49 protein-coding genes, 3 tRNA genes and 1 pseudogene (1 of these 53 only partly in view) are annotated in these 57,671 nt (G+C 38.5%); 34 read left to right on the forward strand and 19 right to left on the reverse strand.

Going from position 1 to position 57,671, the window contains the following annotated elements:
- From ABN099_RS11235 to rsgA, 8 genes are all read right to left on the reverse strand, one after another.
- Positions 1–770, reverse strand: partial view of a fimbrial protein gene (locus ABN099_RS11235; protein ID WP_349463864.1) — the 5' portion only. The gene continues 247 nt to the left of window position 1, outside the view; the window shows 770 of its 1,017 coding nt (coding positions 1–770); the start codon lies at positions 768–770; the stop codon falls past the left edge of the window.
- Positions 771–779: 9 nt separating this feature from the next.
- Complete coding sequence (locus ABN099_RS11240) at positions 780–3,284, reverse strand: fimbria/pilus outer membrane usher protein (protein ID WP_432807510.1); 2,505 nt, start codon at positions 3,282–3,284, stop codon at positions 780–782.
- Between the two features lie 27 nt (positions 3,285–3,311).
- The gene (locus ABN099_RS11245; protein WP_349463866.1) at positions 3,312–3,971 is read right to left on the reverse strand and encodes a fimbrial biogenesis chaperone; all 660 of its coding nucleotides are present in this window, start codon (positions 3,969–3,971) and stop codon (positions 3,312–3,314) included.
- A 59-nt stretch (positions 3,972–4,030) separates the two neighbouring features.
- On the reverse strand, positions 4,031–4,552 hold the full coding sequence (locus tag ABN099_RS11250) for a fimbrial protein (RefSeq protein WP_349463867.1): 522 nt from the start codon (positions 4,550–4,552) through the stop codon (positions 4,031–4,033).
- 218 nt (positions 4,553–4,770) lie between these two features.
- Positions 4,771–5,631: a LysR family transcriptional regulator gene (locus tag ABN099_RS11255; RefSeq protein ID WP_349463868.1), complete on the reverse strand. Its 861-nt coding sequence runs from the start codon at positions 5,629–5,631 to the stop codon at positions 4,771–4,773.
- A 1,319-nt stretch (positions 5,632–6,950) separates the two neighbouring features.
- Positions 6,951–10,289: a miniconductance mechanosensitive channel MscM gene (gene mscM, locus ABN099_RS11260; RefSeq protein WP_349463869.1), complete on the reverse strand. Its 3,339-nt coding sequence runs from the start codon at positions 10,287–10,289 to the stop codon at positions 6,951–6,953.
- Between the two features lie 23 nt (positions 10,290–10,312).
- Positions 10,313–11,212 (reverse strand): archaetidylserine decarboxylase, encoded by a 900-nt coding sequence (asd, locus tag ABN099_RS11265; RefSeq protein WP_349463870.1) that lies wholly within the window; start codon positions 11,210–11,212, stop codon positions 10,313–10,315.
- Positions 11,213–11,297: 85 nt separating this feature from the next.
- The gene (gene rsgA, locus ABN099_RS11270) at positions 11,298–12,356 is read right to left on the reverse strand and encodes a small ribosomal subunit biogenesis GTPase RsgA (protein WP_349463871.1); all 1,059 of its coding nucleotides are present in this window, start codon (positions 12,354–12,356) and stop codon (positions 11,298–11,300) included.
- Positions 12,357–12,470: 114 nt separating this feature from the next.
- Between rsgA and orn the strand changes: the two genes are divergently transcribed.
- From orn to ABN099_RS11290, 4 genes are all read left to right on the forward strand, one after another.
- The gene (gene orn, locus ABN099_RS11275) at positions 12,471–13,016 is read left to right on the forward strand and encodes an oligoribonuclease (protein WP_349463872.1); all 546 of its coding nucleotides are present in this window, start codon (positions 12,471–12,473) and stop codon (positions 13,014–13,016) included.
- A 166-nt stretch (positions 13,017–13,182) separates the two neighbouring features.
- Positions 13,183–13,258 (forward strand) — tRNA-Gly (locus ABN099_RS11280).
- A gap of 33 nt (positions 13,259–13,291) precedes the next feature.
- Positions 13,292–13,367: transfer RNA gene (locus ABN099_RS11285), tRNA-Gly, on the forward strand.
- Between the two features lie 36 nt (positions 13,368–13,403).
- Positions 13,404–13,479 (forward strand) — tRNA-Gly (locus ABN099_RS11290).
- Positions 13,480–14,193: 714 nt separating this feature from the next.
- Here ABN099_RS11290 and queG read toward each other — a convergent pair.
- A complete protein-coding gene (queG, locus tag ABN099_RS11295) occupies positions 14,194–15,348 on the reverse strand; it encodes a tRNA epoxyqueuosine(34) reductase QueG (RefSeq protein ID WP_432807506.1) in 1,155 nt (384 codons plus the stop codon).
- A 224-nt stretch (positions 15,349–15,572) separates the two neighbouring features.
- On the opposite strand from queG, the gene tsaE reads away from it, so the two are divergent.
- From tsaE to rplI, 16 genes are all read left to right on the forward strand, one after another.
- Positions 15,573–16,040, forward strand: coding sequence for a tRNA (adenosine(37)-N6)-threonylcarbamoyltransferase complex ATPase subunit type 1 TsaE (gene tsaE, locus ABN099_RS11300; protein WP_349464077.1), 468 nt, complete (start codon positions 15,573–15,575; stop codon positions 16,038–16,040).
- Positions 16,041–16,053: 13 nt separating this feature from the next.
- Positions 16,054–17,379, forward strand: coding sequence for an N-acetylmuramoyl-L-alanine amidase (locus ABN099_RS11305; RefSeq protein WP_349463874.1), 1,326 nt, complete (start codon positions 16,054–16,056; stop codon positions 17,377–17,379).
- A 19-nt stretch (positions 17,380–17,398) separates the two neighbouring features.
- Positions 17,399–19,426 carry a DNA mismatch repair endonuclease MutL gene (mutL, locus tag ABN099_RS11310; protein WP_349463876.1) on the forward strand — a complete coding sequence of 676 codons (2,028 nt, stop codon included), beginning with the start codon at positions 17,399–17,401 and terminating at the stop codon, positions 19,424–19,426.
- On the forward strand, positions 19,395–20,336 hold the full coding sequence (gene miaA, locus ABN099_RS11315) for a tRNA (adenosine(37)-N6)-dimethylallyltransferase MiaA (protein WP_349463878.1): 942 nt from the start codon (positions 19,395–19,397) through the stop codon (positions 20,334–20,336). Before mutL ends, miaA begins: the two co-directional genes overlap by 32 nt.
- 109 nt (positions 20,337–20,445) lie before the next feature.
- On the forward strand, positions 20,446–20,736 hold the full coding sequence (gene hfq, locus ABN099_RS11320) for an RNA chaperone Hfq (RefSeq protein WP_349463880.1): 291 nt from the start codon (positions 20,446–20,448) through the stop codon (positions 20,734–20,736).
- Positions 20,737–20,830: 94 nt separating this feature from the next.
- Positions 20,831–22,120, forward strand: coding sequence for a ribosome rescue GTPase HflX (hflX, locus tag ABN099_RS11325; protein ID WP_349463881.1), 1,290 nt, complete (start codon positions 20,831–20,833; stop codon positions 22,118–22,120).
- A gap of 91 nt (positions 22,121–22,211) precedes the next feature.
- Entirely contained in the window at positions 22,212–23,492 is a 1,281-nt protein-coding gene (gene hflK, locus ABN099_RS11330; protein WP_349463882.1) for an FtsH protease activity modulator HflK, read from the forward strand.
- Positions 23,493–23,494: 2 nt separating this feature from the next.
- Positions 23,495–24,502 carry a protease modulator HflC gene (gene hflC / locus ABN099_RS11335; protein WP_349463884.1) on the forward strand — a complete coding sequence of 336 codons (1,008 nt, stop codon included), beginning with the start codon at positions 23,495–23,497 and terminating at the stop codon, positions 24,500–24,502.
- 459 nt (positions 24,503–24,961) lie between these two features.
- Complete coding sequence (locus ABN099_RS11340) at positions 24,962–26,260, forward strand: adenylosuccinate synthase (protein ID WP_349463885.1); 1,299 nt, start codon at positions 24,962–24,964, stop codon at positions 26,258–26,260.
- Positions 26,261–26,678: 418 nt separating this feature from the next.
- A complete protein-coding gene (gene nsrR, locus ABN099_RS11345; protein WP_349463886.1) occupies positions 26,679–27,107 on the forward strand; it encodes a nitric oxide-sensing transcriptional repressor NsrR in 429 nt (142 codons plus the stop codon).
- Between the two features lie 39 nt (positions 27,108–27,146).
- A complete protein-coding gene (rnr, locus tag ABN099_RS11350; protein WP_349464078.1) occupies positions 27,147–29,657 on the forward strand; it encodes a ribonuclease R in 2,511 nt (836 codons plus the stop codon).
- A gap of 102 nt (positions 29,658–29,759) precedes the next feature.
- Positions 29,760–30,503 carry a 23S rRNA (guanosine(2251)-2'-O)-methyltransferase RlmB gene (gene rlmB, locus ABN099_RS11355; protein WP_349463887.1) on the forward strand — a complete coding sequence of 248 codons (744 nt, stop codon included), beginning with the start codon at positions 29,760–29,762 and terminating at the stop codon, positions 30,501–30,503.
- A gap of 163 nt (positions 30,504–30,666) precedes the next feature.
- On the forward strand, positions 30,667–31,065 hold the full coding sequence (gene rpsF / locus ABN099_RS11360; RefSeq protein WP_193015647.1) for a 30S ribosomal protein S6: 399 nt from the start codon (positions 30,667–30,669) through the stop codon (positions 31,063–31,065).
- An 8-nt stretch (positions 31,066–31,073) separates the two neighbouring features.
- Positions 31,074–31,391, forward strand: a complete 318-nt coding sequence (gene priB, locus ABN099_RS11365) for a primosomal replication protein N (protein WP_064718599.1) — start codon at positions 31,074–31,076, stop codon at positions 31,389–31,391.
- Between the two features lie 4 nt (positions 31,392–31,395).
- Positions 31,396–31,623, forward strand: coding sequence for a 30S ribosomal protein S18 (rpsR, locus tag ABN099_RS11370; RefSeq protein ID WP_000135199.1), 228 nt, complete (start codon positions 31,396–31,398; stop codon positions 31,621–31,623).
- Between the two features lie 40 nt (positions 31,624–31,663).
- Positions 31,664–32,113: a 50S ribosomal protein L9 gene (gene rplI / locus ABN099_RS11375; RefSeq protein ID WP_349463889.1), complete on the forward strand. Its 450-nt coding sequence runs from the start codon at positions 31,664–31,666 to the stop codon at positions 32,111–32,113.
- A gap of 87 nt (positions 32,114–32,200) precedes the next feature.
- Here rplI and ABN099_RS11380 read toward each other — a convergent pair whose 3' ends face one another.
- Together ABN099_RS11380 and ABN099_RS11385 are read right to left on the reverse strand one after the other, a co-directional pair.
- The gene (locus ABN099_RS11380) at positions 32,201–32,863 is read right to left on the reverse strand and encodes a LysM-like peptidoglycan-binding domain-containing protein (RefSeq protein ID WP_349463890.1); all 663 of its coding nucleotides are present in this window, start codon (positions 32,861–32,863) and stop codon (positions 32,201–32,203) included.
- 59 nt (positions 32,864–32,922) lie between these two features.
- Positions 32,923–34,611, reverse strand: coding sequence for a hypothetical protein (locus tag ABN099_RS11385; RefSeq protein WP_349463891.1), 1,689 nt, complete (start codon positions 34,609–34,611; stop codon positions 32,923–32,925).
- A 239-nt stretch (positions 34,612–34,850) separates the two neighbouring features.
- Here ABN099_RS11385 and ABN099_RS11390 point away from each other — a divergent pair, with 239 nt between their 5' ends.
- The 3 genes from ABN099_RS11390 to zinT are packed head-to-tail and all read left to right on the forward strand — an operon-like array spanning position 34,851 to position 35,895.
- The gene (locus tag ABN099_RS11390) at positions 34,851–35,099 is read left to right on the forward strand and encodes a type B 50S ribosomal protein L31 (RefSeq protein ID WP_349463892.1); all 249 of its coding nucleotides are present in this window, start codon (positions 34,851–34,853) and stop codon (positions 35,097–35,099) included.
- 18 nt (positions 35,100–35,117) lie between these two features.
- Complete coding sequence (gene ykgO / locus ABN099_RS11395) at positions 35,118–35,243, forward strand: type B 50S ribosomal protein L36 (RefSeq protein WP_064718603.1); 126 nt, start codon at positions 35,118–35,120, stop codon at positions 35,241–35,243.
- A 4-nt stretch (positions 35,244–35,247) separates the two neighbouring features.
- The gene (gene zinT / locus ABN099_RS11400) at positions 35,248–35,895 is read left to right on the forward strand and encodes a metal-binding protein ZinT (protein ID WP_349463894.1); all 648 of its coding nucleotides are present in this window, start codon (positions 35,248–35,250) and stop codon (positions 35,893–35,895) included.
- Positions 35,896–36,092: 197 nt separating this feature from the next.
- Here zinT and ABN099_RS11405 read toward each other — a convergent pair whose 3' ends face one another.
- Positions 36,093–37,541, reverse strand: coding sequence for an NAD-dependent succinate-semialdehyde dehydrogenase (locus ABN099_RS11405; protein WP_349463895.1), 1,449 nt, complete (start codon positions 37,539–37,541; stop codon positions 36,093–36,095).
- A 274-nt stretch (positions 37,542–37,815) separates the two neighbouring features.
- Here ABN099_RS11405 and ABN099_RS11410 point away from each other — a divergent pair, with 274 nt between their 5' ends.
- Together ABN099_RS11410 and cysQ are read left to right on the forward strand one after the other, a co-directional pair.
- Complete coding sequence (locus ABN099_RS11410; RefSeq protein WP_349463896.1) at positions 37,816–38,436, forward strand: FKBP-type peptidyl-prolyl cis-trans isomerase; 621 nt, start codon at positions 37,816–37,818, stop codon at positions 38,434–38,436.
- 146 nt (positions 38,437–38,582) lie between these two features.
- Positions 38,583–39,323, forward strand: coding sequence for a 3'(2'),5'-bisphosphate nucleotidase CysQ (cysQ, locus tag ABN099_RS11415; protein WP_349463897.1), 741 nt, complete (start codon positions 38,583–38,585; stop codon positions 39,321–39,323).
- Positions 39,324–39,422: 99 nt separating this feature from the next.
- On the opposite strand, the gene ABN099_RS11420 is transcribed toward cysQ, so the two are convergent.
- Positions 39,423–39,983 carry a YtfJ family protein gene (locus ABN099_RS11420; protein ID WP_349463898.1) on the reverse strand — a complete coding sequence of 187 codons (561 nt, stop codon included), beginning with the start codon at positions 39,981–39,983 and terminating at the stop codon, positions 39,423–39,425.
- Positions 39,984–40,265: 282 nt separating this feature from the next.
- Here ABN099_RS11420 and ABN099_RS11425 point away from each other — a divergent pair, with 282 nt between their 5' ends.
- Positions 40,266–40,472, forward strand: a complete 207-nt coding sequence (locus ABN099_RS11425) for a DUF1107 domain-containing protein (RefSeq protein ID WP_349463900.1) — start codon at positions 40,266–40,268, stop codon at positions 40,470–40,472.
- 144 nt (positions 40,473–40,616) lie between these two features.
- On the opposite strand, the pseudogene ABN099_RS11430 reads toward ABN099_RS11425, so the two are convergent.
- Together ABN099_RS11430 and msrA are read right to left on the reverse strand one after the other, a co-directional pair.
- A pseudogene (locus tag ABN099_RS11430) lies at positions 40,617–41,987 on the reverse strand (hemolysin family protein); the annotation flags it as partial.
- A gap of 167 nt (positions 41,988–42,154) precedes the next feature.
- Entirely contained in the window at positions 42,155–42,793 is a 639-nt protein-coding gene (gene msrA / locus ABN099_RS11435) for a peptide-methionine (S)-S-oxide reductase MsrA (RefSeq protein ID WP_349463901.1), read from the reverse strand.
- Between the two features lie 126 nt (positions 42,794–42,919).
- Between msrA and tamA the strand changes: the two genes are divergently transcribed.
- From tamA to ABN099_RS11465, 6 genes are all read left to right on the forward strand, one after another.
- On the forward strand, positions 42,920–44,662 hold the full coding sequence (tamA, locus tag ABN099_RS11440; RefSeq protein WP_349463902.1) for an autotransporter assembly complex protein TamA: 1,743 nt from the start codon (positions 42,920–42,922) through the stop codon (positions 44,660–44,662).
- Complete coding sequence (gene tamB / locus ABN099_RS11445) at positions 44,659–48,498, forward strand: autotransporter assembly complex protein TamB (protein ID WP_349463904.1); 3,840 nt, start codon at positions 44,659–44,661, stop codon at positions 48,496–48,498. The genes tamA and tamB overlap by 4 nt, the downstream gene beginning before the upstream one ends.
- A 4-nt stretch (positions 48,499–48,502) precedes the next feature.
- A complete protein-coding gene (locus ABN099_RS11450; protein WP_349463905.1) occupies positions 48,503–48,850 on the forward strand; it encodes a gamma-glutamylcyclotransferase family protein in 348 nt (115 codons plus the stop codon).
- Positions 48,851–49,163: 313 nt separating this feature from the next.
- Positions 49,164–49,427 carry an XRE family transcriptional regulator gene (locus ABN099_RS11455; RefSeq protein ID WP_349463907.1) on the forward strand — a complete coding sequence of 88 codons (264 nt, stop codon included), beginning with the start codon at positions 49,164–49,166 and terminating at the stop codon, positions 49,425–49,427.
- 49 nt (positions 49,428–49,476) lie between these two features.
- A complete protein-coding gene (locus ABN099_RS11460; protein ID WP_349463908.1) occupies positions 49,477–50,769 on the forward strand; it encodes a dTDP-4-dehydrorhamnose 3,5-epimerase family protein in 1,293 nt (430 codons plus the stop codon).
- A gap of 8 nt (positions 50,770–50,777) precedes the next feature.
- A complete protein-coding gene (locus ABN099_RS11465; RefSeq protein ID WP_349463909.1) occupies positions 50,778–51,965 on the forward strand; it encodes an MFS transporter in 1,188 nt (395 codons plus the stop codon).
- Between the two features lie 85 nt (positions 51,966–52,050).
- Here the strand turns inward: ABN099_RS11465 and ppa are convergent, their stop codons facing one another.
- Both ppa and fbp read right to left on the reverse strand, forming a co-directional pair.
- Positions 52,051–52,578, reverse strand: a complete 528-nt coding sequence (gene ppa, locus ABN099_RS11470) for an inorganic diphosphatase (RefSeq protein ID WP_349463911.1) — start codon at positions 52,576–52,578, stop codon at positions 52,051–52,053.
- Positions 52,579–52,777: 199 nt separating this feature from the next.
- Positions 52,778–53,785 carry a class 1 fructose-bisphosphatase gene (gene fbp, locus ABN099_RS11475; protein ID WP_349463912.1) on the reverse strand — a complete coding sequence of 336 codons (1,008 nt, stop codon included), beginning with the start codon at positions 53,783–53,785 and terminating at the stop codon, positions 52,778–52,780.
- 164 nt (positions 53,786–53,949) lie between these two features.
- Here fbp and mpl point away from each other — a divergent pair, with 164 nt between their 5' ends.
- On the forward strand, positions 53,950–55,329 hold the full coding sequence (mpl, locus tag ABN099_RS11480; protein WP_349463914.1) for a UDP-N-acetylmuramate:L-alanyl-gamma-D-glutamyl-meso-diaminopimelate ligase: 1,380 nt from the start codon (positions 53,950–53,952) through the stop codon (positions 55,327–55,329).
- A 68-nt stretch (positions 55,330–55,397) separates the two neighbouring features.
- Here the strand turns inward: mpl and argR are convergent, their stop codons facing one another.
- Positions 55,398–55,868 (reverse strand): transcriptional regulator ArgR, encoded by a 471-nt coding sequence (gene argR / locus ABN099_RS11485; protein WP_064718616.1) that lies wholly within the window; start codon positions 55,866–55,868, stop codon positions 55,398–55,400.
- A gap of 448 nt (positions 55,869–56,316) precedes the next feature.
- On the opposite strand from argR, the gene mdh reads away from it, so the two are divergent.
- Positions 56,317–57,255, forward strand: a complete 939-nt coding sequence (gene mdh / locus ABN099_RS11490) for a malate dehydrogenase (protein ID WP_349463915.1) — start codon at positions 56,317–56,319, stop codon at positions 57,253–57,255.
- A gap of 101 nt (positions 57,256–57,356) precedes the next feature.
- On the opposite strand, the gene ABN099_RS11495 is transcribed toward mdh, so the two are convergent.
- Positions 57,357–57,623 carry a helix-turn-helix domain-containing protein gene (locus ABN099_RS11495; protein WP_064718618.1) on the reverse strand — a complete coding sequence of 89 codons (267 nt, stop codon included), beginning with the start codon at positions 57,621–57,623 and terminating at the stop codon, positions 57,357–57,359.
- Between the last annotated feature and the right edge of the window lie 48 nt (positions 57,624–57,671).

A 57,671-nucleotide genomic window follows, 5' to 3' on the forward strand; every position in this document is an offset into this window, starting at 1 on the left:
TCAGTAGCACCATCAAATCTAATTTTAATCGGTGATACTGGGTCACAACTCAAATCAATACTAAAGCCATTAATACTGTCAGGGCTAACAGAGCCAACGCCATTAAAACTGGATTTTGCAACTGATCCCATAGGGACATTAATATTGTTATTCACGACATCACAACCACTTGAAATAATGGTTAATGGTGCGAGATTAATTTTCGGCTCAATATTTCCATAATAGTCACGGGTAATAAAACCATTATTATATAAAATTAACATCGCTACCCATGTATTAGGTATTGTTTGTGATTTAACATTGTCACGTAGTTTATACAGCGTCATTTTTAGTGATACGCTATAATTACTACGACTCAAAAGTGATGAGCAAATAAGACGATTACTGTAGTTACCATCAATATTTTGCTGACCATCAACATAAGCAGATCCACTACAACCACCACTGATAGTGCCATGCAATGTATAGCCGATACCGCTAGAACCTAGCTCCTTAACATAAGCGCCACCCACTTTAGGACTAGAAGCTGATAAACTACCTGGTAAATAGATCCCAGGTCTAACAGCGCCAGTTGTATTCCACCATGTCCATGCATACATTGAACCTAAATCGATAGTCGCAAGTTCTGTTAATATTGGTGCGCTTCTTGATACATAAATAGGTGTTGTGTAACTTACTGTTTTTGTTGTTAAATCAGCTCTAAACTCTGCAAGGCTGGTTGATGTATACAAAAGAGCAGACAGACAACCTAGCGTTATATACTTATTCATATCTATCACCTATCTGCAATCTAGCTGTAAAAATTGAATTTTTTCTATTGAGAGATCTACTTTTAGTGAGGCTTGACACTGTTCTGTTTGACTATTGCCCCATTTAGCAAGTAATAAACTCTGTTTAGGTACTCCATTAAGGAAAACTTCACCCTCATTGGCAATGATCCCACTGGAAACAACGCGATCACCTTGGTAAATCTCAACTTGTGTACCAAATGGTAATGTTGTGCCGTTATAACGCAGACTAGCGAGAACTCTGGCACCCTTTCTGGCTTTAAAATCAGCTAAAACAATGGCACCTTTGGTTGGAGTCACGGTGGTTGTGGTTAATTCAACGTCGTTATTACCCGTTAAAGAAGCAGGATCAACGGTGACTTTATTGCGCTCGTAACGAGACACATTTGGGATCACCGCATAGCCTTGAGAGTTGGTGTATAAACTTTGCGTACTACTGACTTTTAAATGATCAACATCTTCTGCTTTAATCAAAATGGCTGAATCATAAATAGTACGAGAAGGTGTAATACCCCCCTGATGGGCTAATAATGCTCCCGTTGCACCCCAATTCACTGACTGATAACGCTTGTCATAACTGTAACCTGCACTCAGTTCACCGCCTGACGCTGTATAGTTACTGTTTACTGCGCCACTGAATTCTTGACGTGTGTGATTATAGTTTTGTGAAATATCATATTGAAGATTGTTATCTTCTAATTGTGTTCCACTTAAGCTTACTGAACTAATAGAATCGCCTTGTTTACTAGTATTATAGCGATAGCTTAACCAGTTGTTATTATTGGAAATATCAAACGGAATGCTTAGACTTATCGACAGGATTTGATCTGTTAATTTATTATCTTGGCGTTTATTGTAAGCATAAGAGACGCTATAACTCATCGTGCGATAATTTGAGTTAAAGCTTAATGTCGCATTACGATCAATTCTGTCTCGATCCCAATAATATTGCTGATAACCATTTAAAGAGAGATAACCGATATCGCCTAATGACTGAGAAATAGAAACCTGAAACTGTTTTTTCTTATGATTAAGATGCGAAAGTGATTCGTTAGTTGATGAGAAATCATAGTAATCTTTCGTTGAATAACGATAAGAAGCTAATGAAAAACCCGTTCTGGTTTCTGGTAGATATTTTGAATATTGTATGCGGTATGATTGTCCTTGAGCATCAGTATCATCAAGTAGCGTAGTGCGAGCATGGGTAATATCGGTTGATACTGCACCTATATATCCTAAGTTTATGCCTGTACCCAATACATACGCTTGGTAATCGGCTGATAACAGCGTACCACCATAAACAGAGAGATTATAAGGTAGACCATAGATGGCAGTTGCCTGCAAAAAGCTCGGCTTTCTAGCTGCATTATCAGCATTATATTTACCAATATCGACGCTGTACTTTACGCTACCCGCACGCTGCATCATCGGTACCGCAGAAAAAGGCTGAGAAAAGGTTCTGGTTGTGCCATCAGCTTCTTCTATTGTGACCTGCAAATCACCACTATAAGAGGTGGGATAGAGATCGGATATAGCAAATTCTCCTGGTGGAACAGAAGTTTGATAAATCACGCTGTTATTTTGACGAACAGTAACTACGGCATTACTTTGTGCAATACCTCTGACAACAGGCGCAAAACCACGTTGGCTTTGAGGTAACATACTTTCATCAGAGGCTAATTTAATACCGCGATACGGCGTACTTTCAAGAATACCGTCATCGGATGCGGTTTCTCCGATAGTTAAACGACTTTTTAAACGACGAATATCGCGTTCAACATAGGTTTGTAGGTTATTCCATTCTGAAGCATTATCGCCATTTTTATTGTAAGTGCTGTGGTTACGTAACCGCCATGCACCTACATTTACGCCACTACGAAGCCCTAGAAACACACTGTTGCTATCTTTTTGATCGTGATACCAGTATTTATTTTGGCGATAGGTGTAGTTAACAAAGGCCGCATTGATACCATCATCCCACTCTGTTGCAGGGATATAGCCTTGTCCATAATTGTATAAAGCAATTTGAGGGATAGAGAATGATAAACGGGCTCGTGAGAAATCATATTTATGTGCGGCATTAGGAATAACATTCTCAATATTTGTAATTGTCGCGGTGTCACTCTGCTGTTCTAAGATTGGGGTAACCGTTTCTTTAACGCCCCAATTAAGTAAATCTTGTTTTGTGATTTCAGGTACTAATGCTTTTTTATCATCATCAAAGATAAAGCGAATTTGGCGGTTATCGATTAATTTTTCATTTAAATAGATATCAACAGAGTAGATACCCGGAAGTTGACCACCTGCATAAGAGAAGTAGTCAAGATTATTGATATCAGCAACCTGATTTTCGACACCTAAATTGAGCGCTTCTGGATTGAACATGTTGTCTGCTAGTGCGGCATAAGGAAATAGTACGGCACTCATCGCTATGGCAATCATGCAGTAGCGATGATGTTCAGTCGAGAAACCAGACTGTTTTTTTGATAAAGCCATTATTGATGAAGACATCGCTATACGCTCTTAATTTAATACTTTATCTACGGTTGCGCCGTAATCATTAATAAACTGAACGGTCACTTTCTGATGAATATTGCTCTCTTTCAGCAATACAGTTTCTTGGTGAGGATTAATAAAATCATCAAATGGATAACGCTTATCACCAATTAAAATATGTTTAATCGTGAGGTGATAAGGTGTGTCGTTGTTGATAACAAGTCCTTGGGGTTTCTGTGATAATTTGACGTTATTGAAATCCATAGGATCAATATCATTTGAGCGTAAAAAAAGCTTAAATTGTGAATTAATCACTAATTGCAGTTGGTTTTCTGGGCTTTTTTCAATTGGTGGAATTGATTTAATATTTAACCAATAAACCACTTCTTGGTTTGAGTCTAAAGGCTCTCCAGTATAAGAAATTCGTGCTGTACCCGTACTATCGGGCTCAATACGAAAAAGCGGAGGAGTTGCAATAAAAGGTGATTTCTCTGTGCCTTCATAAGCTGAAACCCAGCTCTGAATTAAATAAGGTTTTTCGTTATCAGTATTCATTATCGGAATACTTATCTCACGTTTGCTGTCGTTATAAACAAAGCGAGTTCCTCCCACACTTATTCCAGCAGCATGGCTTACCGTTATGAGAGAAAACAACAAAAGTAGAATTAAAAAAATATGCTTTTTCATAAGTAGCCATAAAGTTGAGCAAAAAGGGAGAGGGTAATAAAGATTACCCTCTATTTTTATTATTTATATTGGATGCTGTATACAGCAGAGCTGTTAGCAGGGCCTGGTGTGGCTTTCGCAGTTGCTTTATAACGAGCAACATAATCTAAGTTAATTGCAGTACCTGGAATAATGACTTCTTTTGAGTCTGCATATAGGTTGATTTGAGAAACAGCATCTTTTTCAAACAGGGCGATACCGACGTTAGAAGCGCCGCCAGAAACAGTGTTAATCGCTAAGATATCGCTATCAGCAGCATCACGAGTACCACCAAAACGAACTGCAACAGTTGTATTTGCTGGGCAGTCTACAAGTTTAATGGTGAAGTCTTTAAGTCCAGCAACGTTGCCTTTAGTTGTTAAGCTTTTCGATGAAACTTTTCCTAAATCTACAGTTAGATTTTTAGAAGAACTATCAACAGTACAAGCTTGATCAGTTATTTCTCCGGTAAAGTTAATGGTGCCTGAAGCAAAAGCCGCAGGAGCAGAAAGTAGAGAGAGGCTCATCCCTAATAACGAGAGAGATTTATTTAATTTGCTCATGGTCAGTCCTATATAAAAAGTAAAGGAATTTACTTTTTAGTCTTTAATAATTAATTTATAAGTATATATTTTATTCGCATAGAAGGTATGCGAATAAAATATAACATTGCTTATTTGTTAAGTTAATAAACATTTACATGAGTTTTTTTGTTTCACTATCGATTTATTTAATGTTTGTTTATTTAATTAAGTAGATTCAGTTATTGCTTAATAATTAACTATGCATTTTTATTACTTATTATTGATAATAAATTTTTAATATCTTCCACAGGAAATGAGTTTTTATTCATATATAGATAGAATCTATATTCTTTATCTTCTTCCTGCATATTTAATTGTTTTATTGTTTTTTTATTCAATTCATCTTGAATAAGTGACAATGGTAAACGCGAATAACCAATGCTGTGTTTAATTAAGTTAAGTGCAGTTTCAACAGAACCTACGTTAACGTTTTGTATACTATGATTATTATTCGAATCATCTGGTAATAGTGAAATGTAGGTATGTTGTTGTAATTGTTTAGAAAGTTCCTCATTGGAATAGTTTTGTAATGTGTGTTCAGGATGTGTAACCAGTACTGTTTTAATGCTTTTTAATACAATGGGTTGCAATGATTTTATGTAGTGATGAGTAATAGTAAGGTCATTCTCTTTTTGAGATAAAACATCTGATTTACTGAGTGAAATCTTATTAATACTGACATCATAATGCCTGTTATCTCGAATAAAAATGGAGATTTTATTTAAAAGACAATCAGATGCATATAGTGGGTCTATCAATATGTTTATTTTTAACTTATTGTTTAACTTGATTTTTTTTGCTTTTCTCTCTAAGGATATCGCTTTTTCAGTGATCTCTCTTGATAACTCAAGCAGTAATTCACCTTCATGCGTTAACACCGCACGTCTTTTTTCTAGTGAAAGTATTTCAATACCGAGAATTTGCTCTAACTTACTAATAGTATAGCTCACTGAAGACTGGGTTCTATGTAGTATTTCAGCGGCTTGAGCGAATCCACCGTAATCAACGACAGCTTGTAAGGTGACCCATTGATCAAGTGTTGTGCGTGATTTTTCCATAATGGAGCCTTTTATTATTGTTTATTAATTACTCACTACAAATGAAGCTAGCAATATATCTTAGCATTGTTAATAGGTGTTAATACTGTTTTTTAAATTGAGTTCAATAAATATTAACATTATGATAATTGTTACTACTTTTTAATTAGATACACTCTTTTATATTTAATATCATGTGTTTTTTATTTTTTGTTTATTTTATTTTTTATTGACTTTAATTAATTAAATTTGGTGTTTTTTTTGTAATTATTATTACTGTTTTTTATCTTCACTATAAAACTATAAATTGATTTTTTATTTTATATTTAAGGTTTTTTATTTTTTTTTATTTTTATATTGTCATTATTAATTGGAATTCCAATTAATAATGATTAAATTTTTATTTGAATGTTTATTATTTTATGGTTCTATTTTTTATAACTATTTTTAAAAAATAAAAGAAGCATGATTAGCTAAAAATAGTATTAATGATGACTATTATATTTTTTTGGAAGTGAACATTATGGTAGTGAAAAAAATTGAAATACAAAAAGAGCAAAAAATAAGTCTAAATTAGAATATTTTAGGTGTTATATCTCGCTTTGTGGAATGAATTTGCTACGTAAAGCTGTTCTAGTAGTTTTAGAAAAGAGAAATGTATATTTAACTTAGGCTGCAATATATTTAGCTTAATACTATTTAAGTGTGATTCTAATTCTAATTTATGAAATTAAACTCTAAAAGAGGTATATCTGTACTCATTTTATGAGTGTTCAATGGGGGTAAAAACGTATCATTAATGATCTTGATCAATAAATAAGAAACTATTCTTTGTGATAGCGATAATTAAAGTGAAATAAAAGAAGGGGTCGAGTATTAGCGGCATATCTGGGTTCTACTTAATAGATGATAATAATCACATAAGTAAATCAATTTTCACTTTCTTAAAATTTATATCGTATTAGTGAAATAAACTGAGCAAAGATATATTGCTAGGTAAACCGTGGGAAGTATAGTTGTCCATTTTATGATGCTCTGTTTATTACCATCTTATTTCTACTTAAAACAAGTAGTTTCACTTGTTATTATCTATTAGTTTTATTTAACAAAAAAGAGGCGAAAGAGTGTATCTGATTGTAATTTACTGAGTAATTTGCAAACAAATTGATTTAAATTTGTACAGATCATGAAAGAGGAATGGCATTAATTTTAAACGCGGATATTTTTACTTTAGGATAAAAGAGAACGAGACAAGTAAGAGATAGAAAAGAATAACCGCCATTCAGCTTCTTTTTTCTGCAAAATAGCGGTTTTTTATCAAAATAATTGATGAGGACAAACTACAACCCACCTACTTCTCGTTGAGAATTTCGTGTCGTGCTACGAATAGTATTGCCCATCATATCTACTCTAGCCTGGAATGGCGGGAATGGTAATGCAATACCATGCTCAGCAAATGCAGCGAGAATATTTTGGTGTATCTCATGGCGAGCTGGCATTCTATGTCCCATTTCTGCCGCATAAACCCGTAACTCAAAGATTTGAATACCTTGTTGAAGATCGACAAGGTAAACCTCGGCTGCTGGATTATCCAAGATAAGCGTAGAGCGTTGAGCGGCTTCTAATAGCACATTGGTTACTTGTTCGCTATTACACTCAGCAGGTGCTGGTATTGTCATTACGATACGTGTTATCGAATCTGATAGTGACCAGTTGATAAACTGCTCTGTAATAAATGCTTTGTTAGGAACGATAATCTCTTTTCTATCCCAGTCTGATAATGTGGTGGCGCGGGTATTAATTTTGCTGATTTTTCCCGTTAGATTACGAATTGTCACTGTGTCGCCAATACGAATTGGTTTTTCAAAGAGGATCATTAGCCCTGAAATGATATTGGCAAAAATTTCTTGTAAGCCAAACCCAAGACCAACACCCATTGCGGCAACAAGCCACTGTAATTTCGACCACTCAATGCCTAATAAAGAGAAACCCACAATACTGCCTATTAAGGTAATGCTGTATTTGGTCATTGTTGTGATGGCGTAACCTGTACCCGGCGTAAGGTCAAGGTGCTGTAAAATGGCTAACTCAAGCAGTGCTGGTAGGTTTCTGACGAGCTGTGCAGTAATAATGATGACAAGCACGGCAACAAGAATAGACCCCATAGTAATTGGCTGAATAGTATTTACACCGTTTACTGATGATGTCACATCCCAAAGCCTAATATTACCAACGAATGAGAATGCTGTATTTAATTCAGACCAGAGCAATATCATGGAGACGAGAGCGAGCATTGTGAGAATCGAACGAACTAAATCGATAGATTGCGCACTAATTGCATCAAGGTCGATAGCTTGATCTTCAATTTCTAGTCCTGCTAAACCTTCACCACTACTACTGATGATAGTATTTTCATCTTCGCCTTTTGCTCGCTGGGCTAAAATTTCAGCTCGCTTCTGTTTTGCTCTTTCAAAAGCAAGTTTACGGCGCTGAATAAGCATCCAACGCTGAATAATATGGTAGATAATTAGTAAGGCAAACCAAATTGCCACAGACATCTCTAAGCGACCAAGTAAAACAATCGATGTAGAAAGATAACCTAAAACGGCGGCAAATCCTGCAACGACAGGCGCTACAAGTAAGAACCACCATAAAATAGTATTAATAATATTATCGCCAGAACCGTGTCTATCTAAATAGAGAGGTACATGGGCTTTTTTCAGGTTGGAAGTAATAAAACTTAGCGCAATACAGAGTAATAAGAAGCAAAAACGCCCTACGGTAGGGGCAAATTCACGATCACTATAATATTCAAAAGTGATAAGTGACATCATCAATGGAACGATGACAAAAATAGAGAGCTGATAAAAGCGCATCGCTTTTTTAACGCGGCTCTCTTTCCATTTGAATTGTGAAATAAACAGACCATTTGGGCGTGCAAAGGTTGCGCTTATCATAAACAACCATAAAACAGGCGCTGCGGCTGTTACACCATATCCAATAGCGCCCGCCATAGGATAACGCCACTCAACACTTTGTAAACCATAACCAACGGCTGACCACAAAAGCGGCAAAGGAAGTGCAATTAAAATAGACCAAAAAACAGTACGAACCGTGAGTGAAAAATGGTCTTGTGTTACTTTACCAATGCGATTACTAACCCTTTCAAGAAAGGCGTTGTAGTGCTTTCGTGTGCGGATACTAAAGCCAACAATAGATAATGTCACAAATAGGTATAAGAAGGTGTCTTGATTTTTGAGCATGTTAATTGCGGCATGCCCAAGTTGTGAAAAAGTATCTAATGAGAGTAAGCGAGTAATATCTTTAATTAACAGAACCGGATAATTAAATTTTATCGGGCTAACATCTGCAACCCAGAACATATAACGATTCGTTGCATCTTTTGTTTCTCTTAATGCATCGGAGAGTTGAGTTGTAGCAACTTTAAGTTTGGTTAATTCCAGAATTTGCGAATCATAGCCCGAAAGCAGTGAATTGAGTAATTCATGTCGAGCTTGAATTAATGAATCAAAAATATATTGCTGTGCTTCTGGTAGCTTAGCACCATCAGCGGTTTGTTCTGGTGGCTGGATTTTATTAAGGTTTTCCAGCATATCTTCATAACCTAGACGTTCAACACGTAATTGAATGATATCTCTATCTAATTCTTGTGAACGAGGCATTTCAGGTAGGCGTGAAAGTTGCGTTCTTAATGCTTCGCCTAATGCGGTTGAACCGCTCAACCACTGTGCTTGTTCTCTAATTGTGGTGAGCGTTTGGCGTACTTGTTGGGTTTGTTGTGTGGTAATCCGCTGTTTTTCCGCTAATTGGCTCATCTCCTGTGTTTGCTTATTTAGGATTTGAGATAACTCACGGTTAGTTTGAATTTGTTTACGTAAAAACTCAGGAAGTTCACCACCTTGTTCCGCTAACATCTCTGTTTTTTCTAAAGCAAGGTCGGCAACTTCTTGGCGTTTAATATTCAATAAGCTGCGTAGTTGCTGTAATTGTACATCGAGTCGTTGGTAGCGTTTTTTAAATAATTCAAGACGTAGTCGTACAATTTCTTGGCGGTTGTTTGCCGACAGTTGAGCAATCTCTAGCTCATTTACCATTGCTTTACGTGCATTCACTTCAGCTTGTGTCAGCTTGTTTTGTGCTTCTGCAAGTGATGTGGTTGAGGTGCTTGCTGAGGCAAGGCGAGCAGTTGCATCGCTAAGTAGACGACGAGCTTCAGATAATTGTTGAGGAAGTAAGTTTAATGACTCACTTATTTCGCGGCTTTTATCTTGTTCTTGTTGTTGGAGCCTTGCTTGCTCCATCAGTTGACTACTGACTTGAATAATTTTTTGTTCAAGGTCAGGTATGCTGATTTTTTCAGGAATAGAGGGGAGTGAATTACTCTCTTCAAGAAGCTTGGTTCTAAGCTCTTGTGTCATTTGAGGATATTCATCAATCGCTTTTTGGTAATTATCGGCACTTGCTTGTGCCTTTTCGCCATCATTTATCCAATTAATAGTACCTTGTAGCGCCTGAACAGTCTCGATATCTTGAGGATTGGTACTTCCTTCAAGTTGTTTAATGTCTTGACGTAATTTCGCTACATCAGCAGATAGTGCTGATGTACTCATTGAAACAGTCAGAAAGAGCGTGAAGAGCAGACTGATTATCAGGCGCACAAAGATATACTCCGAATTACGTGTTATTCACTGATGATGGTGTTTTCGTTGCTAACGACATTAATAATGGAACCCAATTGTTCCCCCATTAATGTAACGGAGCCATTTACTAAATCTTTATTCAATTGGACACTATTTTCTGGGAAAAGGTTGATAACGGTTGAGCCTAGTTTAAAACGACCCATCTCTTCCCCTTTTTTCAAGAAAATTGCCCCTACTTTATCTGCTTGAGGATAAGTCCAACGCTTGATAATGCCTTCGCGTGGCGGAGTTACCATGCCACACCAAACCGTTTCAATACTACCAACGATAGTTGCACCGACAAGAATTTGCACCATTGGACCAAATGCGGTTTCAAAAAGACAAATAATGCGTTCATTACGAGCAAATAAATTAGGTACATTAGCAGCAGTTAATGGGTTCACAGAAAAAAGATCACCAGGTACATAAATCATCTCTTTTAGCAAACCGTCACAAGGCATATGCACACGATGGTAATCGCGAGGAGAGAGATAAGTCGTAATAAATTGACCATTACGGAACATATCTGCCAGCATAAAGTTACCGGCAAGCAATGCCTCTAGTGTGTAGTGATGACCTTTGGCTTGTAAAATTTGATCATCTTGTATCAGACCTAATTGGCTAACTGCGCCATCAGCAGGTAATGCAAGTTGGTTCTCACCATCAACGATAGGGCGAGCGCCTTCTTTTAATGCACGAATAAAAAAATCATTGAATGTAGAGTAAGCCTGAAATTGGCTCTCTTTTGCTTCATTCATATCAACGTTATAAGCTTTGGCGAAAGCTTTGATAACAAATTGAGTGATGCTACCAGCTTTTTTATTTGCAAACCAACCTGCGAGCTGTGTTAGCCATAATTTAGGCAATAAATACTGTAGTTTAATTTTTAGCTTGTCCAACATGGCAACCTCTAGGATTGAACGATAAAAAATAGACAAAAGGGGTCTATTGTACCTACCCTTGATAGGGTTGTCAGTGAATCTGTTATTAAGAGTCTGAATTAAAGTTCTTACGAACTTTCACCTGACTCATACTTTCTAGAATTCGGTGATAATTTTCAAAACGAATATCGTTGATCTCACCTTTTTCAACGGCTTCATTAAGCAGGCAACCAGGATCATCCAAATGCTTACAATCGCGGAACTTACAGCCGCCAAGATAAGGTCTAAATTCAATAAAACCTTTAGTGACTTGATCAGGTGTTAAATGCCATAAGCCAAATTCACGAACACCTGGAGAGTCGATAACATCGCCGCCTTGAGGGAAGTGATAAAGGCGCGAAGCCGTAGTGGTATGTTGACCTAAACCTGAGTTATCAGAGACTTGATTAACAACAATGCTCTCTTGTGTTGGTGGCAGTAGTGCATTGAGTAAGCTTGATTTCCCAACACCTGATTGACCTGCAAAAATAGAGATCCTACCAATAAGTTCTTGTGTCAGCTCATCTAAACCTTCTTTAGTGTGACTAGAAACTTCAACAACACGATAACCAATGTTTTTGTAAGTTTGCATCCACTCACTTACCATTTTTCTACTTTCAGCATCTAACATATCAATTTTATTGAGCACAATAAGTGGCTCGACATCTAATGTTTCGCAAGCAACAAGATAACGGTCGATAATATTGAGAGAGAGCTCAGGTAAAATGGCGGAAACAACAATAATCTGGTCAATATTGGCGGCAATAGGTTTTATGCCATCATAATAGTCAGGTCGAGTAAGTACAGAAGTTCGCTCATGCACTGCTTCGACAATCCCATTAACCCGCACACCTTCCTGCGTTTGTAACGCGGGTCGCCAGACGACTTTATCGCCAGTAACTAATGATGAAATAGTCCGTCGTATGTTGCATCGAGTTATCGTGCCATCAGTTGCTTCGATATCTGCATGTTGACCAAAGCGACTGATGACCAAACCTTCAGCTGCTTCACCTAATTGTGTATCGTCTAATTCAACGTGGTTTTTTTTCTCTTTGCTCTGCAAACGCTTTTTATGATTTTCTTGTACTCGGCGTTGCTGGCCCTTAGATAATTTACGTTTTGTCACCGATCCTCACTTGTGTTATTCGGTTAGATGTTCTTCTGTCGTGCTTATTGAGTAAACGCGTTATGATAGCGCTAAAATATCATGTCTCACTCTTAGAAACAGCTAGGAAATATTATGTCAAAAAACGAGAGCAATCTTATCTGGATAGATCTGGAAATGACGGGGCTTGATCCTGAACGTGATCGCATTATTGAAATCGCTACTATCGTGACAGATCCTCAACTTAATATTTTAGCTGAAGGTCCCGTTATTGCTGTACATCAGTCGCAAGAACAGCTTGATTTAATGGATGACTGGAATACACGCACACACACGGGTAGTGGTTTAGTCGAACGTGTTAAAGCGAGTCAATATGATGATTTTGCCGCACAAAAAGCCACTATAACATTTTTAGAAAAGTGGGTACCACAGGGTGCTTCTCCAATTTGTGGTAACAGTGTAGGACAAGACCGACGTTTTCTTTTTCGTTATATGCCTGAATTAGAACAGTACTTCCATTATCGTTATCTTGATGTGAGTACATTAAAAGAGTTGGCTCGTCGCTGGAAGCCAGAAATTTTAGATGGCTTTACCAAGAAAAATACACATCAGGCGTTAGATGATATTCGAGAATCTATTGCTGAGCTTGCTTATTATCGTGAAACCTTTATTCAAAAATAAAATATCCTTATTTATGATGGATATTGCACCATTATGGTGATTTTATCAGCATGCAGTGAAAAAAATACATTTTTTTGGTGCCAGGGGCTTGCGGTTAAGCTTTTTTCTCGTATAATGCGCTTCCCGTACCGATGAAGAATTTCGTTAGTACGGGTGTAAGAAAGATGCGGGAATAGCTCAGTTGGTAGAGCACAACCTTGCCAAGGTTGGGGTCGCGAGTTCGAGTCTCGTTTCCCGCTCCAATCTTTCTTTGATAGTTATCAGTATTATGCGACGCGGGAATAGCTCAGTTGGTAGAGCACAACCTTGCCAAGGTTGGGGTCGCGAGTTCGAGTCTCGTTTCCCGCTCCAAATATTTCTTTGATAATTATCTAAACCTTACCAAATGCGGGAATAGCTCAGTTGGTAGAGCACAACCTTGCCAAGGTTGGGGTCGCGAGTTCGAGTCTCGTTTCCCGCTCCAATTTTTTCTCTTCTGTTTTACTAAATCTGATTTTTAATCCTCATAAAAAATTTTACGTTTTTTCTCTCGCTTTTTTTAATATCGACTACACTATTTATGGTATTTGTTTAGTGGGTTTTACTTAGTGTTCTAAAAATGAAAGCGGGCGATTTTATTGTAAAAAGATCAATATTGTAACTCTCAGTAAGATCAAGCTATTTTTTTGTGATCTATCTTCGATCTTTCCTTGCATTTCTATTTTGACAGCACTAGAATGTGCGCCTTTCCTCGTTCAGGGGGGATTAGATATTAGATCTATTTTTCTGTTTTTAGGTCTTTATTTTGTTAAAAACAAGTTGAATAGTGTTTTAAATGAAGGAAAGTATTTTTAGCGCTTTTCTTTAAAAAAATGTGATATATATCTTACTATTCTTAATATATTCCCAAGTTGAATTATCCACAGTCAGATGCTGATAACCGCCGCGTCTAAGTCGTATTAATTTTTTTACTGCACAGAGTTATCCACAGGGCGTTATCATAAAAAGATAATGTTATTCTCTTTTACTCTCAAATTGTGTTCTGTCATATCTATTTGATATTTAAGTCTATTCTAAATTTTTAAAAATTGTGTCTTGGTTCGCTTGAATTTTTTCTTCATGTTGATAGGCAAGGGATTTTTATTTTATTCACAGATGAAACTATCTGTAGTTCCAGATTGATTAAGACTATTAAAAATTAAGCATCTCTAGGTAAGCCCTTAGTTATAGCTCTTACTAGGCGTTTTTGCTTCGAAGTCTGTATTTTTATCTCTTTATCATTACGTTTGGTTGTCTGCTGTGATATCGCCCAATGTAAATGTTCATCTAAAACTTCGCTTAAACCAAAGCGTTCTTGCAGAGCAAGTACAATTTTATCTTGGTAAGGCGCATTTCCTAACGCCACACTAATATTTCTAAGCCAACGTAGATAGCCTATTCTGCGGATCGGTGAGCCTTCAGTAATGCGAAGAAACTTCTCTTCTGTCCAATGGAAAAGATCCAGCAATTCAGGGGTGTGAAGAGCTCGTCGAGGAGAAAAATCATCTTCTTCAGTGAGTGATGAAAAACGGTTCCAAGGACAAATAAGTTGGCAATCATCACATCCATAGATGCGATTGCCCATTAAAGGACGAAATTCTTCAGGGATTGCGCCATCAAGCTCAATAGTGAGATAAGAAATACACCGGCGAGCATCTATCGTATAAGGTTCAATAATGGCACCTGTTGGGCAGGTTGTCATACAAGCAACACATTTGCCGCATTGCTCTTCAACTGATGAATCGATAGGTAAGGGCAAATCTATCAATAATTCACCCAGGAAAAACCACGACCCCGCCTTATTGTTGATAACTAGTGAGTGTTTACCAACCCAGCCAAGTCCAGCTTTAACGGCTAGAGGACGTTCCATAATCGGTGCAGAGTCAACAAAAGGGCGAAAATTAACAATATTTTGGTACTCATACTGTTGGCAATATTGTGTAATTTTTTCCCCTAATTTTTTAAGACGTTGTCTTAATACTTTATGATAATCTCTGCCAAGAGCGTAACGACTGATATAACCCTGCTCAGAATTATTAAGTGTTCGGGCAAAAGCTGCATCAGTAGGAAGATAATTCATTCTGACGCTGATAACGCGCAAAGTGCCAGGCACAAGTTCATGAGGTCTTGCGCGAGTCATTCCATATTTTGCCATCCATGCCATCTCTCCATGATATTGCTTATCTAACCACGCCTGTAAGCGAGGTTCCTCTATAGATAAGTCGGTATCACATATTCCCGTTTGTTGAAAACCGAGTTCAGTGCCCCATAATTTGATATTTTGTGCGAGGAGATTGAGGTCAAGTAATGGCATGATAAACCGAATAAATAGGTAAGAGGTGAGTCCTAAGAGCGCGCAGTGTATCATAGAGAGGCATTAGGAAAAATCCTCGTGATAAATAGATTTATGATATGGTTATTTGATCACTGATTTAGATAGCTATTTACCTTAAGAGAATACAAAAAGCTTGGCTTTTGATTTTAACCAAAGATCTTGCTTTTCTTGGCCGTTATTACCTAACAATAGATTATATGAATATGAAAGAATGGGTTGTTACACTGAAAGATGAAGCCGCTACAGTAAAATTGGGGCGCTCTGTTGCTATTGCAGCTGATAATACTGGATTGATTATTTATTTATATGGTGATCTTGGGGCTGGAAAAACAACCTTTAGCCGAGGTTTTTTACAAGCACTTGGTCACCAAGGTCATGTAAAAAGTCCAACTTATACGCTAGTTGAGCCATATATGCTGTCGCCAAATCCTGTTTATCATTTTGATTTATATCGCCTAGCATCTGCTGAAGAACTAGAATTTATGGGAATACGAGACTATTTTGAACAAGATGCACTGTGTTTAATTGAGTGGCCTTCTCAAGGTGAAGGTTTCTTACCAAGCGCAGATTTAGAGCTTCATTTAAACTATGAAAATGAAGGCAGAACAGCCCGTTTTGTAGCCCTTTCACAAAGAGGGAATACCGTTTTATCCCGTATTCAGTCTGCATAAAGGAATATTGATTATGTCAAATCTCGTCACTATGGTGAGCCAAAGTCAGCGTTATTTCGTTGGCTTTTTGTTGTTTCTTATTTCGCTTTTCTTTGTGCAAACGGCATATGCTGCAACAGTAACAGAAGTTAAAGTAGAAAATAGCGCATCATTAACAACCCTCACATTTACTTTTAGTGATGGGAAGCCGGGTTATAAATATTTTTCGCTAAAAAGCCCAGATCGCTTAGTTATCGACTTTCAGCAGAGCACTAAAATAGCGGGATTACCTACACCGTTAAGTGCAAATCAATTGGTTCATAAAATACGAACTAGCCAATCACAAGATAGCCAATATCAGCGTATAGTTCTTGAACTTGCCCAACCTATAGCGGTGACAGAAAGCATTAGTGCTCAAGGAAATAGCTATAAGTTAGTACTTACTCTCAAAGGTTTAAATTCGCGCCAAAGCGCAAATATTCAAACCTCGATAAGTACGGTGAGATTATCGTCATCTTCTACCAGTATGAATATGGCACCAATGACATCAGTGAAACCAGCAACGACACAAACCACCACACAAATAGTAGCGCCAACCGCAAGAGTTGAGCCTCGTGCTACACCATCCAAACCTACAGCCAGTTCGCGTCAAATTATTATCGCTATTGATGCAGGACATGGTGGTCAAGACCCAGGTGCTATTGGGCAAAAGGGAATGCGTGAAAAAGATGTCACCTTAAGTGTGGCTAAAAAACTAGAAGCTCGTTTACGCAATGACCCAATGTTTAAACCCGTATTAACTCGTAATGGGGATTACTTTATTTCTGTTGCAGGTCGTTCAGAAGTCGCTCGTAAACAAGGCGCGAATATGTTGGTTTCTATTCATGCGGACTCAGCACCTAATCATAGTGCCAGAGGCGCTTCTGTATGGGTACTTTCAAATCGTCGTGCAAATAGCGAATTAGGTAAATGGCTTGAACAGAGTGAGAAACAATCAGAATTGTTAGGTGGTGCGGGTGATGCTTTGGCTGAAGGTGCAGATCCTTATTTAAGTCAGACTGTATTAGATTTACAGTTTGGTAATTCACAACGTGTGGGTTATGACGTTGCGGTTGCTGTGTTATCTGAGCTAAGAAAAGTCGGTTCACTGCATAAAAAAACACCAGAACATGCAAGTTTAGGTGTATTACGTTCACCAGATATTCCTTCTATTTTGGTTGAAACTGGATTTATTAGTCATGCATCTGAAGAGCAACTGCTCACTTCTGATGCTTACCAAGAAAAACTTGCAGCCGCAATTCACGCTGGATTACGCCAATATTTTCTGGCTCACCCATTGCAAAATGCGCCAAGTAATTAATTAAAACGGAATAAAGGTGATGGCGATAAATTTATTGCCTCCCCAGTTAGCGAATCAGATAGCTGCTGGAGAGGTTGTTGAAAGACCAGCATCTGTCGTTAAAGAGTTGCTGGAAAATAGCTTAGATGCGGGTGCAACAACGATTGATATTGATATCGATAAAGGTGGCGCTAAGCTTATTCGTATCCGTGACAACGGATGTGGGATCAATCAAGAAGATTTGAAGTTAGCACTTGCTCGCCATGCAACTAGCAAAATATCAAGCCTTGATGATCTTGAAGCTATTATTAGTATGGGGTTTCGTGGTGAGGCATTAGCAAGTATCAGTTCTGTTTCTCGCCTTACGCTGACTTCACGCACTGTGTCTCAAGAAGAAGCTTGGCAAGCTTATGCTGAAGGGCGAGATATGGCGGTGACTGTAAAACCCGCGGCACATCCTGTTGGTAGTACCGTGGAAGTGCTCGACCTATTTTATAATACGCCAGCAAGACGTAAATTTTTGCGCACTGAAAAAACGGAGTTTGGTCATATTGATGAAATAGTGCGGCGTATTGCGCTATCTCGTTTTGATGTTTCGATTAATTTGACGCATAACGGCAAACGTATGCGCCAATATCGCGCCGCGAAAGAAGAGCATCAATATGCTCGTCGTTTAGGTGCTATTTGTGGCAATAATTTTGTTGAGCAATCAATGCAATTATCGTGGGAGCATGGCGATTTAGCGATAAAAGGTTGGATTGAGCATCCATCTTCACCCACGCATAGCAGTGAAATTCAGTATTGCTATGTTAATGGGCGGATGATGCGCGATAGGCTAATTAATCATGCTATTCGTCAAGCCTATGAAGGCTATTTGCAAGGTGAACAGCAACCTTCATATGTGCTTTATTTAACGGTTGACCCTCATCAAGTCGATGTGAATGTGCATCCCGCTAAACATGAAGTGCGTTTTCATGAATCACGCTTAGTACATGATTTTATTTACCAAGGCGTATTAAGTGTTTTAAGCCAAGCGACCCAAGAGAGCTTACCTCTTTCAACAAATGATGATGTTGAGTCTACTATGGCACCTATTTTCCCTGAAAACCGTCAAGTTGCAGGAGAAAATATATTCTCTCAGCCTTATCAGGCACCTGTTAATTATTCCAGCAGTAATCACACCACAGAGAAAACGCCACCATCTTCATTCGATGAGCCAAAACAGGTTAAAGAGAGAGTGCACGCGCCAAAATCGATATCGCAATTTGGTGACAATCGTCAGTTTGGCGACAGCTATCAGCGAACTCAAGGGGTGCTTTATCAGAAAATGATGCAAGAAAGTGCTAGCTCGCTTGAAAAAACAGAAAAAATTCCACTATTTCCTGAGCGTACCCCATTGAATTTAGGTGAAAGCGTTCATACTACTACTCATATAGAAAATCGTGTTTCTGTAATGCCTCGTTCTATCAATGTATCTGAACAGCAAAATGATTATACTTTTGGGCGAGTATTGGCAATTTATCAACAGAAATATGCGTTAATTGAATCTTCTCAAGGTCTTGGCTTATTAGCGTTGGAAGAAGCTGATTTTCTGTTAAAATGTGCACAGTTATTGCCTGAAAATGAAACATTGAAACCTCAGCCGCTATTAGTCCCATTAAAAGTGGTGCTGAATAAAGAAGAAATAAATACGTTTAATCAGTTTCAAGCATTAATCAGTGATTTTGGGATTATTATCGAGATATCCCATGGTAAAGCGACAATACATGCCGTATCGTTGCCGTTGCGTAAGCAAAATTTACCTGTATTGCTGACAGCGTTGCTGGCTTATCTTTCCTCTGAAAAGTTATGCACAAAACAGCAACTTGGACATTGGTTTGCTAAACAGATAATCCATGAGCCGGTTCAGTGGTCACAAGCTCAAGCAGTCGGATTATTGGCTGATATTGAAAGACTTTGTCCTCAATATGTCAGACAGCCATCAGAAAACTTATTACAATTAATAGAATTACAACCTGTGGTAGCGGCACTAGATAATGAGCGAAGTAAGTACTCAAACAAAACCTAAAGCAATTTTTCTAATGGGGCCAACAGCCTCAGGTAAAACCGCATTGGCGATTGCACTAAGACAAAAACTGCCTGTTGATATTATTAGTGTTGATTCTGCTCTGATTTATCGTGGTATGGATATTGGAACAGCAAAGCCAGATGCAAAAGAGCAATCGCTTGCACCACATCGACTAATTGATATTTTAGATCCCGCATTACCATACTCAGCTGCTGATTTTCGCCGAGATGCATTAAAAGCAATGGATGAAATTATCTCTGCTGGGAGAATTCCATTATTAGTGGGCGGGACTATGCTATATTTTAAAGCATTACTCGAAGGCTTATCACCTTTACCTAGCGCAGACCCTGAAATTCGTGCTGAAATAGAAAAAAAAGCAATGGAACAAGGATGGGAAGCCGTTCATCGTGAGTTATCTTTGGTTGATCCTGTGGCTGCACAGCGGATCCATCCTAATGATCCTCAACGATTATCGCGCGCGCTAGAAGTTTACCTGATTTCAGGTAAAACAATGACTGAATTAACAAAAATATCGGGCGAATCATTGCCTTATACGGTTCATCAGTTTGCGATTACTCCGAAAGACAGAAATGTACTTCATCAACGCATTGAAACTCGTTTTAAACAGATGCTGGCTTGTGGATTTGAAGATGAAGTAAAAACATTATATGAGCGGGGTGATCTGCATGAAGATTTACCTTCTGTACGTTGTGTCGGTTATCGCCAGATGTGGTCATATTTATCTGGTGAAATCGATTATGATGAGATGGTTTATCGAGGGATCTGCGCTACCCGGCAATTAGCGAAGCGACAAATCACTTGGTTAAGAGGTTGGAAAGATATTCATTGGCTTGATAGTGAAGATCCTGAGCTTTCTCTTAATACTGTTTTGCAGGTTATTAGTGCATAGATGGTAGGTTTGTGTAAAATTGATAGTTGCCAAAGCGCAATTTTTGAGTAGTTCATTTTTCGGACCAATTGGGTTCTAGTATAAAACAACAAAATAAGGAAAACATAGAATGGCTAAGGGGCAATCTTTGCAAGATCCTTTCTTGAACGCATTACGTCGTGAAAGGGTTCCCGTTTCTATCTATTTGGTAAACGGCATTAAATTGCAAGGTCAGATCGAATCTTTTGACCAATTTGTTATTTTGCTGAAAAACACAGTAAGTCAGATGGTATATAAACATGCTATCTCTACCGTGGTACCTTCTCGTCCTGTTTCTCATCATAGCAACACAGGCACGAATCAAACAGGTACTGGCTATAATGGCGGTAGCGCGACTCAGCAGGATGATGTTGCAGAATAATTATCAAATATTATTCTTAAAATAATAAAAACATAGGTAGGGAGACTTTACCTATGTTTTTTCCTGTTTTTATAAAGTCCAAGAGGTTTCGCCTTTGTTTGATCGTTATGAAGGTGGCGAGTTAGCCGTTTTAGTGCACGTCTTTTTTTCTCAGGAAAAGGACGTTGATGATTTGCAAGAATTTGAATCACTGGTGACATCTGCGGGTGTAAAACCAGTTCAAATTATTACAGGGAATCGTAAAGCACCTCATCCTAAATATTATGTGGGTGAAGGAAAAGCTGAGGAGATTGCTGAGGCTGTAAAAGCTAGTGGTGCTGATGTTGTTCTTTTTAATCATGCACTCACACCTGCACAAGAACGAAATCTGGAAAGACTTTGTGAATGCCGTGTGGTAGATCGCACGGGAGTTATCCTTGATATTTTTGCTCAGCGAGCAAGAACTCATGAAGGTAAACTACAGGTTGAACTCGCCCAGTTACGTCATTTATCAACCCGTTTAGTCAGAGGGTGGACACACCTAGAAAGACAAAAAGGGGGGATTGGATTACGTGGACCTGGTGAAACTCAGCTAGAAACAGACCGCCGCTTACTCAGAGGTAAAATTAGTCAAATTCTTATGCGACTGGGTAAAGTAGAGCGTCAGCGTGAACAAGGACGACAAGCGCGAAGTAAAGCTGATATTCCAACATTATCTCTCGTTGGCTACACAAATGCAGGAAAATCGAGTTTATTTAACTACCTTACCTGTTCAGATGTGTATGCTGCAGATCAGTTATTTGCAACTTTAGATCCAACATTACGACGTATTCAAGTCGATGATGTAGGTACGGTAGTTTTAGCTGATACTGTTGGTTTTATCCGACATTTGCCTCATGATCTTGTCGCGGCATTTAAAGCGACACTACAAGAAACACGAGAAGCCACCTTACTTCTTCATGTTATTGATGCAGCGGATAGCCGTTTTGAAGATAATATTCATGCAGTAGAGAGTGTATTAGAAGAGATAGATGCTCAAGAGATACCAACACTGCATGTAATGAATAAAGTTGATCTTCTTGAAGAGTTCACTCCAAGAATAGATCGAAATGAAGATAATTTGCCTGTTAGAGTTTGGGTTTCTGCACAAACAGGTGAAGGTATTCCTCTGTTATATCAGGCGTTGACAGAACGTCTTTCAGGTGAGATCGCACACTTTGAATTGCGTTTGCCACCAGAAGATGCAGATGCAGGGCGCTTACGCAGCCGTTTCTATCAATTACAATCAATAGAGCGAGAGTGGATTGAAAAAGACGGTAAAGTCGGGCTTATCATACGTATGCCTATGGTAGACTGGCTCCGCCTTTGCAAGCAGGAACCAAATTTATTGGATTACGTGGTCTGATAACGGCCATAATAAAGAACATAAACTGAGAGCTGGCGACGAAATCGGCTCTTAAGCCTGATAAATCTAATCATAATAATGGAGCTAGAACATGGCGTGGAATCAGCCCGGTAACAACGGACAAGACCGCGACCCGTGGGGTAACCGGAACGGCGGTAATAATAACGGCGATGGTAACTCCAACGGCAATCAAGGAGGTCGGAATCGCGGGGCATCAGATCTCGATGATATGTTCCGAAAACTGAGTGAAAAACTTGGTGGTTTCGGTGGTAAAAAAGGCGGCAACTCCTCTTCAGGGCAAAATGGCGGACCTCGTAGTAATGCTGGAAACCTACTGGTTACTCTTGCATTAGGTGCGGTTATCGTTGTTTGGGCTGCCAGTGGTTTTTATACCATTAAAGAAGCTGAACAAGGCGTTGTAACTCGTTTCGGTAAGTTTTATCAAATCGTCGAACCTGGTTTGAACTGGAAACCGACTTTTGTTGATGAAGTTCAGCCTGTCAACGTGAAAACTATTCGTGATTTAACCACGGGTGGCATGATGTTGACGTCGGATGAAAACATGGTTCAAGTTGAGATAAACGTGCAGTATGTTGTCTCTGATCCAGAAACATTTCTGTTTAACCTTACAACGCCTATTAACAGTTTAGGTCAGGCAACTGACAGTGCTGTTCGTGGTGTTATTGGTCGTTCAGAAATGGAAAAAATTCTGACCTCTAATCGTTCAGAAATTCGTGACCAAACGCGTCAAGAATTAGAAGAGACTATCCGTCCTTATAAAATGGGTATCTCTATTGTGGACGTCAACTTCCAAGTTGCTCGCCCACCAGAAGCTGTAAAAGCTGCATTTGATGATGTAATTGCCGCCCGTGAGGAAGAGCAAAAAACCATTCGTCAAGCTGAGGCTTACAAGAACGAAGTTTTACCTTTAGCTAAAGGTAACGCACAGCGTATGATCGAAGAAGCAACGGCTTATAAAACCAGTGTGGTAATGAGAGCTGAAGGTGAGGTGGCGAGTTTCGCCAAAATCTTACCTGAATATCGTGCTGCACCGGAAATTACTCGTGAGCGTCTTTACATTGAAACCATGGAAAAGGTACTCTCGAAAACACGTAAAATTATTGCTAATGATAAAGGTAACAGTATGTTAGTACTACCTTTAGAGCAGATGTTACGTCAGCAACCGCAGTCGTCGAACTCGTCAAATAGTGCGATGGAACCGTCTGCTCGTATGCCAGTACCAACGCCTAATTCAAATACGGCTCCTGCTCAAAAACCTGCAACCAATTATGGTAATGGTGGATACGGTAATAACAGCAACAATAATGGCGGTTATGGTCAGCCTTATAGCTCTAATCAAGGAGGACAATAATCATGCGTAAAGTTATCGCTGTTGTTGCAGTTATTATTTTAGCGTTACTGTACTCTTCAGTATTTGTCGTTCAACAATATGAGCGTGGCATTATTTTACGCTTCGCAAAAGTTGTTCGTGATGGTGAAAACAAACCTGTTGTGTATGAACCAGGTCTTCACTTTAAAATACCATTTATTGAAAATGTTAAGAAACTCGATGCACGTATTCAAACAATGAATATTCAGCAAGACCGTTTCTTATCAGGCGAGAACAAAGACTTACTGGTTGATTCTTACTTAAAATGGCGTATCAGTGATTTCAGCACTTACTATCTGGCAACAGGTGGTGGTAATACAACGCAAGCAGAAACACTGCTTCGTCGTAAATTTAGTGACCGCTTACGTTCTGAAATTGGTCGTATGAGCGTAAACCAAATTATTACTGACTCACGTGGTCGTTTAACCATCGATGTGCGTAATGCACTGAACGAAGGTACACCATCTCGTGATACAAGTGCTGCAGATGATGCAATTGCTATTGCTGCGAAGAAAGTAGCAGAAGAAACCAAAGGGCAAGTTCCCGCTATCAATATGAATAGTATGGCTGCATTAGGGATTGAAGTGATTGACGTTCGTATCAAGCAAATCAACCTGCCAATGGAAGTTTCTGAAGCCATTTATCAACGTATGCGTGCAGAACGTGAAGCGGTCGCTCGTCGTCATCGCTCACAAGGTCAGGAACAAGCAGTGAAGATCCGCGCAGCAGCGGATAAAACAGTAACTGAAACCTTAGCTGAATCAGAGCGTGAATCTCTGCGTCTGCGTGGTGAAGGTGATGCCCAAGCAACTAAATTGTTTGCTGATGCGTTCAACCAAGATCCCGATTTTTATGCATTTATTCGTAGCTTACGCGCTTACGAAAATAGCTTTAATAAAGACGGCAATGACGTCATGGTGTTAAGCCCAGATAGCGATTTCTTACGCTATATGAAAGCACCAACTAAAGCGAGAGCAATGATTGACGATTAAGTTGTCGTTATTCTAAGCTCAAATAAATAATAAAATCCTCTGTGATAAAAAAACAGGGGATTTTTTTATTGTTAATTATCATATAAATAGCGTATAAAAGAAGGTGATAAATATCTTAATATGACTATTCAGTTGAAAAATCACTCACAATGATTTCCAAATTGCCTTTAGCTGAGATAGTATAAAGTGAAAATTGCATTTCAAGATAATCCCTCGACTATCCCGAGGCGTCTTCTGAGCCATTTTCACTTTTATGCCACTCTGCTTTCTGGTTTTACATTCAGAACTGTCGATAAAAATCACAAATATCTTATGTTGTGGATTTTTAGGGCGAAAATATTGAATATGGCAAGATTTTCTATTGCTTAAAAGCGGTGATGGCATAATTAGATAAAATCTACTGTAACTCTTGAATTGAGATGGTAGAATCCTTTTTTAAGCAACCGAGTGTATTTTGAAATGAGTAATAACGTTGTCGTATTGGGCACCCAGTGGGGTGACGAAGGCAAGGGCAAGATTGTTGACTTGCTAACAGAACGCGCTAAATATGTTGTTCGCTACCAAGGTGGCCACAATGCTGGTCATACTCTAGTCATTAACGGTGAAAAAACCGTTCTCCATTTAATCCCATCAGGTATCCTGCGTGAAAATGTGATTAGCATCATAGCAAACGGTGTCGTTTTATCGCCAGAAGCATTGATGAAGGAAATGACTCAGCTTGAAGCGCGTGGTATTCCTGTTCGCGAGCGTTTACTTCTGTCTGAAGCTTGTCCGTTAATTCTTCCTTATCACATCGCATTAGATAACGCGCGCGAAAAAGCACGTGGCGAGAAAGCTATCGGTACAACAGGTCGCGGTATTGGTCCTGCTTACGAAGATAAAGTTGCTCGTCGTGGATTACGCGTTGGTGATCTGTTCGATAAAAAAGCATTCGCACAAAAGCTGAAAGAAATTATTGAATATCATAACTTCCAATTGGTGAACTACTACAAAGTTGAAGCAGTAGATTATCAAAAAACCTTAGACGATATTATGGCGATAGCCGATATTCTGACTGGTATGGTTGTTGATGTTTCTGATTTACTTTATAAAGCAACTCAAAATAATGAGCTGGTGATGTTTGAAGGTGCACAAGGCACTTTATTAGATATCGACCACGGTACTTATCCATACGTGACCTCTTCTAACACAACGGCTGGTGGTGTTGCGACAGGTTCTGGCTTAGGTCCTCGTTACGTTGGTTATGTGCTAGGTATCATCAAAGCTTATTCTACACGCGTTGGTGCAGGTCCATTCCCAACTGAACTGTTCGACGAAGTAGGCGATTTTCTTCGTGAAAAAGGCCAAGAGTTTGGTGCTACTACAGGTCGTAGTCGCCGCACTGGTTGGTTAGATATTATTGCTATTCGCCGTGCTGTTCAAATCAACTCACTCTCTGGTTTCTGCATGACCAAACTTGATGTTTTAGATGGTCTGAAAGAAGTTAAAGTATGTGTGGGCTACCGTTTACCAAATGGTGAAGTGATTGAAACCACACCTTTAGCAGCTGATGATTGGGAAGGTATCGAGCCTATCTATGAATCAATGCCTGGTTGGAACGAAGTAACCTTTGGTGTGAAAGACAGAGCGCTGTTACCACAAGCCGCTTTAAACTACATCAAACGTGTTGAAGAATTAACAGGTGTACCTGTTGATATCGTTTCTACAGGACCTGATCGTTCAGAAACAATTATTCTCCGTCATCCATTTGATGCATAATTTGTATTAATGGTTTGATGCGAAAATCGTCCCTGAAAATGACAGGGGCGATTTTTTCATATCTGTTAGTCGGTCGTTTGTTGTAAAAATGCCAATGATAGGTGCGATAAAACGGTTTTCACTCGGTTCTGTTTTATTGCTCTTGGCTAAAGATAAAAATACAACGTTATTATTGTTTGATAAGCCATAAAGAGAAGCGATCTGTTGAAAAAGCGGCAGTATCGCTTTTTCTTTGTCTGTGATATCGCTATTATTTTATTAATAACTTTGTGAGATAGAGAAATTGCTCACTTTTGAGTATATCTTTGCTAAATGCCCAAAAATTAAACATAATATTGCTTAATAAAATGATATTCTCATTATTAATTATTTATCCCTTAATGTATTTAATAGGGAAGCTTACTTTTCAGAGGTCATTGTGCAATTAACCAGTTTTACAGATTATGGATTGAGGGCATTGATATATATGGCTTCATTACCTGAAGGCAAAATGACAAGCATCACTGAAGTGACGCAGGTCTATGGTGTCTCACGTAATCATATGGTCAAAATTATCAATCAACTGAGTCATCTTGGTTTTGTCGATGCGATACGCGGAAAAAATGGTGGGATCCGTTTAGGAAAACCAGCATCGCAAATTATTGTTGGTGATGTTGTTCGTGCTTTAGAGCCTCTTTCATTAGTTAACTGTAGTGCTGAGTTTTGCCATATAACACCAGCTTGTCGATTAAAATTGGTATTAAATCAGGCAATTGAACAATTTTTGAAAGAGTTAGACCGTCACACATTGGCTGAATTAGTTGAAAATAACAGCCCATTATATAAATTGTTATTAGAAGATGCTTGAGTCTACTATTTCATCGATTCTGATAGCTCGGAGGTCATGATGTCAAAAGATCCTTTTCAGGATAGAGAAGCAGAAAAATACGCCTCTCCAATTGCAAGTCGCGAATATATTTTAGAAGAAATGAAAAAACGTACTGCTCCAATGAGCCGTGAAGACTTGGCGCAGGCTTTTAACATTTCAGGCGAAGAAGATCTTGAAGCCCTACGTCGTCGTCTAAGAGCAATGGAGAGAGATGGTCAATTAGTTTTTACTCGACGTCAATGCTACGCCTTACCAGAACGCCTTGATCTTTGGAAAGGTAAAGTCATCGGTCATCGTGATGGATATGGTTTTTTACGTGCTGAAGGTCAAAAAGATGATCTTTATCTTTCACAAGATGAAATGAAAAAAACCATGCACGGTGATGTTATTCTTGCTCAACCTTTGGGTATGGATAGAAAAGGTCGTCGTGAAGGCCGTGTTGTTCGTGTTATTGAACCAAGAAATAACCAAATAGTAGGTAGATATTTTATTGAATCAGGAATGGGATTTGTCGTACCTGATGATAGCCGTTTAAGCTTTGATATTTTGATCCCTAAAGACGATCTCATGGGTGCTCGTATGGGAAATGTGGTTGTTGTTGAAGTAACAACCAGACCTACTCGTCGCACTCAAGCTGTAGGCCGTATCGTGGAAATTCTAGGCGAAACAATGGGAACCGGAATTGCCGTAGAGATTGCCCTGCGTACTCATGAAATTCCATACTCTTGGCCTGCTCAAGTCACAAAAGAAGTTGCTGATTTAAAAGAAGATGTACCAGAATCGGCAAAAGAAGGTCGTGTTGATTTACGTAAATTGCCATTAATCACTATTGATGGTGAAGATGCACGAGACTTTGATGACGCGGTTTATTGTGAACGTAAAAAAGGTGGCGGTTGGCGTTTATGGGTTGCTATTGCGGATGTGAGTTATTATGTTCGTCCTCAAACCGCATTAGACACTGAAGCGCGTAGTCGAGGCAACTCTGTCTATTTCCCTTCTCAAGTCGTGCCAATGTTGCCTGAAGTGCTTTCCAATGGCTTATGTTCACTCAACCCACAAGTAGACCGTCTCTGTATGGTTTGTGAGATGACGATTTCTGAACAAGGGCGTCTATCATCTTATAAATTCTATGAAGCAGTGATGAGTTCTCATGCACGAATGACCTACACTAAAGTGTGGAAAATCATTCAAGGTGATGAAGAGTTACGTGAACACTATAAACCTATCGTACAAGATATTGAGCACCTATATGAGCTGTATCAAGCATTAGATATCGCTCGTCAACAACGTGGTGCTATTGGTTTTGAGTCAGAAGAAGCGAAATTTATTTTCAATGCTGAGCGTCGCATTGAGCGTATTGAGCCTGTTGTTCGTAATGATGCACATAAACTGATTGAAGAGTGCATGATCCTCGCCAATATTGCTGCTGCACGTTTTGTTGAAAAAAATGAAGAGCCTGCGCTTTATCGTATTCATGATAAGCCAAAAGAAGAGAGTGTGATGAATTTACGCTCTGTCTTTAGCGAACTAGGTTTAACATTGCCCGGTGGTTTAACACCAGAGCCAGCAGACTATGCGCGTGTTATGAAAGAAGTTGAAGAGCGACCTGATCATGAAATGCTACAAACCATGATTTTACGCTCGATGAAACAAGCAATTTACGATCCTGAAAATCGTGGTCACTTCGGTTTGTCATTGAAGTCTTATGCACACTTTACTTCACCAATTCGTCGTTATCCTGATTTAGCCTTACACCGTGCAATTAAATACCAAATAGCTAAACAAGAAGGGCATGGCTCACAACGCTGGACACCAACAGGTGGCTACCATAGCGATATGGATACCATGCTACAGTTAGGTGAGCACTGTTCATTAACAGAACGTCGAGCAGATGAAGCGACTCGTGATGTTGCTGATTGGCTGAAATGCGACTTTATGCTTGATCAAATAGGTCAGCAATTTACAGGTATTATCACAAGCGTGACGGGATTTGGTTTCTTTGTTCGCTTAAACGATCTGTTTATTGATGGTTTAGTTCATGTCTCCACATTGAATAATGATTACTATCAATATGATAATGTTGGGCAGCGTTTAATTGGTGAATCATCAGGTCAAGTTTATCGTCTTGGTGATGAAGTTGAAGTAAAAGTTGAAGCGGTAAGTATGGATGAACGTACTATCGACTTCTCGTTAATTTCAACCACTCGTACAGCACGTAACCCTGGAAAAACAGCGCGAGTTCGTGCGTTAAAAGGGGATAAAGACAAGAAAAATGCCAGCAGCAGCAAATCCCGACGTCGTGATGCAAGCAAAGATAAAAACTTTGAACCAGATAGTGCATTTAAAAAAGGTGCATCAGGTAAAGGAAAAGCGGTTGGTAAAGAAAAAACCGCGGGTAAAGATAAAGCGGTAAAAGATCAAGTTGCTAAAGATCAAGCGAGCAGCAAGCGCAAAAAGGCTTCATCGCAAACGAAAAAGATTGAAGCTAAATTAAAAGCTAAACGAGCAGCTAAACACGACAAAGTATAAGTTTAGTAAGCTATTTAGTGAGAGTGGTTATCTATAAAAAAGGCGGGCACTCCGCCTTTTATCTGTTATCGTGCCTTTTATTTTTTACGAGTAGAAAACGCTATGAGCGAAGAAATTATTTATGGGATCCATGCAGTAAAAGCATTATTAGAAAGTGATCCTACACGTTTCAAAGAAGTCTATGTGCTGAAAGGACGTGAAGATCGTCGTTTAACACCCGTTATTCATGAACTAGAAGCACAAGGTGTTTTAGTTCAAGTCGCCAATCGTCAATGGTTGGATAGCCAAACGGAAGGTGCAGTACACCAAGGAATTATTGCTAAAGTAAAACCGGGTCGTCAGTATCAAGAACAAGACTTACCTGATTTGTTAGCTAAAGTAGGAACACCTTTTTTATTGGTATTAGATGGTGTCACTGATCCTCATAATTTAGGTGCATGTTTACGTAGCGCAGATGCTGCGGGTGTTCATGCTGTTATTGTTCCTAAAGATCGCTCTGCACAATTAAATGCAACGGCAAAAAAAGTGGCATGTGGTGCTGCGGAAAACGTGCCTTTAATTAAAGTGACTAACCTTGCCCGTACTTTGCGTTTTCTACAAGAAGAGAATGTGTGGATTGTAGGAACCGCAGGCGAAGCCGACCACACCTTATATCAAAGTAAACTTACAGGTCCTTTGGCATTAGTTATGGGTGCTGAAGGCGAAGGTATGCGCCGTTTAACACGTGAACATTGTGATGAGCTAATTAGTATTCCAATGGCGGGTTCCGTGTCATCATTAAACGTCTCTGTTGCTACAGGTGTTTGCTTATTTGAAGCGATGCGCCAACGAATTGCAGTGAAATAATTTTTTAGCGTACTTTATTCACTATACTCCCTTGAGTTTTATTAGCCGCGGGGGTATAGTTACGCGTCAATTTTTTCAGTCACAACTTAAACAAGTTCCTTGCCTCCATGGGTGGTGACTGACCCTGACAGGAGGCTGATAAATCCGTAAGGAGCAATATCAAATGCGTCATTACGAAATCGTTTTTATGGTTCACCCAGACCAGAGCGAACAAGTTCCTGGTATGATCGAACGTTATAAAACCGCTATCACTAATGCAAATGGTCAGATCCACCGTCTCGAAGACTGGGGTCGTCGCCAACTGGCTTATCCAATCAACAAACTGCACAAAGCACACTACGTTCTGTTGAACGTTGAAGCTCCGCAGGAAGTGATTGATGAACTGGAAACTACTTTCCGTTTCAACGATGCCGTTCTCCGCAACATGATTATGCGTACTAAACACGCAGTAACTGAAGCTTCACCAATGGTTAAAGCAAAAGACGAACGCCGTCGTGATATCGCTGATGACCTCGATGATGAAGACGAAGTTGATGATGTAGCAGAGGATTCTGAAGAGTAATTAGTGCTGTGACGGCTAATCGATTGGTGCTTACTGGCACAGTGTGCAAAGCATTAATACGAAAAGTTAGTCCTGCTGGGATCCCGCATTGTCAATTTGTTATTGAACACCGTTCAATACAAGAAGAGGCGGGATTAAAAAGACAATCATGGTGTCGAATGCCCATAATTGCCAGCGGGAAAGCGTTACAAGCTGATACTCACAGTATAACGGTCGGCAGCACAATCACCGTTTCTGGATTCATTAGTAGCCATCAGGCGCGAAATGGATTGTTTAAACTGGTGCTTCATGCCGAGCAGATTGAATTGATAGATTCTGGAGACTAGCCATATGGCACGTTATTTCCGTCGTCGTAAGTTCTGCCGTTTCACAGCGGAAGGCGTACAAGAGATCGATTATAAAGACATCGCTACGCTGAAAAACTATATCACTGAAAGTGGTAAAATTGTACCTAGCCGTATCACCGGTACTCGCGCAAAATACCAGCGTCAGCTGGCTCGTGCTATCAAGCGCGCGCGCTACCTGTCTTTATTACCTTATACTGATCGTCATCAGTAATAGGTATATAGTCCATTAATGACTTATAGAGGATAAGGTAATGCAAATTATTCTGCTTGATAAAGTAGCGAATCTGGGTAGCCTGGGTGATCAGGTTAACGTAAAATCGGGCTATGCTCGTAACTATTTAATCCCACAAGGTAAAGCTGTTTCTGCGACTAAGAAAAACATCGAGTTTTTCGAAGTGCGTCGTGCTGAGTTAGAAGCTAAATTAGCTGATACTTTAGCAGCAGCTGAAGCTCGTGCAGCGAAAATCAATGCACTGGGTTCAGTCACCATCAGCTCTAAAGCGGGTGACGAAGGTAAACTGTTTGGTTCAATCGGTACTCGTGACATCGCTGATGCAGTAACTGCAGCTGGCGTTGAAATGTGTAAGAGCGAAGTTCGTCTGCCAAATGGCGTTCTGCGTACTACTGGTGACCACGAAGTTCACTTCCAAGTTCACAGTGATGTATTCGCTGAACTGAATGTCATCATCGTTGCTGAATAATCGTTAGATTATTAAGTATGATGTTGATAGAAAAAACGCCAGCTTAGCTGGCGTTTTTCTTTTGGTACAAAACCAAATAGTAAGTAGTTATGGTGTACGATAATAGCTACCATCACTTAAACGTGTAAATGTAATCACTGTACCTGCACTATTTGTCACTTCTAACATGCTGATATCTCCTTGCTGATTACGCTGTAAACGAATTGCTTGACCCGCTCGCAGTTGGCTAAGTGATTTTTGTTGATCTTCTGATTTTGCCATCGCAAAAGCATCATTTACGGGAAGTTGGTTATCTCTAAATAGTTGAGCTAACGTTTGCCCTTCTCGAATCGTGTATGTCTGCCATGGTTCAGTTGAAGTTTGTGATTCAGATGGTTGTGTAGGCGTTGTTGCTACATCGTTGGTTGTGTTGTTATCACCAGTCGATGGGATATTAAGAGGAACAGTGCCTTGATCCTCGTTTAAGCTATCTTGAGCTGAGGGTAATGTCGTTTGATCGTTAGGATCCCCTACAGAAGGAGCAATAGGAACAGGAAGATCCTGTGTTAAAGGCGCTGTCTGAGGTGCAGAGCTGTTATCTTCACTTGTTGGTAAGAAGTAGACGACAAGCAAAATAGCGGCAATAACCAGTATTGCTTTACGATGTAAACCAGGGAATTTGCCCATATTCACCTCATGACTAGACTGCGTATTGGTATTATCTGTTGTTACTTCTCTTTTATTTCTTGTTGCCATACTAGCACGAACCATGATCCTAACCCGCTCCCTGATTTCTTTTCAGAATTATCTATCCATTTTGACTGTTAATGTTATTTACCATCCGGATAATGAACTAAAAATAGCTTGATACGCTGATAGGCATCGTTATTGGTTTCTATCGCTAATGCATTTGTTAATTCATTATAAAAATCATTGGGCAATAATGCTTCATGCCAATAGGAAAGAACGTTAAGCGCCATATTTCTGTCTCTTAGTGTTGAACTGCGTAACTGCCTTTTTATCAGCGACCAACCTATACCAGGAAAACCACCAAGATCTTGCATAATATATTCAACGGCATGATGGGGTTTATATTCAGGGTAGTCTGTTATTAATGGATCATCTCTGCTGTCTAATGCTGTTAAATCAATTTGTTGCTCTGCAAGTTTGACAACTCTTTCTATTTTGTGAGAAGAGTTTGTTTGCATTAGTTGATGCCACCAATCTGAATTAGGTCTATCTTTTTGTAATGAAAAGATTAGCTCCCAAATATCAAGGCGAAGAGATTTAGCGACAAGGCTTGCTTGATAATTATGATGGCGAGAAGTACTTTGTAATGCATCAATAATAAGCGTCGCCCATTCTGGTTTTTGGATAATCTGCTGTGATAATGACATAATTTGTTGTTGGCAATGATCATCCCATCCTAATGTTTCAAGCAATATCCAGTCTTCACCACTGTTTTGTACAAAATCAGCAAGTTCACAGACACAATAAAGTAGTTTTAGCTCTTTGGGTGGCACTGCATTAACTTGTGCAATAAATACTTTGCACACTTCCGCTCCTTGTTTGTAATCATAAATATCTTTTGCTGGTCCCCCATTTAGCAGCGCGCGTAAAATATCACTACAACCTAGTAATAGTGCGGTATTTAAAGGTTGTGTGTTGAGCATTTCCAACATCGCCCCTTTTACTGCGCAGTCATAAGCAACATATTCTGTCATGACATTATTTTTGTAGCCCTCAGTTAGCATCCAGTAACAGTGTTCAACAGACAGCGTTTGAGGTAAATGCTCAATATACTGAATTCGCCCCCACCCTTTTGTGCGTTGACCAACAGGTGATAAAAATGGATTAAACTCTTCATAAGAAAGGCGTTTTTTTAGTGAAATAATAGAGTAAAGCGTAAATTCAGGATGCAGCAAAAATAGCATTAATAGGCGTTGAGAGAGGCTGTCGGAAAAATGCCTTAGTAGTGCTAGGGCGATCTTAATGGGATTTTGAGCTGGGCTTTTAGTTAGGATCCACAAAATTAATTGATAATAAATATCGCTATTAATAATAATATCGTCTTGTTCTATTTTTATTATTAATAAGGGCAGGTAAGTGATGGGGGCTAACTTATCTTGGCAAAGAGTAGTATAAAAAAAGGAGAGATTATCTTTATCAGGTAACATAATCGCTTGTTTAATTGCGTTATAAATCACATCTACAAATTCTTCACACGCCTTATCTGACGGATACTGTTCTATCGAGCGACCAATGCGCTGATGTAAAATAATTCCTTCTCTTGCACCTGCCGACCAACTAAAAGCGATAGATGAGCCTTGTTTTCCACTAGGTTTATGTGTCTCTGATAATAAATTTAGCTCATCAGGTAAAGGCAAATCACCTATTTCATAAGGTTGTAAACGTGAAAAGAGAGAAGGAACTAATGATGATGAGATCTCTGGATTATCGATAGTGAACTCAATAGGCGCAGATGAGCTACCGAAAATTTTATCGAGCCAATTAGCCATAATGTGTCCTATTCATTTCACTCTATTAATATAACTTTAGTGGAAAATAGACAAGGTGGATAAAAATAAGGCAGAAAAAGCAGCTGTTCGCTAAAAAAGAAGATCGAAAAAGATCACCCTAGAAATATGATGTAAAAATTTTACTAAAAATAGTAGTCATCAAAATAAAAAAGCGCTACATTATCGCCACTCTGAATTGTTATATTATAACATTACATTTATTCCAAGGGAGATTGATAATGAAACCAGGCATTCACCCACAATATCGAACTGTTATCTTTCATGACACAAGCGCTGATACTTATTTCAAAGTGGGTTCAACAATTAAAACGGAAAAAACGATTGAATATGAAGGGAAAACTTATCCTTACATCACTCTTGATGTCTCTTCTCAGTCACATCCGTTTTATACCGGTAAACAAAAAACGCATTCTCAAGAAGGTAATGTGGCTCGCTTTAACAAGCGTTTTGGTCGTTTCGTTAATTAATTAAGATAGGAAAAAAATATGCAGGTATTAAGTTCACTGAGAAGCGCTAAACAGCGTCATCCAGATTGCAAAGTGGTACGCCGCCGTGGTCGTATTTATGTAATTTGTAAATCTAATCCTCGTTTTAAAGCAGTTCAGGGGTGAAATAATGCAAAAACCATTTCTTTCTTGTCTATTAATGATGGGATTACTAAGTACAACAATGTCAGTGCTGGCTCATGGACATCATCATGAAAAGCCACAAACTCAAGCCCAACGTGATGCTGCGAATGGAATTTTTGACAATAAAGATGTGCTTGATCGCCAATTGAGTGATTGGGAAGGCGTATGGCAATCTGTTGAGCCTTACTTACGTAGTGGTGAATTAGATGTTGTTTTACAAGCCAAAGCGGATGCTAAAAAGGATAAAACGGTAGAAGAGTATCGAGCCTACTATGCACAAGGCTATAAAACAGATGTAGATATGATTGGTATTGAAAATAATATTATTGAATTTCATCGTGGTGAAAATATTGCTAGCTGTGAATATCATTATGATGGCTATCGTATTTTAAATTACACATCAGGTAAAAAAGGGGTTCGTTATCTCTTTAGATGTGATGATCCTAACAGCCAAGCACCTAAATTTATTCAATTTAGCGACCATATTATTGCACCAGAAAAAGCAGAACATTTTCACCTCTATATGGGAGATAGTTCACAAGATGAGCTCCTTAAAGAGTTAACCAATTGGCCGACATATTATCCTTATTCAATGAAAGGTGATGATATTGTTCACGAAATGCTTTATCACTAATTTAAATTGAGTTAATAGAAAGAGATAATAATAATCTTAAGCAAAGGAATGCTAAGGTTTTTATAGCGATAAATATTTTTATCTTTTAATAAAGAGTATTTAATACAGTTTCGATAAAAAGAGGTGAAAAGGGCAAAAGCAGTAGCATCCTTGCTGACTTACTTTTATGTTTCATGATTATTTTAAATAGCGATTAACTATAGTCCTTGGCAGAGATATTTCATTTCCATGTAATCTTCAATACCATGTTCTGAGCCTTCACGACCTAAACCTGATTGTTTAATACCACCAAAAGGGGCAACTTCATTGGAAATTAATCCGGTGTTTATGCCAACCATGCCATATTCTAAATTTTCAGCAACACGCCAAATACGTTGTGGATTTTCACTGTAAAAATAAGCAGCTAGACCATAAATGGTATTATTGGCTAAATGCACCACTTCGTCTTCATCTTCAAAAATCACTAAAGGCGCAACAGGACCAAAAATTTCTTCTTCAAGGATATGACTATCAGCAGCAACATTACCGACAACGGTTGGTTGAAAGAAATTCTCACCAGCAACATGCTCTTCGCCACCACAAAGTAAAGTTGCACCACGTTTTAAGGTATCAGCAAGTAAAGTTTGTAATTTTTCAACCGCTTTACGGTTAATTAAAGGACCGATAGTCACACCATCTTCAAAACCATTACCCACTTTGAGTTTTTTAACTGCAGCAACAAAACGTTCACTGAATTGGGCATATACATCTTTATGAATATAAAAGCGGTTAGCACAAACGCAAGTTTGCCCAGCATTACGGAATTTTGCACCCATTGCACCTTCAACCGCTTTATCAATATCTGCATCGTTAAAAACAATAAAAGGGGCATTACCGCCTAATTCAAGAGAAACTTTTTTCACGCTATCAGAGCATTGGCGCATTAATAAACGTCCAACACCCGTCGAGCCTGTGAAACTCAATTTACGAACTCGATTATCAGAGGTAAAGACTTCACCAATTTTAACCGCATCACCAGTAACAATATTAATCACTCCAGCAGGAATACCAGCTTGAGCCGCGAGTTCTGCTAATGCTAAAGCGGTGTATGGCGTCTCATTGGCAGGTTTTATCACCATAGTGCAACCCGCGGCTAATGCAGGTGCTGCTTTTCGTGTGATCATCGCTGCTGGGAAATTCCAAGGTGTAATTGCGGCACAAACGCCAATACCTTGTTTTATTACCATTAGGCGCTTATCTGCGGAAGGTGAAGGAATTATTTCGCCGTTAGTGCGCTTACCTTGTTCTGCAAACCATTCAATAAAGGATGCGGCATAGGTAATTTCGCCTTCTGCTTCAGCAACGGGTTTGCCTTGCTCAAAAGTCATTAATTCAGCAAGTGTGCGTTTATTCTCGCTAATTAACGTAAACCAATTTTGCAGCAAAGCTGCACGTTGATGAGCGGTTAAAGCACGCCATTTTGGTAATGCTTTTTGTGCAGCATCAACCGCGGCTTTGGCTTCTTGCTCTGACATATTTGGTACCGTACCAAGTCGCTTACCTGTCGCCGGATCAATAACTTCAACAGTGTTTTTATTATTAGCGTCACACCAAAGACCATCAATATAGCCTTGTTCACGAAAATAGGGATTTGTCATTATCTTCACTTAATACCTCTCTGAACATCTCTGTATATTGATATTTAGCTCTGGATTAACAGGGCTAGGCAGTTTTATGCCTACGTATAAGTATATGCCCGTGTTGCGATATTGTGAAAATAAGTATGACAAATCACAATAAAAAAGCGCTAAAAACACGATAAATAGGATCAATAACATATGTTTTTAATGAATAATCCTCATTACTCAAGACAGAAGGTTTACGCTGTACCTTACCACTGTTATTCTTGGCATTAACATCCATAAAAAACAGGTATTTTTCATGTCAAAACCATCATTTGATTCTATTGAATCTCAAGCAAGTTACGGTATTGGTCTGCAAGTTGGTCAACAACTCACTGAGTCAGGTCTTCAAGGATTAGAGCCTGCAGCACTGCTAGCTGGCTTGACCGATGCATTAGAAGGTAATGCACCTTCTGTACCTGTTGAAACGCTGCATAACGCATTACGTACTATGCATGAGCGAGCGGAAGCAGTTCGCCAAGAACGCCAAGCAGAACTTGCTGATGCAGGTAAAATTTTCTTAGAAGAAAATGTGAAAAGCGAAGGTGTTAACGTAACGGAATCTGGCTTACAGTACAAAATACTGACAGCAGGTGAGGGTGCAATCCCGGCTCAAACTGATCACGTTCGTGTTCATTATACGGGTCGTTTAATTGATGGCACTGTGTTTGATAGCTCAGTACAACGCGGTCAGCCAGCTGAATTCCCTGTAAATGGTGTTATTGCTGGTTGGATTGAAGCATTAACTTTAATGCCAGTTGGCTCAAAATGGGAATTATATATTCCTTACCAATTAGCTTATGGCGAGCGTGGTGCTGGTGCGGCTATTCCTCCATTCGCAACATTAGTTTTTGAAGTGGAATTACTCGAAATTTTATAATTTCATCTTTCACGATAAAACAAATAGAAATAGCCGGTTTTTCCGGCTATTTTTGTCTCTATACTGTATAAAGAGTAGTAGCAATTTAGCGTGATTGATTTTTATAAGGGAGATTTTTCCTCTTATAGAGACAAAAGAGGTGCATCATGTTAGAACAAGTCAGCGAATTAGCCCGTCAAGCGGGTGTAGCCATCATGCATATTTACCAGCAATCAGCACCAATAAAAGTACAGGAAAAAAGTGATAATTCTCCTGTCACGCAAGCTGATCTCACGGCTCATCAAATTATTAAGCAAGGACTTGCGATAATTGCGCCCGAGATCCCTCAATTATCTGAAGAAGATCCACCAGAGTGGGAAATTAGACGCCATTGGCAGCGTTATTGGCTTATCGATCCACTTGATGGTACAAAAGAATTTATCAGTAAAAATGGTGAGTTTACCGTTAATATTGCCCTTATTGAAAATGGCATACCTGTTTTAGGTGTGGTTTATGCGCCAGTACACAACGTACTGTATGCCGCTGCTAACAAACAAGCTTGGAAAGAAGTGTGTGGGCAGCGATTACCTATTCATGCCAGTCGTGCTGAACCACCCGTTATTGTCATTAGCCGCTCACATCAAGATGATGAATTGAAAGAGTATTTATCTCAACTCGGTACTCATCAAACGGTTACAGTAGGATCATCATTAAAATTTTGTCTTGTTGCTGAAGGTAAAGCTCAGTTATATCCACGTTTTGGACCCACTCATACTTGGGATACTGCGGCAGGACATGCCGTTGCAATAGCGGCGGGGGCACATGTAACCGACTGGAAAGGGGTAACACTTGATTACTCCCCCAAAGAGTCGCTGTTAAATCCAGGTTTTAGAGTCTCTATTTTCTAGTCATGCAAAATATTTAATTTCATGCAATAGCGTAAGAGCCCTTTGTTTTTTTAAAGGCTCTTGCGATTTATATTCTTGATTTACTTGTTTGTTACTCTACTACTCTTTTACTAAATCATTAATAAGATTGATTGCTGTCGTGATTTCAGCGCCACTCAGTACGCCTTCTTTAACAAAACGTACCTTTCCTTGTTTATCAAGTACGATAATTGCAGAGTTTTCTTTCTCTAAGCCCCAGCCTTTTAATACTAAACCATCCGCATCGACAATAAATTGTGACCAAGGAAACTCTTTTTTGCTGTCTTCAACACTTCCACGAACAAAAGGACCCGTACCAAAAGTAGCATCATCAGTATTGATAATAGTGGTGGTTTGATAGCTCTCTTGTGGAAATTTGGCTTGTTTTATCGCTTCAATAAGAGGGGCATTCATCTCTTTGGCTTTACTACGGCCAGCAATATGTTGAACAGTACGAACTTTTCCACTGAACAGACCACTATTCCAATTTTGGTAGCTAAACTTGTTGGTTGCCGAGTCATAGAGTAATTCACCTTTATCGCTGACGGTAACAGCCGGAAGCGGGGTATTTTCAGTAATATTATGAGCTAACGCCCATGTTGATGTACTGAGTAAGAGTGCAGCTAAAGTTATCTTGTGCATAGCCATAGTCCTATTATTGAAATCGATTTACTTTCTATTTAATCATAGAAGGTAGCAGCAAATAATACCCTATTATAGATACATTTATTTAACATATAGGGTGTAATATAAAGTAAGAGTTATTTCTATTTATCTACTTTACTGTCAATAAATGTAAAAATAGATAAGAAAATTAAATAAGTGGAACCTAGTACTTATAATTAGGTCTTTAGATTTGATATATATTGATAAGCCTTTATGGCTGATTAAACTCACAACTGAGCATGGGAGACTAACTGAAAGATGAAAATCTTCAATCGCTATAACCCAGAAAAAATTGCTCTCTACGTTAAGACATTATTTCGTGGACGGTTTTACATCAAAGGAATGGGTGCATTTGAATTTGATTACGGCAAAATCTTGCTTCCCAAAATAAAAGACAAGCTGCATTTTAATGTGATGAGTGAAGTTAACCAGCAGGTTATATTACTCAAGGCAGAGATAGGCTAACTTTTATCTGACAGATAACTGAGTCTTTATCTTGGGTAGGTTCGATAAGACTCAGTTATTAATTTCATCTGTTATTTATTTTTGATCAGTCTTAGCAATGTTATTCTCACCCATCTTGTTCTCACTCATATGGTTTTCATCCACTTTATTCTTACTTGTTCTTATCTCAACTTCTGTTGTCGTGGTTTGAGTGACAGGAACTTGTCCCTGTAAAACAGCTTTAACAGGAGGAGTATCTTCAACTCGAGTGACTAACAATTGGTCGATTTTATAATTATCAATATCAACGACTTCAAATTTATAACCCGCAAACTTCACATAATCTGTTCGCTTCGGAATTTTACGTAAACGATACATCATAAATCCAGCAATGGTTTCGTAATTGCTCGAATCAGGAAAATCATCGATATCCAGTGCTCTCATTACATCATCGATAGGTGTTCCGCCTTCAACTAACCATGAATGCTCATCACGACTGACAATTTGTTCTTCTTGTCCAGGACCAATTAAATCGCCCATTAGTGTTGTCATTACATCATTAAGAGTAATGACACCCATTACCATAGCGTATTCATTAAGAATAATGGCAAAGTCTTCACCGGAGGTTTTAAAGCTCTCTAACATATCTGAGAGTGTTAACGTATCAGGAATAATCAGCGCCTTACGAATATGAACACCTTCGTTTAAGTTTAAGCTTTGTCCATTAATAACGCGGTTAAGTAGCTCTTTAGAATCAACATAACCAATAATATGGTCGATATCACCTTCACAGACTAAAAACTTAGAATGAGGCTGAGTCGCGATTTTATGTTTGATATCGTCCTCTGTTTCTTCGCGATCAAAATAGACGACATCTTCTCGAGGTGTCATCGCTGACGGAACAGTACGTGACTCTAATTCAAATACGTTTTCAATTAGCTCATGTTCTTGTTTACGTAAAACACCTGCGACAGCACCCGCTTCTACAATGGCAAAAATATCATCAGAGGTGATATCTTCATTTCTAACCATCGGGATTTTAAATAACTTGAAGATAAGATCAGCGATGCCATTAAATAGCCAGACAAGAGGACGAAAGAAAGCAAGGCAAAAACGCATCGGATTAACAATTTTTAATGCAATAACTTCTGGTTTAATCATACCAATTCGTTTTGGTGTTAGGTCTGCCAAAAGAATAAACATGGAAGTGACGATAATAAACGAGAAGATTGATCCCAACTGTTGAGCAAGCGGCTCTTCAAGAAATTGTAAGAAAAAGCTTTTTAATGATGGTGAAAATGCAGATTCACCGACAATACCCGCTAAAATGGCAACGGCATTTAAACCAATTTGCACCACAGTAAAAAACATACCGGGCATTTCTTGCATTTTTAATACGCGCGCAGCGTTGATATTTCCTTCATCAACTAGCTGTTTGAGTTTGATACGACGAGAAGCTGCAAGAGAGATTTCAGACAGCGAAAAAAAGGCGCTGATGGCACAAAGCAAAAGCACAATGAGTAAACTATTAAGCATATAAGGCTCACATCACCCGGAGTATTTTATTTAAAGGGCAATACCAGAGTGTTAACAAAAGAAGATAAATCAATATATTGTGATAGACTATTTAATAAAAATAGACACAAAGATAGATAAGAGGGCGCATTATATCATCGCCCTGCTATTTTCTGCTAGTTTTAGTTTTATTTTTCAGGTGGTAAGCAAATACCAATACCCCCTAAGCCACAATAACCTTGTGGGTTCTTATATAAATATTGCTGGTGGTCATCTTCAGCAAAATAGAAAGAGCCTGTAGGTTGTATTTCTGTGGTGATTTCTCGATGATTACCTTGAAGCTGCATTGCGTGTTGATAACGGCTCTTTGATTCAATAGCTTGCTGATATTGAAAAGGTGTACAGGTATAGATTGCAGACCGATATTGGCTGCCAATATCATTACCTTGTCGCATACCTTGTGATGGGTCGTGATTTTGCCAAAATAGAGTGAGAAGTTGCTGATAACTAATAATGTTGGGATCAAAAACGATTTTTACTACTTCAGCATGACCAGTACGACCTTGGCAAACTTGTTCATAAGTTGGATTTTCAGTAACACCACCACTGTATCCAGCACTGGTGGTATAAACGCCGGATTGTTGCCAAAAAAGTCTTTCTACACCCCAAAAGCAGCCCATGGCAAAATAAGCCGTTTCCATATTTAAAGGGGTAGTCTTAATTGGATGCCCATTAACTGCATGATTAGCAGATATTTCTAATGGTGATGAATTACCCTTTAAGGCATTCTCAGGTTGGTAAGCACGATGTTGCAAAGTAGGCTCCATTTTTTATAATTGTAAACGCTTTAGTATGGTAAAGGTTTAATATTGTTATAAACTAAATCTACCATAAAGCTAATAACAGATTGTCGTCAAATCATCAAATCGACTAATTACTATTGAGGAGAAAACGTGCCGAGATACTCCGTTATCTACGTTCTCTGTCTGTCTTTCGCTGCACCTGTTGCCTATGGGGCAAATTTGCGTTTAAAAGTGGAAGGTTTAGAAGGGCAACTCGAAAAGAATGCACGAGTGCAGCTATCAAACATAACAACAGAAGAAGTTGCACCAGACGGGCGTTTTCGTGCGCGTGTTGAAAAAGCAATTCAAGAAGGGCTTCGACCTTTAGGATATTATCAACCCTCAGTGACGTTTGACTACCAAGAAAATATACCGCCCGCACGCTCGGTGTTAACTGCAAAGGTAGATCCGGGTATTCCTGTTTTATTAAAAGGTGTTGATGTTGTACTTGAAGGTGGTGCAAAAACAGATGCGCAATACGCCAAAGTAATTAAAGAAAATACCCCACCTTTAGATAGTGTGTTAAATCATGGTGATTATGAAAAATTAAAAGGCTCTTTAACGGGGCTGGCAATTCGTCGTGGTTATTTTGATGCTGAAATGGAAAAAAGCCAATTAGGTGTCGCTTTAGGTCAACATGCTTCTTATTGGGATTTTGTTTTTAACAGTGGTGAACGTTATCGTTTTGGTGCAGTTCAATATAGTGGGTCTCAAATACGAGAAGACTATCTACAAAATATTGTCCCTTTTAAAGAAGGTGACTACTACTCTTCCGAAGAGTTAGCTGAATTCAACCGACGCTTAGCGGCAACAGGTTGGTTTAACTCTGCAATGGTAACGCCAGATATTGCTCAAGCACGCAGTGAAGGGACACACCTTTTACCAATGAATGCCGCAGTAACGCCACGTTCTCGTAACTATGTTGAACTTGGTGGTGGTTTTGCTACAGATGTTGGGCCTCGACTAAACATGCAGTGGGATAAACCATGGATGAACTCAAGAGGTCATAGCTTAACTTCAAATATCAGTTTATCTCAACCTGAACAATCTATTGGTGCAAACTATAAAATTCCACTAAAAGCCAATCCACTTGAACAGTATTACGGTGTTCAAGGTGGTTTTAAACGTACCGATTTAAATGATACTCGTTCTGATACCACAACACTGAATGTTTCTCGTAACTGGGATATGTCTACAGGCTGGCAATACAGCATTAATACACGTTGGAGTCTTAGCCACTTTACTCAAGGGGATGTGACTAACACCACTATGCTGTTATATCCGGGTGTTAATGCCAGCCGTGTGCGTCAGCGTGGTGGCATGATGCCATCTTGGGGTGATAGCCAGCGTTATACCTTGGATTACTCAAACAAAATTTGGGGTTCTGATGTTGAGTTTGCCGCATTTCAGGCGCAACAAGTTTGGATCCGTACACCATGGGAAGGGCATCGCTTTGTAGTACGAGGTCATTTTGGTTGGATTGAAACCAATGCTTTTGAGCAAGTTCCACCCGAATTAAGATTCTTTGCTGGTGGTGATAGAAGTGTTCGTGGTTATAAATACCAAAGTATTTCGCCAGAAGACAGCAAAGGTAATTTAACCGGGGCATCGCGTATGCTCGTTGGATCAGTTGAATATCAATATAACGTGACCGGAAACTGGTGGAGTGCCGTGTTTATTGATAGTGGTGAAGCGGTTAATGATTTTACTAAAAGTGATTTTAAAACCGGTGCTGGTGCTGGTGTTCGCTGGGCATCACCTGTCGGTCCAATCAAATTTGATTTAGCAGTGCCTGTAAATGATGGAGAAAAACGTAAACTCCAGTTTTATATCGGATTAGGAGCAGAGTTATGATGAAGTGGCTGAAATGGACTGTTCTGACACTACTTGTCATTATTCTGTTGGTTTTCGGTGCACTCGCTTGGGTTTTAGGTACTCAATCTGGTTTGCACTTTGCGATAAACAGTGCAACACGTTGGGTTCCTGGTTTAACCATCAATAATGTTAATGGCGGTTGGCAAGATCTACGCTTAACGGGCGTGGGATACGAAATGCCAGGCGTGAATGTTAATGCAGGTGAAATCTCACTTGGGTTAAGAGTAGCTTGTTTAACCGATAAACAAGTGTGTATTGATACATTAGGAACAAGAAATGTTGTTGTTAATATTGATACCAGCGCTTTTCCTCCTTCAGAAGAGACTCCCCCATCAGAGCCTTTAACTGAGCTAAATGCCCCCTTACCGATTTTCTTAAATTCACTCTCATTAGAAAATACGCAAGTTAACATTGACGATATGGCAATATCGTTAAGTGATTTTAAAACAGCAGCGCAGTGGGAAGGTCGTCAAATTACCTTAAAGCCCACAACTATTGATAACTTGCTGGTGGCATTACCCAAAACACCAGAACCAATTGTTGATGGAGAGAACTCATCTGAAGCTTTAGCTCCGCAAGGTACAGCAGAATCTAGTGTTAAAGTAAGAGTTGAACCAGAAACAAGTGCTGAAAAAGAGCAAGCTTTAGCGGATACCATTAAAGCGATTTTTGCTAAACCATTGTTGACCGAATTACCTGAAATTATTATTCCTGTTGATGTCAATGTAGAAGGAATTGAGGGTAAACAGCTTCAGGTTACAGGCGATGCACCCGTTACGATTAATCAGTTATCTTTTAAAGCCAATACACAAGGTAAGCAAGTTAACCTCACCAAATTAACGGTTGATGCACCAGAAGGTGAAGTGAGTTTAAACGGTGCTATCACCCTTGATAAACAGTGGCCTGTAACGTTAGATGTTAATGCTGTTGTGCGTGATGTGGCTGGGCTTGAAGATTTTAAAGATCAGAAAATCATCTTATCTTTACAAGGGGCTATCTTAGACGAGTTAAAACTCGTGCTATCATTAACCGGTACCGTTACAGCGACACTTGATGCTCAAGCTGAATTAGCCAAGCCACATCTACCATTAAAACTGACTCTTGAAAGTGAAAAAGTACGTTGGCCATTAACAGGTGATATTCAATATCAACTTAATGGCACAAGATTACGTCTTAATGGGCAAACTGATAATTACGATCTTTCGTTACGTTCTGATATTCAAGGGCAAGATATCCCGCCTGCTAAATTAATGCTGGATGCTAAAGGTAATGAAGAGAAAATCGAATTAACCCGTTTACGCTTAGCGGCTTTACAAGGTCATGCTGATATCACGGGTGTTGCTGATTGGAGTAAAGCGATTAGCTGGAATGCGTTATTAACGCTGTCTGGTATTAATAGCGCGAAACAGTACCCTGATGTTCCTGCCAAACTTGATGGACGTATTGCTACAACAGGAAGCCTTTACGGTGGTAGTTGGCAATTACGAATTCCTGAAATCACCTTAGATGGTAATATTAAAAATAACCTTATCAAAGCGCGAGGTAACGCTTATGGTAATGATTCGGGTCAGTGGAATATCCCTCAATTAAAACTTATTCTGGGTAAAAATAACCTGAATGTTGAAGGTCATTTAGGTGATAAATGGGCATTAGATGCAGATATTAACGCCCCAGGTTTAAATGGATTAGTGCCAGGATTAGCGGGTGTAATTAAAGGTAAAGTGAACATCCGTGGTGATATTAATACACCTAAAATTATTGCTGATATCAATGCACAAGGTATTAAATGGCAAGACCAAGTTAGTGTTGAATCCATTACGATAAAAGGCGATGTTCAAGCTGATAAAGAAATTGGCGGTAAACTCGCCATTACTGCTCGTCAGCTAAGACAAGCTGATTTAGTCGTCAGAAATTTAACCCTTGATGCATCAGGTACTGAAAAGCAGCATAAATTAACGCTAAAAATGGATGGTGAACCTGTTTCTGGTGGGCTGACATTAGCGGGCTCATTTGATAAAGAAAAACAGCAATGGAAAGGCACGTTAAATAATACCGCTTTTGATACACCAGTAGGTGAATGGCGTTTAAATAAAGCAATGGCGCTTAACTTGTTAGCGGAAAAACAAGAGATCACCATTGGCTCTCACTGTTGGATAAATCCCAATGCACAACTGTGTGTGCCTAAAGCGATTACCGTTGGAGAAAGCGGCTCTGCTGCAATCACGCTAACGCGTTTTGATTTGGCAATGATAAAACCTTTCTTGCCACCAGAAACATCACTTAAAGGTGTGTTTACGGGGGATGCCAATGCAAGTTGGACTTCAAAAGGTGGATTACCTAAAGCATCTGTAAACCTTAAAGGGCAAGGTGTTGCATTAAAACAGAATTTAGAAGGTACTATCCTTCCAATTGATTTTGATGCCATTACACTTAATGCAGGCATTAATAATGGCAAAGCAACACTACAGTGGCTTATTAGCATTGCGGGTAATGGTAATTTTAAAGGGAATGTACATGTTGCAGACCTTGAACGTAAACGCCAGTTATCAGGTAATGTAGATATTGATAATCTAACCTTAGATCTAATCAAACCTTTCTTAGGTAAAGGTGAGATAGCTCAAGGGAGTATTGGTGCTCAATTACGCTTAGGGGGTAATGCACAATCGCCACTTTTATTTGGTCATTTCGGTATAAACCAATTAAAAGTTGTTGGGCATTGGATACCTTTTGATATCACTAAAGGTAATGTTGATGTTAACTTTAACGGTGCAACCTCTGATTTAGGTGGCAGAATCGAAACACCTGAAGGATATCTAAATCTTACTGGTAATGCTGATTGGCGTAAATTAGATGAATGGCGAGCCGTTGTTGCTGCAAATGGTAATAAACTACGTGTGTCATTACCTCCTATGGTACGTATTGATGTAAACCCTGACTTAGTCTTTGAGGCAGGTCCTCATTTGCTTAAGCTAGATGGTCGTATTGATATTCCTTGGGCTAGAATTGTCGTTCAAGACTTACCTGAGTCTGCAATATCTGCTTCTTCTGATGAAGTTATGCTAAATGATGATTTACAACCCATTGCACCGAAAGAGACATCGATTCCAATTCAAAGTAATTTAGCGATTAATATTGGCGATGATGTGACATTGGACGCATTTGGGCTTAAAGCTAGATTGACGGGAATGCTAAAAGTCAATCAGAATAAACAAGGGCTTGGTTTAAATGGTCAAATTGATATCCCTAAAGGGGAATTCAAAGCCTATGGACAAGACTTACAAGTGCGTAAAGGACAAATCTTGTTCTCAGGACCCGTTGACCAACCTTACTTAAATATTGAGGCGATTCGTAATCCTGAAAACACGGCAAATAATGTTATTGCTGGTGTAAGAGTAACAGGGCTTGCAGATAAGCCTAAAGTTGAAATTTTCTCTGAGCCTGCATTTACTCAACAAGAAGCGTTATCTTACTTGTTAAGGGGCGAGGGATTAGATAAAAGTGGTGATGCAGATTCATCACAAATGACGGCAATGTTAATAGGATTAGGTGTTGGTCAAAGTGGTCAACTTGTAGGACGCATTGGTGAAACCTTTGGTGTTTCTGATTTAGCACTAGATACACAAGGAGTGGGTGATAATTCACAAGTTGTGGTCAGTGGTAAAATAACCAATGATCTGCAAGTGAAATATGGAGTGGGTATATTTGATTCGCTAGCGACGTTAACTCTACGTTATCGCTTGATGCCCAGGTTGTATTTACAAGCAGTGTCTGGTATGAATCAGGCAATAGATCTGCTTTATCAATTTGAGTTTTAATTATATGCGAATTATTGTTTATGGTAGTTTACGGCAAAACCAAGGTAACCATCACTGGATGACCTATGCACAACTATTAGGTGAGCATAAATTAGTTGGATATAAGCTTTATGACTTAGGGTTCTATCCAGCGGTTGTTGAAGGTGAAGGGGAAATAGAGTGTGAAGTCTATCGGATAACACCTTCTATATTGACAGAGCTTGATGAATTGAAAAAGAACGATCAGGATTACAAGCGACAATTGATTTCAACGCCTTATGGTAGTGCTTGGATCTATCTTTATCAGCGGTCTATTGATGGTTTGCGTGAAATAAAAAGCGGTGACTGGCTAAAACGTCACGAAAAAGAGTAATCGGTTCTTTCCCTTTTACTCAATGTTATACAAAAATGGCTTGATAGGTATATCGAGCCGTTTTTATTTTGACATAAAGAAAATAATTTTAATTAAAAAAACTATTTATAATTATTATTTCTATTTAATTTAATAGCTAATATTTAATTTGTTTTTTATTTTTATAGATATGAATTTTATTAATGACTATTTTTATTGACAATAAAATTAAATAAATGTTAAAAAAACAAATGAACACTTTAGTTAAATGATTAAATTTACTGTTATTATTTTTCAATATTACATTTTCTATATTAATTTGAAAGGTGGTTTTATGCGTAATTTTAATGATATCTCATTGCTTTATAAAAATCAGCCTGTAGAAGTTGAACAAAATACAGAAAGTAATCCTTTTACTGATATGATATTACAAACAAAAAAAACAGCAACGGAGGCATTTGATAAATTGGCTTATCTTGCTGGCATTAAAAATGCACCTGCTGATGATAAATATTCAAAGTTGAATACGTCTAATTTAAATGCGTTTTTTGAGAGTGCTAAATTATTAGGTTATGATATCGAGATAATCAATGTTTAATTAAAATAGAGCAGTCTTATGGCTGCTCTATTAATTCAAGGCGGAAATAATGAATAAGGATGTTATTGAGTTAAATAAAAAAATTAACATAGCAGGATTACATTGGGTTTCTCGTTGGCGAGTTAATAATGGAAGAAAGGACTCTTATGTTATTCCTTTTGCTACAACCCATCCTATTAATATTGTTTATCATGGCGATAATGAATTTAAATATGGGCAATATGGTATTCATCTTGGTCAGCAAGATACATTAACTTTCTTAGGTAATGAAAATCAAAAAATACTTGCTAAATTTATTGATTGTCGTAAATACTCTCCAACATTTAAATCAGTATTAAGTTTTTATATTACGCCTTCCTCTGCCAGAACATTAATTATTCCTCCTGGTATTGCTCATACATTTCATCATTTAGAAAATATATTTACTTTAAATAGTTATACTTTATTTTTACCTACAATAGGTAAACTATTCAATAAGGATCTTACGTGGTCATCAAATAATGATGTTATTAACCTTCCTGAAAATATTAATATTGATGATATTGAAGGTTATGAACCTATGACAGAAGAAGCCTCTGACTTGGTTTATCATCGAATTGCAGATATCCAGTCTGAAAACCTCAATAAACATGAATTTTTGCATTCAGAAACACGGAAAATTCGTTTAGATAATGGTGATGTCGTTAACTTAAGATTGAGAGAAAGAGTCGCTGAAAATCAAAGAATGCAATTACCTCTATCGACTATTTTAGGTGTGGAATTTCGTGAGATACCCACAATGCAAACTGGCAAAGAAAGTGGCATCGTTCCGTTAACACGAAAATCGCCTATGTATCTTGTTGAACATGGTAATGAAGATTACAACTTTGACTCTTATGGATTACACCTAGGGCAAGAAGATCATTTAACTTTTTTAGGGAGCGCATTTAGTGAGATAACATTAAAACTTGTTGATATGCGAGAAGGCTCAGCCACTTTGTTTTGTGAAGATGAAATAACGTTCAAGCCTTCACCTAATGTGGAATTGGTGATCCCCTGTGGGGTTGCTCATGCACTGTTTAATATGGCTAATATCATTACAGTTAATCGACCCGTTATCTATTTAGATGAAGAAAAAGAGTATATCCCGGGGCATGATGTTATCGACTGGAAAATCACTAATAAAAATTATCAAGCATATTGTACTAATAAAATAGAGGCTGATTTAGATTATTATCAATTTATTGTATCTAAGCAAAAAGAGATAATTAAACAGCAATCTACTCATCATACACCAAAGTCAATTATTATATATGACAAAAATAATAGACCGATTAAAGTCTTAATTAAAGAAAAAGTTTAGTTATTTTTATGCGTATTATCTTTTTTTATATGCTTTTTTTTGTTTTAACTGCTGATGGGTTAATGGTATTTCTTACACCCGTTATTGTTTATCAGTTAACAGCAAGTATTGAATATTCAGGATTAACATACGCATTATGGTGGTTACCTCGACTTTTTTTAATACCACTTATTGGTAAGTATATTGATGATCTAGGTGTGCAATTTATCTCTGTTATTTCTGATGTTGGTAAAATAATAGGATGCTTATTTTTATTACTCACTAATTTTACATCTGATTTAATGATAGCAATAAGTTTTGGTTTAATTGGCAGTTTAATTTCTATTGGAAATTCACAAACATTGATTTCTTATGAAAAAATTATTGCGTTGATAAGTCATCATAAAGAACATCATATTAATCTAATGTCTAGAATGGATTTTTTAGGCATGGTTATTGGACCATTAGTCGGGATTGTTTTTATTGATTTTGGCTACAAATATTTACTTATTATACCTTGTCTATTCTATTTTATTAATGCTATTTTCTTTTTATTCTTTTATGTAAAAAAAGAGGTTAACAATGAAAAGAAAAATGTAAATAATTTGAAGGAGAGAATGTTTTTTACTAAAAAATTTATTTATATTTTTTCTTCCCCCATACTGCTATTTTCTATTTTTATTGCTATTGGTAATAATATGTTTGATGGTTTAATTGAATCCAGTGGAACGGGATTAATTGATCAGACTATGAATTTACCGATTAAATATTATGGTTGTATTGATATTACTGCGGGTATCTTCGGGGTATTAGGAACATATTTATATAGCTATTTAAATCAATACATAAGTAGAGTGTTGTTAACTATTATTTCAATTGCCATTATTACTATAAGTTCCTCTTTACTTGTTTTTTTTCAAAGCTCAATAATAATATTTATTATTTGCTATGCGATTTCAATTATTGGAAAAGTCTTTTCAGGTAACGTGTTGAGAATATTAAGAATAGAGATTATTCCCATAAATCAGCTCTCTAGCATTTCATCACTGATTATTTTATTAAATCAGATGATATTACCTATTGTTGGTGGGCTTTTGTTTTTCTCTACGGGGGAAGTCACTGCTATTTATACGTTGATGGCTATCGCTATAGGAATAACATTGATAAGTGGTGTATTACTTGTAATACGCTTAAAAAAAGAGACTTCTTTATCATAAAATAAGCTCTTCAATAAAATGAAGAGCTTATTTTTCATTAACCTATTAAATCATAAGTTAATTATTCATTCTGATGGTGTCAGAATTATTTTTTAGCACGTTCGAAAGAAGACAGAATTTCAGCTTTAGCTGATTCTACGCCTTCCCAACCGTCAACTTTAACCCACTTGCCAGATTCTAAATCTTTGTAGTGTTCAAAGAAGTGTTTGATCTGTGCTTTTAACAGTTCTGGCAGGTCAGTCACATCTTTGATATTTTCGTATTCTTTGCTCAGTTTAGAGTGTGGTACTGCAACCAGTTTCGCATCTTCACCTGATTCGTCAGTCATTTTCAGCACGCCAACAGGACGGCAACGAATAACTGAACCTGGTTGTAATGGGTATGGAGTTGGAACCAGAACGTCTACTGGGTCACCATCTAAAGATAAGGTGTTATTGATGTAACCGTAGTTGCATGGGTAGAACATTGCGGTTGACATAAAACGGTCAACGAACAGTGCACCACTTTCTTTATCAACTTCGTATTTAATTGGATCAGCATTTGCTGGAATTTCAATAACAACATAGATATCTTCTGGCAGTTCTTTACCAGCAGGAACATGATTCAGGCTCATAAAAAATTTCCTATAAAAAAATTAATTTTACGTGACCTGTAGTATAGCGAAAAGTTTTTAACAATACCCGTTTTTTGCCGTACACGTTGAGTTCCGACGTAAAAATAAGCAGTAAATAAAAAAAAGGGTAAATTTGATAGATGAAAAAACCGGACGAATAAGAAGCCCGGTTTATCTATATTGATGCTAGACCAATGAATTATTCTTCGTCAGGGTATTGCGCCATAAAGCTTTCTGCTTGTTCGACCATAGATCGGGTACCAACAAAGAAAGGCATACGTTGATGAAGCTCTTTAGGCTCAATATCAAGAATACGATCTTTACCGTTACTTGCTTTACCGCCAGCTTGTTCCGCTAAAAATGCCATTGGATTGCACTCATACAGTAAACGTAATTTACCTGTTGGATGGCTTGCTGTACTTGGGTAAATATAAATCCCACCTTTTAACAAGTTACGGTGGAAATCGGCAACTAAAGAGCCAATGTAACGAGTGGTATAAGGGCGGTTAGTTGCTGTGTCTTGTTCTTGGCAATACTTAATATATTTTTTAACCCCTAATGGGAATTTAATATAGTTACCTTCGTTGATTGAGTACATGTTACCTGTTGGTGGGAAATGTACGCTCTCATGAGATAAACAGAAAACCCCAAGAGAAGGATCATAAGTAAAGGCATGCACACCACAACCTGTGGTGTAGACCAGCATGGTTGATGAGCCATAAACGACATAACCTGCAGCAACTTGACGGTTACCTGGTTGTAGGAAGTCATCAAGGGTAACAGATTGCCCAATTGGGGTAATTCGATGGTAAATAGAGAAAATTGTACCGACGGAAACGTTTACATCAATATTCGACGAACCATCTAAAGGGTCCATTAGTACAACATACTTAGCGTTTTCTGCACGGTCACCTTCAAAGATAACAATATCATCTTCTTCTTCTGAACCGATACCAGCAACTTCGCCACGAGCCTTAAGCGCCGCTTTTAGCTTCTCATTCGCGTAAAGATCCAGTTTCATCTGGGCTTCACCCTGAACATTAGAAACACCATTGGTGCCAAGGATATCGACTAACCCTGCTTTGTTAATATCACGATGAATAATTTTTGCCCCTAACTTAATTGCCGAAAGCAGTGCAGTTAATTCGCCAGTAGCATGGGGAAAATCTTGTTGTTTCTCGACGATAAATTCGCCTAATGTTTTCATGACGCAGGTCCTGAATGTGAGTGGGTAAAGTAAAAAAGGAGAAAAATCCCCTTGGTGGTGGCAAGTTTAGCCAAAGAATCGGATGATTCAAAGGTTAATCCGTTTCTAATCTGCTTTTTGATGGTTAGAATAGTGACCAACTTCATGCTATTGGACAGAAATTCATGCACATTCATATTCTTGGTATTTGCGGCACGTTTATGGGAAGCCTTGCTATCCTTGCTAGAGCTCAGGGATATAAAGTTACAGGCTCTGATGCTAACGTTTATCCACCAATGAGCACATTGCTGGAAAGCCAAGGCATCGAGCTTATTGAGGGATATGATCCTCAACAACTAGAACCTGCACCTGATATGGTTATCATTGGTAATGCAATGACACGAGGTAACCCTTGTGTTGAAGCCGTGCTTGAAAAAGGATTACCTTACACTTCAGGACCTCAATGGTTACATGATTATATTTTACCAGAGCGTTGGGTTTTAGCTGTTGCAGGTACCCATGGTAAAACAACAACCGCAGGAATGCTGGCTTGGGTTTTAGAAGATTGTGGTTATAAACCAGGCTTTTTGATTGGCGGAGTACCTGGAAACTTTCAGGTATCAGCACAATTAGGAGAAAGTCCTTTCTTTGTTATTGAAGCTGATGAATATGACAGTGCTTTCTTTGATAAGCGTTCTAAATTTGTCCACTACTCACCACGCACATTAATTCTTAATAACCTAGAGTTTGATCACGCTGATATTTTTGAAGATCTCGCTGCTATCCAAAAACAGTTTCATCACTTAGTACGCATCGTGCCAGCAAGCGGCAAAATTATCATGCCTGATAACGATATGAACCTAAAACATACTATTGGCATGGGATGTTGGAGTGAGCAAGAATATACGGGTGAAACGGGTGATTGGCAGGCTAAAAAGCTCAATAATGACAGTAGTCATTTTGAGGTTTACCACCAAGGTGAGCTTGTTGGTGAGGTTTGCTGGGGGCTTTCTGGAGAGCATAATATGCAAAATGGCTTAATGGCGATTGTTGCAGCTCATCATGTGGGTGTATTACCAGTAGATGCTTGTGAAGCGCTAGATAAATTTATTAATGCTCGACGTCGCTTAGAGTTACGTGGTGAAGTCAATAACGTCAGCGTATATGATGACTTTGCACATCACCCAACGGCAATTTTGGCAACACTTGAAGCATTACGCAGCAAAGTAGGTGGAACCGCTAGGATAATTGCGGTATTAGAGCCACGTTCAAATACCATGAAAATGGGGATCAGCAAAGACGATATCGCTCCTGCATTAGGTCGAGCTGACGAAGTGTTCTTATTTCAGCCACCTAATATTCAATGGTTAGTGAGTGAAATTGCCGAGCGTTGTGTACAGCCAGCACGCTGGAGTACAGATTTAGATACTTTAGTTGATATGATAGCGAAAGAAGCACAACCGGGTGACCATATATTGGTGATGAGTAATGGCGGTTTTGGTGGGATCCACCAGAAATTATTAACAGAGCTAGCTAAACCAAAGCAGACTGAAAATCAGTACTAAAATAGAAAAGCCACTGAAAAATAATTTAATTTCAGTGGCTTATCATTTTTAACTTAGTAGACGCAGGATTATAATTCCTGATCAAACAGGTTTAGGATAGCGTCACGCAGTTCTTCAGTAGAGAAACCAGGAGCGGGTGTTGAAAAAATTGTATCATCACCGGCAATACTTCCAAGTATGCCCTCGGCTTTTCCTAATGAATCTAATAGGCGAGCGATAAGCTGTGCTGCTCCTGGGCTGGTTCTTATCACCACAACAGAATGGTTATGGTCAATATCTAGCACCAAGTTTTTGAGTGGGCTGCTTGCTGTTGGAACGCCCATCTCTGTTGGAAGACAGTAAACCATCTCCATTTTTGCATTGCGGGTTCTTACTGCCCCAAATTTTGTGAGCATACGAGAAATTTTAGATTGATTAATATTATCAAAACCAGCTTCTTGTAGTGCTGTCACGATCTCGCCTTGTGAACTGAATTTTTCTTCTTTCAGTAGGGCTTTAAACGCTTTAACCAAGTCTTCTTGCTTAGAAGGAACGCGCATAGTTCACCTTTAGTGAGTTATCAATAACCCCTGCATTATGCAGAGATGTGAATTTTTATGCAACATAACATCGTATAAGGGGCATTATTTACTCTCAAATATTTTTAGAGTGTGATGTGTCGCAAAAGAGTTTTATTTATCTTCTCTGAGTGCGATAATCTAGATGAAGTAAAATATTTGTTAACTAAATGATAATCTTAAATGATTTAATTAAGTAGGGCGGTACACTTAACACTTTACTATATTTATTGGAATTATTTATCAAAAGAGTGTCCGCTATCTCATTAACAGATAAGCAATTTGTTTAGAATAACTGAAGTGTTATTTTTTAATATAAATGCCTTATTATGCAATATTGCTGTTAAATAATTGTTTTTTCTCAAGGCGGATTGCGTAATAGTGAATATATCAAAGGCGTTCCACTATCTCGTAACTAAGGAGTATCAGAATGAAAGTAGCAGTTCTCGGTGCAGCAGGTGGTATTGGTCAGGCACTGGCACTTCTTCTTAAAAATCAGCTTCCGGCTGGTAGTGAACTCTCTTTATATGATATCGCTCCCGTCACTCCGGGTGTTGCAGCAGACTTAAGTCATATCCCGACGCCAGTTGTTGTAAAAGGTTTTGCGGGCGAAGATCCTTCACCAGCGCTAAAAGGCGCAGATGTAGTTCTGATTTCTGCGGGTGTTGCCCGTAAACCAGGCATGGATCGTTCGGATCTATTTAATGTTAATGCGGGAATTGTGCGTAACCTTATTGAGAAAGTTGCACAAAACTGTCCTAAGGCATTAATTGGTATCATCACTAACCCTGTAAATACTACCGTGGCTATTGCAGCGGAAGTTCTCAAAAAAGCCGGTGTTTACGATAAACGACGCCTGTTTGGTATCACTACCCTTGATATTATTCGTGCAAATACCTTTGTTGCTGAGCTAAAAGGTAAAGATCCTCAAAAAACCAACGTTCCTGTGATTGGTGGACACTCTGGTGTTACTATACTTCCTCTGTTATCTCAAGTGGCTGACGTATCGTTTACTGATGATGAAATTGCAGCACTGACAAATCGTATCCAAAATGCAGGAACGGAAGTTGTAGAGGCAAAAGCAGGTGGTGGATCAGCAACATTATCAATGGGACAAGCTGCTGCACGCTTTGGTCTTTCATTAATTCGTGCATTAAATGGCGAAAAAAATGTTATTGAATGTACCTACACTGAAGGCGAAGGAGAATATGCCCGTTTCTTTGCTCAACCTATTCTTTTAGGTAAAAATGGTGTGGAAGAATATTTATCTATTGGTAAATTAAGCGATTTTGAAAAACAAGCGCTTAATGGCATGTTGGATGTATTGAAAAAAGATATAATCCTAGGCGAAGAATTTATTAATAAATAAGAAATACTTTTTTTGCTATAAAAATAATGCAAAATTAAATAAAAACCGCTGATATAGTATCAGCGGTTTTTTTTATTAATTATAATGTATGTAATTATTAGTTAATTATTAGTTTTGTCACGAATCTTTCGTTCAAGTAATTCTCCCGTTTCAGGATGGAAATAACGACTTGGCCAAATTTCGGAAGGTTCTATACCTAGATAGTCAGCAATAATTTTTTCACCCTTTGGCCAAGGTCGTGACAGGGCATTAGCCAGTGTTGAAGAGCTTAATCCAGCTTGTCGAGAGATAGCTGCAAGTGTTGTTCCTCTTTTTCTGAGTGCGGCAATAATATCGGCAGGATGCCAATCAGATTTCCTTGAAATCATTTTTAATCCTTTTTCTATAAAATTGAATGCTGTGTTAGTGGTATAAAT

Origin of the sequence: Proteus hauseri (genome assembly GCF_040139125.1) — a bacterium.
GTDB lineage: Bacteria > Pseudomonadota > Gammaproteobacteria > Enterobacterales > Enterobacteriaceae > Proteus > Proteus hauseri_B.

What these genes read in the sequence shown, in the direction of transcription:
- ABN099_RS11240 (WP_432807510.1), bottom strand. Translation starts at nt 3,284, where the DNA reads ATGGCTTTATCAAAAAAACAGTCTGGTTTCTCGACTGAACATCATCGC.
- ABN099_RS11245 (WP_349463866.1), bottom strand. Translation starts at nt 3,971, where the DNA reads ATGAAAAAGCATATTTTTTTAATTCTACTTTTGTTGTTTTCTCTCATA.
- ABN099_RS11250 (WP_349463867.1), bottom strand. Translation starts at nt 4,552, where the DNA reads ATGAGCAAATTAAATAAATCTCTCTCGTTATTAGGGATGAGCCTCTCT.
- ABN099_RS11255 (WP_349463868.1), bottom strand. Translation starts at nt 5,631, where the DNA reads ATGGAAAAATCACGCACAACACTTGATCAATGGGTCACCTTACAAGCT.
- asd (WP_349463870.1), bottom strand. Translation starts at nt 11,212, where the DNA reads ATGTTGGACAAGCTAAAAATTAAACTACAGTATTTATTGCCTAAATTA.
- orn (WP_349463872.1), top strand. Translation starts at nt 12,471, where the DNA reads ATGTCAAAAAACGAGAGCAATCTTATCTGGATAGATCTGGAAATGACG.
- queG (WP_432807506.1), bottom strand. Translation starts at nt 15,348, where the DNA reads ATGCCATTACTTGACCTCAATCTCCTCGCACAAAATATCAAATTATGG.
- tsaE (WP_349464077.1), top strand. Translation starts at nt 15,573, where the DNA reads ATGAAAGAATGGGTTGTTACACTGAAAGATGAAGCCGCTACAGTAAAA.
- ABN099_RS11305 (WP_349463874.1), top strand. Translation starts at nt 16,054, where the DNA reads ATGTCAAATCTCGTCACTATGGTGAGCCAAAGTCAGCGTTATTTCGTT.
- mutL (WP_349463876.1), top strand. Translation starts at nt 17,399, where the DNA reads ATGGCGATAAATTTATTGCCTCCCCAGTTAGCGAATCAGATAGCTGCT.
- miaA (WP_349463878.1), top strand. Translation starts at nt 19,395, where the DNA reads ATGAGCGAAGTAAGTACTCAAACAAAACCTAAAGCAATTTTTCTAATG.
- hfq (WP_349463880.1), top strand. Translation starts at nt 20,446, where the DNA reads ATGGCTAAGGGGCAATCTTTGCAAGATCCTTTCTTGAACGCATTACGT.
- hflK (WP_349463882.1), top strand. Translation starts at nt 22,212, where the DNA reads ATGGCGTGGAATCAGCCCGGTAACAACGGACAAGACCGCGACCCGTGG.
- hflC (WP_349463884.1), top strand. Translation starts at nt 23,495, where the DNA reads ATGCGTAAAGTTATCGCTGTTGTTGCAGTTATTATTTTAGCGTTACTG.
- ABN099_RS11340 (WP_349463885.1), top strand. Translation starts at nt 24,962, where the DNA reads ATGAGTAATAACGTTGTCGTATTGGGCACCCAGTGGGGTGACGAAGGC.
- rnr (WP_349464078.1), top strand. Translation starts at nt 27,147, where the DNA reads ATGTCAAAAGATCCTTTTCAGGATAGAGAAGCAGAAAAATACGCCTCT.
- rlmB (WP_349463887.1), top strand. Translation starts at nt 29,760, where the DNA reads ATGAGCGAAGAAATTATTTATGGGATCCATGCAGTAAAAGCATTATTA.
- rpsF (WP_193015647.1), top strand. Translation starts at nt 30,667, where the DNA reads ATGCGTCATTACGAAATCGTTTTTATGGTTCACCCAGACCAGAGCGAA.
- rpsR (WP_000135199.1), top strand. Translation starts at nt 31,396, where the DNA reads ATGGCACGTTATTTCCGTCGTCGTAAGTTCTGCCGTTTCACAGCGGAA.
- rplI (WP_349463889.1), top strand. Translation starts at nt 31,664, where the DNA reads ATGCAAATTATTCTGCTTGATAAAGTAGCGAATCTGGGTAGCCTGGGT.
- ABN099_RS11380 (WP_349463890.1), bottom strand. Translation starts at nt 32,863, where the DNA reads ATGGTTCGTGCTAGTATGGCAACAAGAAATAAAAGAGAAGTAACAACA.
- ABN099_RS11385 (WP_349463891.1), bottom strand. Translation starts at nt 34,611, where the DNA reads ATGGCTAATTGGCTCGATAAAATTTTCGGTAGCTCATCTGCGCCTATT.
- ABN099_RS11390 (WP_349463892.1), top strand. Translation starts at nt 34,851, where the DNA reads ATGAAACCAGGCATTCACCCACAATATCGAACTGTTATCTTTCATGAC.
- ykgO (WP_064718603.1), top strand. Translation starts at nt 35,118, where the DNA reads ATGCAGGTATTAAGTTCACTGAGAAGCGCTAAACAGCGTCATCCAGAT.
- zinT (WP_349463894.1), top strand. Translation starts at nt 35,248, where the DNA reads ATGCAAAAACCATTTCTTTCTTGTCTATTAATGATGGGATTACTAAGT.
- ABN099_RS11410 (WP_349463896.1), top strand. Translation starts at nt 37,816, where the DNA reads ATGTCAAAACCATCATTTGATTCTATTGAATCTCAAGCAAGTTACGGT.
- cysQ (WP_349463897.1), top strand. Translation starts at nt 38,583, where the DNA reads ATGTTAGAACAAGTCAGCGAATTAGCCCGTCAAGCGGGTGTAGCCATC.
- ABN099_RS11420 (WP_349463898.1), bottom strand. Translation starts at nt 39,983, where the DNA reads ATGCACAAGATAACTTTAGCTGCACTCTTACTCAGTACATCAACATGG.
- ABN099_RS11425 (WP_349463900.1), top strand. Translation starts at nt 40,266, where the DNA reads ATGAAAATCTTCAATCGCTATAACCCAGAAAAAATTGCTCTCTACGTT.
- msrA (WP_349463901.1), bottom strand. Translation starts at nt 42,793, where the DNA reads ATGGAGCCTACTTTGCAACATCGTGCTTACCAACCTGAGAATGCCTTA.
- tamB (WP_349463904.1), top strand. Translation starts at nt 44,659, where the DNA reads ATGATGAAGTGGCTGAAATGGACTGTTCTGACACTACTTGTCATTATT.
- ABN099_RS11450 (WP_349463905.1), top strand. Translation starts at nt 48,503, where the DNA reads ATGCGAATTATTGTTTATGGTAGTTTACGGCAAAACCAAGGTAACCAT.
- ABN099_RS11455 (WP_349463907.1), top strand. Translation starts at nt 49,164, where the DNA reads ATGCGTAATTTTAATGATATCTCATTGCTTTATAAAAATCAGCCTGTA.
- ABN099_RS11460 (WP_349463908.1), top strand. Translation starts at nt 49,477, where the DNA reads ATGAATAAGGATGTTATTGAGTTAAATAAAAAAATTAACATAGCAGGA.
- ABN099_RS11465 (WP_349463909.1), top strand. Translation starts at nt 50,778, where the DNA reads ATGCGTATTATCTTTTTTTATATGCTTTTTTTTGTTTTAACTGCTGAT.
- ppa (WP_349463911.1), bottom strand. Translation starts at nt 52,578, where the DNA reads ATGAGCCTGAATCATGTTCCTGCTGGTAAAGAACTGCCAGAAGATATC.
- fbp (WP_349463912.1), bottom strand. Translation starts at nt 53,785, where the DNA reads ATGAAAACATTAGGCGAATTTATCGTCGAGAAACAACAAGATTTTCCC.
- mpl (WP_349463914.1), top strand. Translation starts at nt 53,950, where the DNA reads ATGCACATTCATATTCTTGGTATTTGCGGCACGTTTATGGGAAGCCTT.
- argR (WP_064718616.1), bottom strand. Translation starts at nt 55,868, where the DNA reads ATGCGCGTTCCTTCTAAGCAAGAAGACTTGGTTAAAGCGTTTAAAGCC.
- mdh (WP_349463915.1), top strand. Translation starts at nt 56,317, where the DNA reads ATGAAAGTAGCAGTTCTCGGTGCAGCAGGTGGTATTGGTCAGGCACTG.
- ABN099_RS11495 (WP_064718618.1), bottom strand. Translation starts at nt 57,623, where the DNA reads ATGATTTCAAGGAAATCTGATTGGCATCCTGCCGATATTATTGCCGCA.